This is a genomic window from Streptomyces sp. NPDC057302, assembly GCF_042667685.1.
In the GTDB taxonomy this organism is placed as follows: Bacteria; Actinomycetota; Actinomycetes; order Streptomycetales; family Streptomycetaceae; genus Streptomyces.
The window spans coordinates 1-56,189 of the sequence record NZ_JBHUZJ010000024.1; the positions used below are offsets into that span (position 1 = coordinate 1).

General features: G+C 71.4%; 47 protein-coding genes (1 of these 47 running past the window's edge). 20 read left to right on the forward strand and 27 right to left on the reverse strand.

Going from position 1 to position 56,189, the window contains the following annotated elements; translation table 11 throughout:
* Positions 1-143: 143 nt before the first annotated feature.
* From ACFUPX_RS18785 to ACFUPX_RS18800, 4 genes are read right to left on the reverse strand one after another with little or no spacing between them, the layout of a single operon-like run.
* Positions 144-632: a Fur family transcriptional regulator gene (locus ACFUPX_RS18785; protein ID WP_383323203.1), complete on the reverse strand. Its 489-nt coding sequence runs from the start codon at positions 630-632 to the stop codon at positions 144-146.
* A gap of 30 nt (positions 633-662) precedes the next feature.
* Positions 663-1,568 carry a metal ABC transporter permease gene (locus ACFUPX_RS18790; RefSeq protein WP_383323430.1) on the reverse strand — a complete coding sequence of 302 codons (906 nt, stop codon included), beginning with the start codon at positions 1,566-1,568 and terminating at the stop codon, positions 663-665.
* Positions 1,569-1,570: 2 nt separating this feature from the next.
* Positions 1,571-2,389 (reverse strand): metal ABC transporter ATP-binding protein, encoded by an 819-nt coding sequence (locus ACFUPX_RS18795; protein ID WP_383323206.1) that lies wholly within the window; start codon positions 2,387-2,389, stop codon positions 1,571-1,573.
* 56 nt (positions 2,390-2,445) lie between these two features.
* Positions 2,446-3,417: a metal ABC transporter substrate-binding protein gene (locus tag ACFUPX_RS18800; RefSeq protein ID WP_383323209.1), complete on the reverse strand. Its 972-nt coding sequence runs from the start codon at positions 3,415-3,417 to the stop codon at positions 2,446-2,448.
* Between the two features lie 178 nt (positions 3,418-3,595).
* On the opposite strand from ACFUPX_RS18800, the gene ACFUPX_RS18805 reads away from it, so the two are divergent.
* Positions 3,596-4,975, forward strand: a complete 1,380-nt coding sequence (locus tag ACFUPX_RS18805; RefSeq protein ID WP_383323212.1) for a glycine--tRNA ligase — start codon at positions 3,596-3,598, stop codon at positions 4,973-4,975.
* 95 nt (positions 4,976-5,070) lie between these two features.
* Positions 5,071-5,277 (forward strand): hypothetical protein, encoded by a 207-nt coding sequence (locus ACFUPX_RS18810; protein ID WP_383323215.1) that lies wholly within the window; start codon positions 5,071-5,073, stop codon positions 5,275-5,277.
* A 41-nt stretch (positions 5,278-5,318) separates the two neighbouring features.
* Here the strand turns inward: ACFUPX_RS18810 and ACFUPX_RS18815 are convergent, their stop codons facing one another.
* The 3 genes from ACFUPX_RS18815 to ACFUPX_RS18825 form a co-directional block, all read right to left on the reverse strand.
* A complete protein-coding gene (locus ACFUPX_RS18815) occupies positions 5,319-5,747 on the reverse strand; it encodes a protein-tyrosine phosphatase family protein (RefSeq protein ID WP_383323217.1) in 429 nt (142 codons plus the stop codon).
* The gene (locus tag ACFUPX_RS18820) at positions 5,744-7,213 is read right to left on the reverse strand and encodes an MFS transporter (RefSeq protein WP_383323220.1); all 1,470 of its coding nucleotides are present in this window, start codon (positions 7,211-7,213) and stop codon (positions 5,744-5,746) included. Before ACFUPX_RS18820 ends, ACFUPX_RS18815 begins: the two co-directional genes overlap by 4 nt.
* A 253-nt stretch (positions 7,214-7,466) precedes the next feature.
* Positions 7,467-8,921, reverse strand: a complete 1,455-nt coding sequence (locus ACFUPX_RS18825) for an MFS transporter (RefSeq protein WP_383323223.1) — start codon at positions 8,919-8,921, stop codon at positions 7,467-7,469.
* A 119-nt stretch (positions 8,922-9,040) separates the two neighbouring features.
* On the opposite strand from ACFUPX_RS18825, the gene ACFUPX_RS18830 reads away from it, so the two are divergent.
* Both ACFUPX_RS18830 and dusB read left to right on the forward strand, forming a co-directional pair.
* Entirely contained in the window at positions 9,041-9,979 is a 939-nt protein-coding gene (locus tag ACFUPX_RS18830) for a helix-turn-helix transcriptional regulator (protein ID WP_383323433.1), read from the forward strand.
* Between the two features lie 47 nt (positions 9,980-10,026).
* A complete protein-coding gene (gene dusB / locus ACFUPX_RS18835; RefSeq protein WP_383323226.1) occupies positions 10,027-11,157 on the forward strand; it encodes a tRNA dihydrouridine synthase DusB in 1,131 nt (376 codons plus the stop codon).
* A 79-nt stretch (positions 11,158-11,236) separates the two neighbouring features.
* On the opposite strand, the gene ACFUPX_RS18840 is transcribed toward dusB, so the two are convergent.
* Entirely contained in the window at positions 11,237-12,511 is a 1,275-nt protein-coding gene (locus ACFUPX_RS18840) for a cytochrome P450 (RefSeq protein WP_383323229.1), read from the reverse strand.
* A gap of 45 nt (positions 12,512-12,556) precedes the next feature.
* Positions 12,557-13,855, reverse strand: coding sequence for a glutamine synthetase family protein (locus tag ACFUPX_RS18845; protein WP_383323232.1), 1,299 nt, complete (start codon positions 13,853-13,855; stop codon positions 12,557-12,559).
* A gap of 560 nt (positions 13,856-14,415) precedes the next feature.
* Here ACFUPX_RS18845 and ACFUPX_RS18850 point away from each other — a divergent pair.
* Positions 14,416-15,207: an acetoacetate decarboxylase family protein gene (locus tag ACFUPX_RS18850; RefSeq protein WP_383323235.1), complete on the forward strand. Its 792-nt coding sequence runs from the start codon at positions 14,416-14,418 to the stop codon at positions 15,205-15,207.
* Positions 15,208-15,225: 18 nt separating this feature from the next.
* On the opposite strand, the gene ACFUPX_RS18855 is transcribed toward ACFUPX_RS18850, so the two are convergent.
* Positions 15,226-16,797: an APC family permease gene (locus tag ACFUPX_RS18855; protein WP_383323238.1), complete on the reverse strand. Its 1,572-nt coding sequence runs from the start codon at positions 16,795-16,797 to the stop codon at positions 15,226-15,228.
* Between the two features lie 201 nt (positions 16,798-16,998).
* Here ACFUPX_RS18855 and ACFUPX_RS18860 point away from each other — a divergent pair, with 201 nt between their 5' ends.
* Positions 16,999-17,571, forward strand: coding sequence for a MarR family winged helix-turn-helix transcriptional regulator (locus ACFUPX_RS18860; protein ID WP_383323241.1), 573 nt, complete (start codon positions 16,999-17,001; stop codon positions 17,569-17,571).
* A gap of 75 nt (positions 17,572-17,646) precedes the next feature.
* Here the strand turns inward: ACFUPX_RS18860 and ACFUPX_RS18865 are convergent, their stop codons facing one another.
* Together ACFUPX_RS18865 and ACFUPX_RS18870 are read right to left on the reverse strand one after the other, a co-directional pair.
* Positions 17,647-18,483, reverse strand: coding sequence for a gamma-glutamyl-gamma-aminobutyrate hydrolase family protein (locus ACFUPX_RS18865; RefSeq protein ID WP_383323243.1), 837 nt, complete (start codon positions 18,481-18,483; stop codon positions 17,647-17,649).
* The gene (locus ACFUPX_RS18870; RefSeq protein WP_383323246.1) at positions 18,468-19,994 is read right to left on the reverse strand and encodes an aldehyde dehydrogenase; all 1,527 of its coding nucleotides are present in this window, start codon (positions 19,992-19,994) and stop codon (positions 18,468-18,470) included. The genes ACFUPX_RS18865 and ACFUPX_RS18870 overlap by 16 nt, the downstream gene beginning before the upstream one ends.
* Before the next feature lie 216 nt (positions 19,995-20,210).
* Here ACFUPX_RS18870 and ACFUPX_RS18875 point away from each other — a divergent pair, with 216 nt between their 5' ends.
* From ACFUPX_RS18875 to ACFUPX_RS18895, 5 genes are read left to right on the forward strand one after another with little or no spacing between them, the layout of a single operon-like run.
* Positions 20,211-21,758 (forward strand): aldehyde dehydrogenase, encoded by a 1,548-nt coding sequence (locus ACFUPX_RS18875; protein WP_383323249.1) that lies wholly within the window; start codon positions 20,211-20,213, stop codon positions 21,756-21,758.
* Positions 21,751-22,668, forward strand: a complete 918-nt coding sequence (locus ACFUPX_RS18880; RefSeq protein WP_383323252.1) for a 3,4-dihydroxyphenylacetate 2,3-dioxygenase — start codon at positions 21,751-21,753, stop codon at positions 22,666-22,668. The genes ACFUPX_RS18875 and ACFUPX_RS18880 overlap by 8 nt, the downstream gene beginning before the upstream one ends.
* Positions 22,665-23,519 (forward strand): fumarylacetoacetate hydrolase family protein, encoded by an 855-nt coding sequence (locus ACFUPX_RS18885; protein WP_383323255.1) that lies wholly within the window; start codon positions 22,665-22,667, stop codon positions 23,517-23,519. Before ACFUPX_RS18880 ends, ACFUPX_RS18885 begins: the two co-directional genes overlap by 4 nt.
* Before the next feature lie 26 nt (positions 23,520-23,545).
* On the forward strand, positions 23,546-23,737 hold the full coding sequence (locus tag ACFUPX_RS18890; protein ID WP_383323258.1) for a ferredoxin: 192 nt from the start codon (positions 23,546-23,548) through the stop codon (positions 23,735-23,737).
* Positions 23,738-23,743: 6 nt separating this feature from the next.
* Positions 23,744-24,988, forward strand: a complete 1,245-nt coding sequence (locus tag ACFUPX_RS18895; RefSeq protein WP_383323261.1) for an NAD(P)/FAD-dependent oxidoreductase — start codon at positions 23,744-23,746, stop codon at positions 24,986-24,988.
* Between the two features lie 188 nt (positions 24,989-25,176).
* Here ACFUPX_RS18895 and ACFUPX_RS18900 read toward each other — a convergent pair whose 3' ends face one another.
* On the reverse strand, positions 25,177-27,141 hold the full coding sequence (locus tag ACFUPX_RS18900) for a glycogen debranching N-terminal domain-containing protein (RefSeq protein ID WP_383323263.1): 1,965 nt from the start codon (positions 27,139-27,141) through the stop codon (positions 25,177-25,179).
* A complete protein-coding gene (locus ACFUPX_RS18905; RefSeq protein ID WP_383323437.1) occupies positions 27,134-28,564 on the reverse strand; it encodes a hypothetical protein in 1,431 nt (476 codons plus the stop codon). The genes ACFUPX_RS18900 and ACFUPX_RS18905 overlap by 8 nt, the downstream gene beginning before the upstream one ends.
* Before the next feature lie 137 nt (positions 28,565-28,701).
* Between ACFUPX_RS18905 and ACFUPX_RS18910 the strand changes: the two genes are divergently transcribed.
* From ACFUPX_RS18910 to ACFUPX_RS18920, 3 genes are all read left to right on the forward strand, one after another.
* Positions 28,702-29,958: an ROK family protein gene (locus ACFUPX_RS18910; protein ID WP_383323266.1), complete on the forward strand. Its 1,257-nt coding sequence runs from the start codon at positions 28,702-28,704 to the stop codon at positions 29,956-29,958.
* Between the two features lie 405 nt (positions 29,959-30,363).
* Positions 30,364-33,123, forward strand: a complete 2,760-nt coding sequence (gene ppdK / locus ACFUPX_RS18915) for a pyruvate, phosphate dikinase (RefSeq protein WP_383323268.1) — start codon at positions 30,364-30,366, stop codon at positions 33,121-33,123.
* 236 nt (positions 33,124-33,359) lie between these two features.
* On the forward strand, positions 33,360-35,726 hold the full coding sequence (locus tag ACFUPX_RS18920) for a discoidin domain-containing protein (RefSeq protein WP_383323271.1): 2,367 nt from the start codon (positions 33,360-33,362) through the stop codon (positions 35,724-35,726).
* Between the two features lie 23 nt (positions 35,727-35,749).
* Here ACFUPX_RS18920 and ACFUPX_RS18925 read toward each other — a convergent pair whose 3' ends face one another.
* Complete coding sequence (locus tag ACFUPX_RS18925; RefSeq protein ID WP_383323274.1) at positions 35,750-36,385, reverse strand: hypothetical protein; 636 nt, start codon at positions 36,383-36,385, stop codon at positions 35,750-35,752.
* A gap of 219 nt (positions 36,386-36,604) precedes the next feature.
* Here ACFUPX_RS18925 and ACFUPX_RS18930 point away from each other — a divergent pair, with 219 nt between their 5' ends.
* Complete coding sequence (locus ACFUPX_RS18930; RefSeq protein ID WP_383323277.1) at positions 36,605-37,135, forward strand: hypothetical protein; 531 nt, start codon at positions 36,605-36,607, stop codon at positions 37,133-37,135.
* Positions 37,136-37,260: 125 nt separating this feature from the next.
* Here the strand turns inward: ACFUPX_RS18930 and ACFUPX_RS18935 are convergent, their stop codons facing one another.
* The 6 genes from ACFUPX_RS18935 to ACFUPX_RS18960 form a co-directional block, all read right to left on the reverse strand.
* Positions 37,261-38,211 carry an oxidoreductase gene (locus ACFUPX_RS18935; protein ID WP_383323280.1) on the reverse strand — a complete coding sequence of 317 codons (951 nt, stop codon included), beginning with the start codon at positions 38,209-38,211 and terminating at the stop codon, positions 37,261-37,263.
* 81 nt (positions 38,212-38,292) lie between these two features.
* On the reverse strand, positions 38,293-39,069 hold the full coding sequence (locus tag ACFUPX_RS18940; protein WP_383323283.1) for an SDR family NAD(P)-dependent oxidoreductase: 777 nt from the start codon (positions 39,067-39,069) through the stop codon (positions 38,293-38,295).
* A gap of 104 nt (positions 39,070-39,173) precedes the next feature.
* Positions 39,174-39,758, reverse strand: coding sequence for a TetR/AcrR family transcriptional regulator (locus ACFUPX_RS18945; protein ID WP_383323286.1), 585 nt, complete (start codon positions 39,756-39,758; stop codon positions 39,174-39,176).
* Positions 39,759-39,819: 61 nt separating this feature from the next.
* Positions 39,820-40,143, reverse strand: a complete 324-nt coding sequence (gene nirD, locus ACFUPX_RS18950) for a nitrite reductase small subunit NirD (protein WP_383323289.1) — start codon at positions 40,141-40,143, stop codon at positions 39,820-39,822.
* 32 nt (positions 40,144-40,175) lie between these two features.
* Positions 40,176-42,785, reverse strand: coding sequence for a nitrite reductase large subunit NirB (gene nirB / locus ACFUPX_RS18955; RefSeq protein ID WP_383323292.1), 2,610 nt, complete (start codon positions 42,783-42,785; stop codon positions 40,176-40,178).
* 1 nt (position 42,786) lies between these two features.
* Positions 42,787-44,085: an NAD(P)/FAD-dependent oxidoreductase gene (locus ACFUPX_RS18960; RefSeq protein ID WP_383323295.1), complete on the reverse strand. Its 1,299-nt coding sequence runs from the start codon at positions 44,083-44,085 to the stop codon at positions 42,787-42,789.
* 797 nt (positions 44,086-44,882) lie between these two features.
* On the opposite strand from ACFUPX_RS18960, the gene ACFUPX_RS18965 reads away from it, so the two are divergent.
* Together ACFUPX_RS18965 and ACFUPX_RS18970 are read left to right on the forward strand one after the other, a co-directional pair.
* On the forward strand, positions 44,883-46,352 hold the full coding sequence (locus ACFUPX_RS18965; protein WP_383323298.1) for a ferric reductase-like transmembrane domain-containing protein: 1,470 nt from the start codon (positions 44,883-44,885) through the stop codon (positions 46,350-46,352).
* 422 nt (positions 46,353-46,774) lie between these two features.
* On the forward strand, positions 46,775-47,557 hold the full coding sequence (locus tag ACFUPX_RS18970) for a sulfite exporter TauE/SafE family protein (protein ID WP_383323301.1): 783 nt from the start codon (positions 46,775-46,777) through the stop codon (positions 47,555-47,557).
* Positions 47,558-47,604: 47 nt separating this feature from the next.
* Here ACFUPX_RS18970 and ACFUPX_RS18975 read toward each other — a convergent pair whose 3' ends face one another.
* The 3 genes from ACFUPX_RS18975 to ACFUPX_RS18985 form a co-directional block, all read right to left on the reverse strand.
* The gene (locus tag ACFUPX_RS18975; RefSeq protein ID WP_383323304.1) at positions 47,605-48,297 is read right to left on the reverse strand and encodes a class F sortase; all 693 of its coding nucleotides are present in this window, start codon (positions 48,295-48,297) and stop codon (positions 47,605-47,607) included.
* Between the two features lie 126 nt (positions 48,298-48,423).
* Entirely contained in the window at positions 48,424-48,999 is a 576-nt protein-coding gene (locus tag ACFUPX_RS18980) for a hypothetical protein (protein WP_383323307.1), read from the reverse strand.
* A 273-nt stretch (positions 49,000-49,272) separates the two neighbouring features.
* A complete protein-coding gene (locus ACFUPX_RS18985; protein WP_383323310.1) occupies positions 49,273-50,061 on the reverse strand; it encodes an aminotransferase class IV in 789 nt (262 codons plus the stop codon).
* A 94-nt stretch (positions 50,062-50,155) separates the two neighbouring features.
* On the opposite strand from ACFUPX_RS18985, the gene ACFUPX_RS18990 reads away from it, so the two are divergent.
* On the forward strand, positions 50,156-50,827 hold the full coding sequence (locus ACFUPX_RS18990) for an NADPH-dependent FMN reductase (protein WP_383323313.1): 672 nt from the start codon (positions 50,156-50,158) through the stop codon (positions 50,825-50,827).
* A 20-nt stretch (positions 50,828-50,847) separates the two neighbouring features.
* Here the strand turns inward: ACFUPX_RS18990 and ACFUPX_RS18995 are convergent, their stop codons facing one another.
* Positions 50,848-52,143: an ATP-binding protein gene (locus ACFUPX_RS18995; protein WP_383323316.1), complete on the reverse strand. Its 1,296-nt coding sequence runs from the start codon at positions 52,141-52,143 to the stop codon at positions 50,848-50,850.
* Entirely contained in the window at positions 52,140-52,853 is a 714-nt protein-coding gene (locus ACFUPX_RS19000) for a hypothetical protein (protein WP_383323319.1), read from the reverse strand. Before ACFUPX_RS19000 ends, ACFUPX_RS18995 begins: the two co-directional genes overlap by 4 nt.
* Positions 52,854-53,009: 156 nt before the next feature.
* Between ACFUPX_RS19000 and ACFUPX_RS19005 the strand changes: the two genes are divergently transcribed.
* Both ACFUPX_RS19005 and ACFUPX_RS19010 read left to right on the forward strand, forming a co-directional pair.
* Positions 53,010-53,453, forward strand: coding sequence for a gamma-glutamylcyclotransferase family protein (locus ACFUPX_RS19005; RefSeq protein ID WP_383323322.1), 444 nt, complete (start codon positions 53,010-53,012; stop codon positions 53,451-53,453).
* A gap of 253 nt (positions 53,454-53,706) precedes the next feature.
* Entirely contained in the window at positions 53,707-54,003 is a 297-nt protein-coding gene (locus ACFUPX_RS19010) for a DUF6355 family natural product biosynthesis protein (protein WP_383323325.1), read from the forward strand.
* 80 nt (positions 54,004-54,083) lie between these two features.
* On the opposite strand, the gene ACFUPX_RS19015 is transcribed toward ACFUPX_RS19010, so the two are convergent.
* On the reverse strand, positions 54,084-56,189 hold the 3' portion of the coding sequence (locus ACFUPX_RS19015) for a molybdopterin oxidoreductase family protein (protein ID WP_383323328.1). It continues 90 nt past the right edge of the window; 2,106 of the gene's 2,196 nt are visible here — the last part of the coding sequence; its start codon lies off the right edge, out of view — the gene reads right to left on this strand; the stop codon is at positions 54,084-54,086.

Here is a 56,189-nt window from a genome sequence, read left to right on the forward strand (position 1 = left end):
TTGTCGCCGGGGGGGCCCCCCGGGGGGTGGGCGGGCCCCACCCCTACGGTTTAATTCACCCAAAATTTTACACCCTCTTCGTTTTAAACCCTCCGGGGGGGCCCCCCCCCCCGCCGGGGGGCCCCCCCCCCTGTACGTTCAGGTCACTTCTGCTTCGCGGCAGCCGCCGCGCACTCCGCGCAGGTCCCGAAGATCTCCACCGTGTGCGCCACGTCCACATACCCATGGTCGGAAGCGATCGCCTCGGCCCACTTCTCGACCGCCGGGCCTTCCACCTCGACCGCCTTGCCGCACACCCGGCAGACCAGGTGATGGTGGTGGTCGCCGGTGGAGCAGCGGCGGTAGACCGACTCGCCCTCGTCGGTGCGGAGCACGTCGACCTCGCCGGCGTCGGCGAGGGACTGGAGCGTGCGGTAGACCGTGGTCAGGCCCACCGAATCGCCCTTGTGCTTGAGCATGTCGTGCAGGTCCTGCGCACTGCGGAACTCGTCCACCTCGCCCAGGGCCGCCGCCACCGCGGCGCGCTGCCGGGTGGATCGGCCTCGTACCGGGGGTCCCGCAGCTGTTGTCACAGGTGCCTCCTCAACTGATAACTCGCACGATCGCCCGCAGATTGACCGCAGATCTGTCATATCCCGTCGGGCCATTGTGCCAGCTCGCTCTCAGACGGTGACCTCGTCCACCGGTCGCCGCGCCCCGGGGACGTCCGGGGAAGCGTCCGCCGTGCAGGTCGCCTCCGCGTCGCTCACGGCCCGCGCCCGACGCCTGGCCAGCGGGGTCGCGAGCGCCGTCAGGACGACGAAGACGCCGATCGCCATCAGGACGATCGTCGCGCCGGGCGGCACGTCCTGGTAGTACGACGTGACCGTGCCGGAGAGGGTCACCGCGGTGCCGATGACCACCGACAGGATGAACGTCACCTTGAACGAGCGGGTGATCTGCTGGGCCGCCGCGACCGGCACCACCATGAGCGCGCTCACCAGGAGCAGGCCCACGACACGCATCGCGACGGTCACCGTCACCGCCGCCGTGACCGCGATGAGGAGGTTGAGGGCGCGCACGGGCAGGCCCGTCACCCGCGCGAACTCCTCGTCCTGGCTCACCGCGAACAGCTGCTTGCGCAAGCCGACCGTGACCAGGACCACAAAGGCCGCGAGCAGGCAGATCGCCGTGACGTCGGAGTCCGAGACCGTCGAGAGCGAGCCGAAGAGGTACGAGGAGAGGTTCGCGTTGGAGCCGGTGTCCGAGAGGTTGATCAGCAGGACACCGCCCGCCATGCCGCCGTAGAAGAGCATCGCGAGGGCGATGTCGCCGCGCGTCTTGCCGTACGCCCTGATCAGCTCCATCGTCACCGCGCCGACGACGGCGATCAGCGTCGCCATCCACACGGGGCTGGAGTTGAGCAGGAAGCCGAGGCCGACGCCCGTCATGGCGATGTGGCCGATGCCGTCGCCCATCAGGGCCTGGCGGCGCTGGACGAGGTAGATGCCGATGGCGGGGGCCGTGATGCCGACGAGGACGGCGGCGATCAGCGCCCGCTGCATGAATTCGGTCTGGAAGATTTCCATCATCAGGTCAGCAGTCCTGTGCGGATCGGCTCGTGCTCGTCGGCCGAGTGCGGATGTACGTGGTCGTGGCCGGGCAGCGCGTGCTGGCCCGTGGCCTTGGGCGGCGGGCCGTCGTGCGTCACGCAGCCGTCGCGCAGGACGATCGCGCGGTCGATCAGCGGTTCGAGGGCGCCGAGCTCGTGCAGCACGAGCAGGACCGTCGTACCGGCGGCGACCTGTTCGCGCAGGGTCTGCGCGAGGATCTCCTGGCTCGCCAGGTCGACGCCCGCCATCGGCTCGTCCATGATCAGCAGCTCGGGCTCGGAGGCGAGCGCGCGGGCGATGAGCACCCGCTGGTGCTGGCCGCCGGAGAGGGCGCTGACCGAGTCCTTGGCGCGGTCGGCGAGACCGACGAGCCGGATGGCCCGGTCGACCGCCGCGCGGTCCGCCTTCGTCGCCCAGCCCAGCTTCGTCAGCTTCGTACGCGAGAGGCGGCCCGACGAGACGACCTCGCGGATCGTCGCGGGGACGCCGCTCGCGGCCGTCGTGCGCTGCGGCACGTAGCCGATGCGGGCCCACTGCCTGAAGCGCTTCAGGGGGGTGCCGAAGAGGCTGATGTCGCCGCCGGTGAGCGGGACTTGGCCGATCACGGAGCGGACGGCGGTGGACTTGCCCGAGCCGTTCGCGCCGAGCAGGGCCACCACCTCACCGCGTCCGACGCTGAGGTCGATGCCGCGCAGCACCGGGCGCGCGCCGAGGGTGGCCGTGGCCGCCCGCACGGATATGACGGGCGGCGTGGCGGGCCCTGCCGCGTCCGTGGCTTCCATGTCCGTGGCTTCCATGGCGTGCGCCTCCGATGCTGCTAGCCGTACGTGTGGCCGTACGTGTGGCCGTACGTTCACTTCGCGCCGAGCGCCTTCTGCAGCGCGGCGAGGTTGGACTCCATGACCCCGATGTAGTCATCGCCCTTGGACTTGCCCGTAATTCCCTCGAGGGGGTCCAGGACGTCCGTCTTGAGCTTCGCGTCGCCGGCCAGTGTCTCGGCGGTCTTCTCGCTGGCGAGGACCTCGAAGAACACCGTGGAGACGTCGTCCTTCTTGGCGATGTCCTGGAGCTCCTTGATGCGGGCGGGGCTCGGGTCCGACTCGGGGTCGACGCCGGCGATGCTCTCCTGCTCCAGGCCGTAGCGCTCGGCGAGGTAGCCGAAGGCGGAGTGCGTGGTGATGAACGTCTTGCTCTTCGTGTTCTTCAGGCCGCTCTCGAACTTGGCGTTCAGGGCGTCCAGCTTCCCGACCAGGGCCTTGGTGTTCTTCTTGTACGCCGCCGCGTGGTCCGGGTCGGCCTTCTCCATCGCCTTGCCGACGCCCTCGGCGACCTCGGCGTACTTCACCGGGTCGAGCCAGACGTGCGGGTCGGCGCCGCCCTCTTCCTCGCCGTGCTCCTCGTCCTCGTCCTCGTGCTCGTGGCCGTGGTCGTGGCCGACGCCCGTGCCGTGCTTCTCCAGCTGGGTGAGGCTCGCGGCGTCCACGGTGTCCTCCACGCCGGACTGGCCGATGGCGTCGTCGACGGCGGGCTGGATGCCCTTGAGGTAGAGGATGAGGTCGGATTCGCCGAGCGAGGCGGTCTGCCTCGGGCTGAGCTCCAGGTCGTGCGGCTCGACGCCCGGCTTGGTCAGGGTGTCCACGGAGACGTGGTCGCCGCCGATCTCCTGGGCCAGGAACTGCATGGGGTAGAACGACGCCGTCACGTTCAGCTTGCCGTCGCCGTTCTTGTCCGCGGCGCTGGAGGAGGAGCAGGCGGAGAGGGCCGTGAGGCCGAGAACCGTGGCGGAGGCGACGGCGGCGGTGGGTATGAGGCGACGTACGTTCATGACACTCATTTTCAACAAATGTGGAAACGATTGTCAACTAGCTGTCCGATGTGCGGGTGGATGGGCGGTCGGCGGGCGGTGGACGGGCGGTGGACCGGGAACCGATTTGATTAGGGGGGTAAGGCCGCCGGTAACCTGAAGCATTCGCTTCGCCCACCGTCGTAATGAAGAGAGCACCGTGGCCGCCGACAAGATCGACAGCATCGTCAGCCTGAGCAAGCGCCGTGGCTTTGTTTACCCGTGCAGTGAGATCTACGGCGGCCAGCGTGCCGCCTGGGATTACGGGCCGCTCGGCGTCGAGCTCAAGGAGAACCTCAAGCGCCAGTGGTGGCGTTACATGGTCACTTCGCGTGAGGACGTCGTCGGTATCGACTCGTCGGTGATCCTGGCCACGGAGGTCTGGCAGGCCTCGGGTCACGTCGCGACGTTCTCCGACCCGTTGACCGAGTGCCTCTCCTGCCACAAGCGCCACCGCGCCGACCACCTGGAAGAGGCGTACGAGGCCAAGCACGGCCGTCCGCCCGAGAGCCTGGCCGACGTCAACTGCCCCAACTGCGGCACCAAGGGCCAGTTCACCGAGCCCAAGCAGTTCTCCGGCATGCTCGCCACCCACCTCGGCCCCACGCAGGACAGCGGCTCCGTCGCCTACCTGCGCCCCGAGACCGCGCAGGGCATCTTCACCAACTTCGGCCAGGTCCAGCAGACTTCGCGCAAGAAGCCGCCCTTCGGCATCGCGCAGATGGGCAAGTCCTTCCGCAACGAGATCACGCCCGGCAACTTCATCTTCCGGACCCGCGAGTTCGAGCAGATGGAGATGGAGTTCTTCGTCAAGCCGGGCGAGGACGAGAAGTGGCAGGAGTACTGGATGGAGCAGCGCTGGAACTGGTACACCGGCCTGGGCCTGCGCGAGGAGAACATGCGCTGGTTCGAGCACCCGAAGGAGAAGCTCTCCCACTACTCGAAGCGCACCGCTGACATCGAGTACCGCTTCCGCTTCGGCGGCAGCGAGTGGGGCGAGCTCGAGGGCGTCGCCAACCGCACGGACTACGACCTCTCCGCGCACTCCAAGGCTTCGGGCCAGGACCTCTCCTACTTCGACCAGGAGGCCCAGGAGCGCTGGACCCCGTACGTCATCGAGCCCGCGGCGGGCGTCGGCCGCACGATGCTGGCCTTCCTCCTCGACTCGTACATCGAGGACGAGGCGCCCAACGCCAAGGGCAAGCTGGAGAAGCGGACGGTCATGCGCTTCGACCACCGCATCGCGCCGGTGAAGGTCGCGGTCCTGCCCCTTTCGCGGAACCCGGAGCTGTCGCCCAAGGCCAAGGGCCTCGCGACCGCCCTGCGCCAGAACTGGAACATCGACTTCGACGACGCCGGCGCCATCGGCCGCCGCTACCGCCGCCAGGACGAGATCGGCACGCCGTACTGCGTGACGGTCGACTTCGACACCCTGGACGACAACGCGGTGACGGTGCGCGAGCGTGACTCGATGAAGCAGGAGCGCGTCTCCCTCGACCAGATCGAGGGCTACCTCGCCTCGCGCCTGGTGGGCTGCTGACACCTGGCCCAGCGCGGGCACGCACTGAGTGAAGCTTGAAAGAAGCCCCCGGTTCCGCACACGGAACCGGGGGCTTCTGCTGCACACTGTTCGCCATGCCTTCGATGACCACGAGCAAGGTCAGCAGATGGGACCAGCACGGGCGCGAGCATGTCGTGCACGTGCGAAAGGCCGGTGTCCAGCGCCAGTTGAGCTGCGACACGTGCGGCTGGGGGAAACGGGCCCAGTTCCTGCCCTGGCTCAAGGCGGAGGAGCATCTCGCCGAGGAGCATCAGGCGACGGTGGACCCTTCGGTGCCGTGACCTCGTCGAGCGGCTGCTGCTGCCGCTTTCAGCGGGGCCCTTCAGCCGAACCGCCGCACGAACCTCTTCTGCCACGGCGTCTCCACGGCCCGCCGCGCGTAGTGCTCCCGCACGTACGCCACCGCCTCACCGCTCGGCACCCCGTCCAGCACCGCCATGCACGCCAGCGCCGTCCCCGTACGCCCCTGCCCGCCGCCGCACGCGACCTCCACCCGCTCCTCCCGCGACCGCTCCAACGCCTCGCGCAGGGCGGCGCTGGTCGCCTCGCGGTCGGTGGGCAGGCGGAAGTCGGGCCAGCGCAGCCATCGGGTCTCCCAGGCGACGGCGGGCGGCTCCTTGCCCAGGAGGTACAGCGCGAAGGCGGGGGTCGGGCCTTCCGGGAGCGGATGCCTCAGCCCGCGGCCACGGATGAGCCGCCCCGAGGGGAGTCGTAGTACACCTGGCGCTGTGGGGTCCCAAGTCGCGGTCATGGCGCGAGAGTAGTGCTGGACCGGTCGGCCGGGTCCTGTGAGCCGGGGGTGAGCCGCTCCGCCGTGCGCCGCGCCGTCTCCCTCGCCCAGCGGCCGCTGGTCAGGGCGCCGAGGAGCAGGACCGCGAGGCCGCAGCCCGCGATGATCCACCAGGCGGGGCGGCTGGCCTCGGTGAAGACGGCCGCGTACGACGAAGTGCCCACGCCGGAGGCCAGGACCGCGCCGATGACCGCGACGCCCAGGGTCTGGCCGATCTGGCGGCTCGTGGAGGCGACGGCGGCGGCGACGCCCGCCTGGGAGCGGGGCATTCCGGAGACGGCGGTGTTGGTGATGGGGGCGTTCACGAAGCCGAAGCCGAGGCCGAAGAGGGCGTAGCCGAGGAAGAGCGTCGCGTTGGTGGTCTCCGCGTCGAAGGCGGCGAAGAGGACTCCGGACGTCGTCATCGCGACCCCCGCGATCAGCAGCGGAAGGCGCGGGCCACGGCTGCCCACCAGGCGGCCCGACAGCGGGGCGCAGATCAGCGTCATCGTGGCCATCGGCAGCATCCAGACGCCCGCGTGCAGGGCGTTCAGGCCGCGTACGTTCTGGAGGTAGAGCGTGGAGAGGAAGAGGAAGCCGCCGAGCGCGGCGAAGGCGCTGACCGCGATCACGGTCGCCCCGCTGAACGGCGCCGAGCGGAAGAAGCGCAGGTCGATGAGGGGGTCGGTGCGGCGCGGCTCGTAAGCGAGGAGGCCGAGCAGGGTCAGCAGCGCCGCCGCCGCGAACGTGATGATCAGCGGGGACGTCCAGCCCGCCGTGGGGGCCTCGATGATCGCGTACGTCAGGGCGCCGAGCAGGACGATCACCAGGAGCTGGCCCACGGGGTCGGGGCGCCGGGGCTTGGGGGCGCGGGACTCGGGGACGTACCGGATGGTGAGGAGGAGCGCCGCGAGGCCGACCGGCAGGTTGATCCAGAAGATGGAGCGCCAGCCGACGGAGTCCACCAGGAGGCCGCCCACCAGCGGACCCGCCGCCATGGAGATGCCGACCACCCCGCCCCAGACGCCGATGGCGCGAGCCCGCTCGCGGGGCTCGGTGAACGTGTTCGTGATGATCGACATCGCGACCGGGTTGAGCATGGAACCGCCGACCGCCTGGAGCATCCGGAAGGCCACGAGGGACTCGAGGTTGGGGGCGAGGGAACAGGCGACGGAGGCCACCGTGAAGATCACGAGCCCGACCTTGAAGATCTTCTGCCGTCCCACACGGTCCGCCGTCGAACCCGCGAGCATGAGGAGCGCGGCGAGTACGAGGGTGTAGGCGTCGATCGTCCACTGCATGCCCGAGATGTTGGTGCCGAACTCCCGCGCCATGGTGGGCAGGGCGACGTTCAGAACGGTGTTGTCGAGGCTGACGATGAGCAGGCTCATGCAGCAGATCGCGAGGACGAGCATGCGTCGGCGGTGCGTCAGCTCTTGCGGGGGCATGACTTCGACGGTATCCCGAGGGGGCGGAGGCCGCGTCGGGGCCGCCCCGTCAGGGGTGGGGGGAACGCCGGGCACGCTGGGGGCGCGGGGAACGGCGCGAGCAACCACGACGAATGCGCACGGCATGTATGGGCGGTCAGGGGCGCCCGTCAGGGGCGCGGGGAACGGCGCGAGCAACCACGACGGACCCGCACCGGAAGAGCCCGCCGCCGCGCCCGCACCGGAGAAGCCCGCCGCCACGCCCGCCCCCGCCTCAGGCGAGCCCCCGCGGCAGCCGCAGACTCAGCAGCCCCAGGCCGATGAGGCCCGTCAGCTGTACGCCCAGGACGATCGCGAACGCATCCCGCATACCCACCGCCGGAACCAGCGCCAGGAAGAGCGAGCCGAGCGTGGCGACGCCCAGGGCCAGGCAGGACTGCTGGACCGTCGCCGCCAGACCACTGCCCGCGCCCGCCTTCGACGCCGGTACCGCCGCGAGCACGATGCGGTAGTAGAGGGCGAGCTGGACGCCCTGGCCGATGCCGCACAGGACGAGGCCGGGGGCGAGGACGAGCGGGCTCAGGGCGGACATCGGCGCCCACTGCACCGTGAGGGCGAGGATCGCCAGGCCGCAGGCGTGCGCCAGGGCGCAGGCCGTCAGGGCGCGGCTGCCGAGCCGCGTCACCAGGCGCGGTGCGAGCATCGACGCCGCGAACTGGGCGACGCCCATGGGGATCAGGGTCAGCCCGGCCTTCAGGGGGCTGAAGCCCAGCCACTGCTGGAGCGTCACCGCGCTCACGAACATCCAGCCCGCGAAGCCGGTGAAGATGGGCAGGCCGATGGTGAGCCCCCTGCGTACACCGGGTTCGCGCAGGAGCGACGGGGGCAGCAGCGGGCTGCCGCCGGAGCGTTCGGCGCGCAGCTCGACGCGGGCGAACGCCCAGGCCAGGAACGGTGCGGCGACCAGGAGCAGAATCGACCACAGGGGCCAGCCCGCGGCCCGTCCCTCGGTCAGGGGCAGCAGCAGGGCGATCAGGGACGCGGCGAACAGCAGCGTGCCGCCGATGTCGCTGCGGGTGGGCTGCTCGGCACGGCTGTCCGGCACCGAGCGCACCGCGCAGAGCAGGGCGGCCACGGCGACGGGGGCGTTCACCAGGAACACCGCGCGCCAGCCGGTGCCCGCCAGGTCGGCGGAGACCAGCACACCGCCGAGCACCTGGCCCAGGATCATGGAGATGCCGCCCACCGAGCCGTAGAGGGCGACCGCCTTCGTCCGCCGCTCGCCCCGCGTCGTCGCGTGGATGGTGGCGAGCACCTGCGGCAGCATCAGCGCGGACGCCGCGCCCTGGGCGACGCGCGCCCCGACCAGCCACCAGGCGCCGGGCGCGAGTCCACAGGCCAGCGAGGTCACGCCGAAGGCGGCGACGCCCCAGAGGTAGAGCCTGCGGCGCCCGAAGGTGTCGCCGAGCCGCCCGCCGAGCACGAGCAGTACGGCGTACGCGACGGCGTACCCCGCGACGACCATCTCCAGGGTGGCGGGGGACGCGCGCAGGTCGTGTTCGATGTTGGGCAGGGCGACGTTGACGATGAAGAAGTCGATCATCGGGAGCGCGGCGCCGAGCAGGATCGTGACGAGGCCGAGCGGGGTCAGGGCGGGGGAGCTGTGAGGGGCGGCCGGCGCGGCCGGGGTGGGCTTCAGGACGCGTGCCGTGGAGTTCGTCAGGTTCACGAGTACGACGGTCGTCGAACCTTCAGCCTGGTACCAGAGTCTCTTTATCCTGGTACCTGTACTACCTGGAAACAGGGTCCGCGGGCAGGCAAGCTGTCCCCATGGACAGTGCCATGGCTATGGACACCGCGGCGCGGACGCGGCCGGGCGACCGCATCCGCCGCAGCGAGCTCGCCGACTTCCTGCGCAGCCGCCGCGAGCGGATCACGCCCGAGCAGGCGGGGCTGCCCCGCGGCCCGCGCCGCCGCACGCCAGGGCTGCGCCGCGAGGAGGTCGCGCACCTCTCCACGGTCGGCGTCACCTGGTACACGTGGCTGGAGCAGGGCCGCGCCATCCACGTCTCGGCCCAGGTGCTCGACGCGCTGTCCCGGGCCCTGATGCTGGACGCCGGCGAGCGCGCCCACCTCTTCCAGCTCGCGGGCACCGCCGACCCCTCACCGGCCGCCGAGATCGCGTCGGTCCCGCAGGGCCTGCTGCGGATCGTCACGCAGCTCGAGCCGTACCCGGCATGCGTCCAGAACGCCCGCTACGACATCCTCGCCCACAACGCCACGTACGGAAATCTCCTCGCCGACCTCGACGAGCTGCCGCCCGAGGACCGCAACTGCATGTGGCTGACCTTCACGCACCCCGCCTGGCAGGCCGCCATGGACGACCGGGAGGAGACGATGCGCCGGATGGTCGCGAGATTCCGGGCGCGGATGGCCGGGCACCTCGCGGACCCGGCGTGGAAGACGCTGCTCAGGAGGATGCGCAAGGCCTCGCCCACCTTCTGCGAGCTGTGGGAGCGGCACGAGGTGATGCAGGCGGTGGACCAGACCAAGCGGTTCAACAACCCGGTCGTGGGCCCGCTGCACTTCACGTACCACGGACTGTGGCTCGGCCCGGCCGAAGGCCCGCGCCTGGGTACGTACGTCCCGGCGGACGCGCGCTCGCAGGCGGCCACCGAGGAGCTGTACCGCCTGGTGAAGGCCAGGCGCGTGGGCAGCCGTACGGGCACCCGCACGGGCACCCGCACGGGCACCCGTACGGGCAGTCCCGCGGATGAGGGACAATAAGAGGTCTGCCCCTCGCCCGACAGCTCGCCTCGGAGGAACCCCGCGCCATGGAGCCTCAGCTTCAGATCGGCCCGCACGCCGTGCGGCCGCCCGTCGTGCTCGCCCCCATGGCGGGCATCACGAACGCGCCGTTCCGGACGCTGTGCCGGGAGTTCAGCGGGGGCAAGGGCCTCTTCGTCAGCGAGATGATCACGACGCGGGCGCTGGTCGAGCGCAACGAGAAGACCATGCAGCTGATCCACTTCGACGAGACCGAGAAGCCCCGGTCCATCCAGCTGTACGGGGTCGACCCCGCGACCGTCGGCAAGGCGGTCCGCATGATCGCCGAGGAGAACCTCGCCGACCACATCGACCTGAACTTCGGCTGCCCCGTCCCCAAGGTCACCCGCAAGGGCGGCGGCTCCGCGCTCCCGTACAAGAGGCCCTTGCTCCGCGCGATCCTGCGTGAGGCAGTCAGCGGCGCCGGGGACCTCCCCGTCACGATGAAGATGCGCAAGGGCATCAACGACGAGCACATCACCTTCCTGGACGCGGGCCGCATCGCCGTCGAGGAGGGCGTCACGGCGATCGCGCTGCACGGCCGTACCGCCGCCCAGCACTACGGCGGCACCGCCGACTGGGACGCCATCGCCCGCCTCAAGGAGCACGTCCCCGAGATCCCGGTCCTGGGCAACGGAGACATCTGGTCCGCCGCCGACGCGGTGCGGATGATGAAGGAGACGGGCTGCGACGGAGTCGTCGTGGGCCGCGGCTGCCTCGGCCGCCCCTGGCTCTTCGCCGACCTGGTGGCCGCCTTCGAGGGCACGGGCGCGCCCAAGGCCCCGGACCTGCGCGAGGTCTCGAAGGTCATGCTCCGCCACGCGACGCTCCTCGGTGAGTGGATCGGCGACGAGGCGCGCGGGGTCATCGACTTCCGCAAGCACGTGGCCTGGTACCTCAAGGGCTTCTCGGTCGGCTCGGAGATGCGCAAGCGCCTCGCGATCACTTCATCACTGGCCGAACTCGAAGACGGACTCGGCGAGTTGGACCTCGACCAGGGTTGGCCGACGGGCGCGGACGGACCGCGTGGCCGTACGTCGGGCAACAACCGCGTGGTCCTGCCGGACGGCTGGCTGAAGGACCCCTACGACTGCGCGGGCATCAGCGAGGACGCGGAACTGGACACGTCCGGCGGCTGAGGCGCCCCTTCGGGGGCGCGGGGAACTGCGCGACCAGCCGTATCCGACCCGCGGACGAATGCGTCTTTCGGCGGGAGCGCTATGCCAGGGTGACCGTGACGGGAAGTTCCTTGATCCCGTTCACGAAATTGGAGCGGACGCGGCGAACCTCGCCGGTCAAGCGGATGTCCGCCAACCTCGGCAGCAACTCCTCGAACATGATGCGCATCTCCAGGCGGGCCAGGGAGTTGCCCAGGCAGAAGTGCGGGCTGCCCTTGCCGAAGGTGACGTGGTCGATGTTCTCGCGCGTCACGTCGAAGCGGTAAGGATCGGGGAAGACGTCCGCGTCGCGATTCCCCGACGCGAACCACAGCACCACCTTGTCGCCCTCCCTGATCAGCTTGCCGCCGAGTTCCACGTCACGGGTCGCCGTCCGCCGGAAGTGGTAGACGGGCGAGGCCCAGCGCAGACATTCCTCGACGCCGCCAGGGATGAGCGAGGGGTCGGCGGTGAGCCTGGCGCGCTCGTGCGGATGGTCGATCAGGGCGAGCATGGAGTGCGAAATGGCGTGCCGTGTGGTCTCGTTGCCCGCGACGACGAGCAGCAGGAAGTAGTTGTCGAAGTCGGTGTCGGAGAGCGGGACCCCGTCCTTGGGCGAGTTGTTGACCAACGTGCTCACGAGATCGGTCCCGCCACCTCCCCGACGTTTCGCGGCCAACTTCCTCCCGTACTCGAAGACTTCGAGCGCGGCGGGGGACCGGAACGGCAGATCGCGGTACTGCTCGCTCTCGGCGCTCTCCAGAAGCACATCGGCATAGTCGGGGTCGGTGTTGCCGATGATGCGGTTGCCCCAGTCGATGAGCTGCTGGGTGTCCTCCTCGGGGACGTCGAGCATCCGCGCGAGCACGTTGATGGGGAAGTCCGCCGAGACCTCCCGCACGAAGTCGAAGGTCCCCTTGGGGAGCGCCGCGTCGAGCGTGCGGGCGGTCAGGCCGCGCAGGAACGTCTCGTACGTCGCCACCGCGCGCGGGGTGAACTGCTTCTGCAGGATCAGCCGCATCGCACGGTGCCGCATGCCGTCGGTCTCCAGAAGGGAGCGGCGCAGGGCGATCTGATCCTCGTCGACCTCCTCCAGATTGGTGAACCGCATCGAGGTGAACGTCTCCGGGTCGCGGTCGACGCGCACGATGTCGTCGTGCCGAGTGAGCGCCCAGAAGCCGGAGTTGGGCGCGGGCTCGGGCTGCCAGTGGACGGGGTCCTCCCGGCGCAGCACGTCGAACATCCGCCAGGGCAGCGTGCCGTCGGTGAACTTGTCGTTGTCGGCGAGGTCGACCTCGGACAGGTCGAGGGGCGCGGGGCCCGTGACCGTACTCATGGACGTACTCCTTCTCGGCATCTCATGGCGGTGCGGTCAGGTCGGTCAGATGAGGAAGGCGTACTCCGTGAACTCCCATTCGGTGACGTGCTGTTGGAACCGTTCGATCTCATTGCGCTTGTACGTGAGGAAGGCGTCGGTGAACGCCTCGCCCAGAAGTCCGGTCAACGCCTCATCGGCCTCCAGGGCGTCGAGCGCGGCGCCGAGCGTGCCGGGGAGGCGGGGCGCGGAGTCCTCCTGGTAGCCGTAGCCCTCCAGTGGGGCGGGCGGCTCCGCCTTGTCGCGGATGCCGAGGAGAAGCGCGGCGACCGTCCCGGCGACGACGAGATAGGGGTTGCCGGACGCGTCGCCGAGCCGCAGCTCGATCCTGGTCCCTTCCCCCCTCTCCGGCGGGACGCGCAGCATCGCGCTGCGGTTGTCGAGGCCCCAGTCGATCAGCCAGGGGGCGAGGGTGTCGGGACCGAACCGTTTGTACGAGTTGACGGTCGGGTTGAGCAGGGCGCTGAGGGCGGGTGCGTGCCGCAGGAGTCCGGCTATGGCGTGCCGGGCGGTCGCGGACAGCCCGTCGGAGGCTTCGGGGTCCTCGAACACGTTGCGCCCGGCGCCGTCGACCAGCGAGACGTGCAGATGGAAGCCGGAGCCGCCGAGCCCGTTGAACGGCTTGGCCATGAAGGTCGCGAGCCGTCCCTCGCGGCGGGCCGTCTCCTTGACGGCGGCCTTGAAGCGGAAGGCTCGGTCGGCGGCGTCCAGGGCGTCGGAGTGCCCCAGGTTGATCTCGAACTGCCCGCCGTCGAATTCGTGGTTGCCCGCGATGACGCCGATGCCGAGGCCGTCCAGGCTGCGCAGGGTGCGCAGCAGATGACCGTCCGGGTCACCGCGCCGGCCCGCGCTGTATACGTTGCCCGTGGCGCCGCCGTACACGGACCACCCGGAGGGTGCGGCGGGGTCGGCGTCGCAGAGAAAATACTCGAGCTCGGGCCCGACAATGGGCGTGAGATCACCCCCGCCACACTCCTCGACTCGCCCAAGTACCCGCCGCAGCAAGGCGCGTGGCGACTCCGGGGCGGGCTCACCGGTGGCGGGGTCGAAGGTGTCCCCGAGACACCAGGCGACGCCGGGTTCCCAGGGCAGGGCCTGGAGGGTCGACAGATCGGGCCGTACGGAGACATCGGGGAGCCCGGCGTCGAGCCCGCCGGTGACGGGGACGACGTCGCCCCGGGGGGTGGTGTGGTAGACGGCGCGGCAGAAGGAGAGCCCGTGGTCGCAGGCGCTCGGCAGGTGCGCCACGAGGATGTCCCGGCCGCGGTCCGCTCCCAGGAGATCGGGATAGATGACGCGGACCACGTCGGTTCCTTGACCGCGTAGGGCGTCGACCGTTTCTGCGGCTTGGGGGGCCGGGGGCTGCGGTGTTGCGCTCGCTTCGTTCACCCGTGGTCCAGCCTTTCTGCGGGGCGGATCGGGTCTATCGTTTGAGACCAAACGATAGAAACCCCCAAGGCCCCGCGCAAGCCCCCCCGGCGGGGTCATCCGCCAACTGCCATGGCTCGCCCCACCCTTGACCTCCGTAGGGGCTCTCCCACCCACCCACCCGTTCACCCCGCATCCGCCCCTGGACGAACGAGCTTTCCCACCCGCCCACCCGGTACCCCGCAGTCGGGAGCGCTCGTGAGGGGACGTGCCGGTATTTCCGCCCGGAGCACCGTTCGCGGCGCTCCGGAGGCGAAGTAGCAGAGCGGCCACCGGGCGATGGCGAGGACGGACATACCGGCGCGGCGCCGCCCCCAAAGCGAACCCGTACCGCCGTGCACCCGCCCGGCAGCCACCACCCCCGTAGCGCTCCCGCCGAGAGAGGTCTATCGTACGGGCCCAAACGAACGTCAGCCCGCGCCGAAGGAGCCAGCCCCATGGCCGGAGTTCAAGGATTCTTCCCGCCCAGGACCGCCACGGGCCGCTCCTCCCTCATCCCGGCCCCGCCCTGGCACTACTCGGGCGACCTGCTCACCGTCGAGTACCGCACCGACCCCGCCCGCGTCCGCGAACTCCTCCCCGCCCCGCTTGACCTGGCCGCCGAAGACCCCGGCGCCGTAGCCCTCATCTGGGCCGACTGGCAGTCCTGCGGGGACTCAAGGGCCGAACTGCTCGACCCCGTCCGCGCCCAGTACAAGGAGTGCTTCGCCGTGGTGCGCTGCGCTCACCGCGGCCGTACCTACTCCCGCTGCGTCTACATCTGGGTCGACAAGGACTTCGCCATCGCCCGCGGCATCCACCAGGGCTACCCGAAGAAGCTCGGCTCGATCCACCTCACCCGCCCCCACCCCTTCGGCCCCGCCCCCCGCATCGAGGAGGGCGCCGCCTTCGGAGCCACCCTCGCCGCCGCCGACCGCCGCCTCGCCCAGGCAGTGGTGACCTTGCGCGAGCCCTCCGAGACGAACGGCTTCGTCAACGCCCACCCCATGGCCCACCACCGCCAACTCCCCGCCATCGAGGGGAAAGGCCTGGCCCTGGACGAACTCATAGCGTCCGGTGCCGCCTCCTTCGAGGGAGGCCAGGCCTGGTCGGGCGAGGCCGAGCTGGACCTCTTCGACGCACCCACGGAAGAGCTGGCCGGGCTGACGATCGAGGAGCCGATAGGGGCGTACTACCGCCAGGTCGGAGTGACGTGGAACGGCGGCACCCTGCTGGAGACAGGCCTGTAGCCAGGCATCGAATCCCAGCTATTCCCCAGCCCCAGCCCCAGCCCCAGCCCCAGCCCCAGCCCCAGCCCCAGCCCCAGCCCCCGCCCCGATCCCCGCATAAACCTCCGGCCGAGCCCCCCGCAGCCAAAGCCCCCAAGCAACCCCCACCGCCGCAGCGACGAGAATGAGGCAGGGCAGCACCCACCGCAGCGGATTCCCGGACGAAACCCCCAACTGCACGCTGAAGTTGGTCAGCGCGAGCCAGAAGAAGACCGCGAGCGCGACGCCCGAGAGGAGCGGCGCGATCAACCGGTGCCACACCGGCTCGACCAGATCGCGGCGCCGCGCGAAGTAGGCGATGACCGAAGCCGACGTGGCGAGCAGGAGCAGGATCACGCCGAGGGCGCCGAGGTTGGTCAGCCAGGTGAAGACGTCCATCACCGGATCGCGCCCGGCGAGCGCGAAGACGCCGATGACGACGACGCCGACCAGGGTCTGGAGCAGGGAGCCTCGGTACGGCGACCCGTACCGAGGGTGGATCGCGCCAAGCCCGCGTGGCAGCACACCCTCCCGGCCGAGCGAACGAACGTACCGGGCAACGGCGTTGTGGAAGGAGAGCAGCGCCGCGAGCAGGCTGGTGATGAGGAAGAGCTGCGCGAAGTCGGAGAAGGCGGTGCCCAGACCACTGCTCCGGTCACTGAGGAAGAACAGCATCTCGGGCCCCTGCTCGGCCGCGACCTTCGTGGCCCGCCCGGTACCGGCCCCGCTGATCATCGCCCACGCCGTGACCGCGTAGAAGACACCGATGAGCCCGACGGCGATATAGGTGGCGCGCGCCACGGTACGGCGAGGGTCACGGCACTCCTCGCTGTACAGCGCCGCGGACTCGAAGCCCATGTACGCGGCGAACACACAGCACAGCGCGACCCCGAGCGACCCGTCCGTGGCGGCGCCCCAGGTCAGCGGAGTGGTGGAGATGCCCTGCGGGGCGTCGGCGAACTGCCCGATGTCGAAGACGAGCACGGTGCCGAACTCAAGCACGAGCAGCACGGCGAGCACCTTCACGCCCAGGTCCACGCGGAGATAGCCGAGTACGCCCACGACGGCCGTGCACGCGAAGACCAGCGCCCACCAGGGGATGTCGAGCCCGGTCTTGGAGTCGATGAACTGCGCGGTCGTCGCCCCGAAGAGCCCGGCGATACCGATCTGCATGGCGTTGTACGCGAGCAGCGCGACGAACGCCGCGCCGACACCGGCGGTACGGCCAAGCCCCTGAGCCGTGTACGCGTAGAACGCTCCGGCGCCCGTGATGCGCCGGCTCATCGCCGCGTACCCCGCGCTGAAGAGCGCGAGGACGACGCCGACGAGGAGGTAGAGCAGGGGTATGCCGAGGATTCCGGTGACACCGAGGGACTGCGGTATGCCACCGGCGGCCACGGTCAGCGGGGCCGATGCGGCGACGACGAAGAAGACGATGCCCGCGACGCCGATACGGCGCTCGGGGGCGGCGGGGAGGACGGCGGGGGAGCCGGACCCGGAGGCCGAGGGTATGGGCGATGCGGGCGTGGGCGCGGGCGCGGGCGTGGGTGTGCCGGGGCGGTCGACGGTCATGACGGGACTCCGGGGAGGGGAGGGCCTGGGAGAGAGGGGAGAGGGGAGAGGGCGTATCCGCTGGAAACGCGTTATCGTTTGAGCCCGTACGAAATTCGAGTGGCGCTGATGGTACGGACGCGCATGCGCCCCGGCAAGAGGTCTTGGGAGACTGGGGGCGCGCAGGCGCCACCGGCACCAGAGGGACGAGGAGATACGGACGTGACGGGCTACCGCTCCATCCGCGAGACCGAGAAGGCGGTCAGGGCCAAGCTCGGCGGCACCCCCGTCAAGTACGAGCAGATGGCCGCCGTTTCGAACATCTACCGCGCGGCGTCGGCCGTCCGGCAGCACTTCGAGAACTCCGTACTGCGCGGGGCCGAGCTGACGTGGACGTCGTTCGTGGTCCTGTACGTGGTCTGGATCTGGGGAGAGATGGAGACGCGGTACGTCGCCGAGGAGGCCGGCATCTCCAAGGGCACGCTGACCGGGGTCGCCCGGACCCTCGCGGGCAGGGGCCTGCTGGAGCGCCGGGGCCACCCGGACGACGGACGGCTCGCGCTGCTGCGCCTGACGGAGGAGGGGGAGCGGCTGATGGAGAAGGTGTTCCCCGCCTTCAACGCGGAGGAGGCGTTCGTCGCCGACGGCCTGACGGACGAGGAGTGCAGGACCCTGGCGGACCTGCTGCGGAAGATCGTGGTGCAGACGGAGGAGAAGGGCGACGAGCGCAGGCTGGAACTCCTGGACGGCGAGCAGCCGGTGCCCCGCAGGAGCGGACGACGCGCCAAGGGGTGAGGTGCCTGGGGGGAGGCTTCGAGCCGACTCCGAAGCCTCGGGCGCCGTTGATCACCGGCTCCGCCGAGTTCGTCCTCAAACGCCGGACGGGCTGAAATCGCGTAGCTCTGCCGCTTGAATGAGCCCCCCGAACAGCTCCTGCTGGGCCGAGTCCGCGGCTGCCGTGTCCTCCGGGTGCCACTGCACGGCAGCGAACCACCCGTCCGCACCCGGCAGTTCAAGCGCTTCCACGGTCCCATCCGCTGCCCACCCCGTAGCTACAAGCCCCCGCCCGAGCCGCTCCACACACTGGTGGTGGAAGCAGGAGACGGACACCGACTGCGCGCCGCCCAGCGCACGCGCCACCACAGAGCCCGCGGCAACCCGCACGGGGTGCACCACATGTCGATGCGCCCCCTCCACCCTGCCTCCGTCCCCGTCCCCGTCCCCACCCATGTCCTTGCCCCCACCCATGTCCTGCCGAAGCGATCCCCCCAGCGCCACGTTCACCACCTGCAACCCCCGGCAGACCGCCAGCAGAGGCAGGCCGCAGGCCAAGGCACACCGAGCCAAAGCCAGATCGAACGCGTCCTGCGCGTCGTCCACGTCGTACACGGCCCCGTGCACCTGGACCCCCTGCGCCCCGGCGTCGCCACCGCCGCCCCCGTACCGCCACGGCGCCATGTCCCCGCCCCCGGGCAGCAGCAGCCCGTCGCACCGCGCGAGCCGTGCCGCTGCCTCCCCTGCCGGGCCCGGCAGCATCATGAACGGCTCACCGCCCGCACGGAACACCGCCTCCGCCAACGCACGGGCCGTCACCACGGCCTCGTACCGAAGCGCCGAAGTCGACGCCGCGTATCGCTGCGGCAGGGCGATCAGCGGGCGGGGGCGGTGGGGGTGGCCGGGGCGGCGGAGCCTCACAGTTGGATCCACGTCGTCTTCAGCTCCGTGTACTTCTCCATCGCGTGCACCGACTTGTCCCGGCCGTTGCCCGACTGCTTGTAGCCGCCGAAGGGCACTGTCACGTCGCCCTCCTCGTAGCAGTTGACCCACACCGTCCCGGCCCGCAGGCGTCGCGCCACCGTGTGCGCGGTCGACAGGTCCGAGGTCCAGAGGCCGGCCGCGAGCCCGTACTCCGTGTCGTTGGCGAGGGCGACCGCCTCGTCGAGCGAGGCGAAGGTGAGGACGGAGAGGACCGGGCCGAAGACCTCCTCGCGGGCGAGCGGCATGGCGGGGGTGACCTGGTCGAAGACCGTGGGCGCGAAGTAGCTGCCGCCGGGGACGACTTCGCGGTGTATGCCCCCTGCCCGCAGGCGCGCGCCGCTCTCCGTGCCTCGGCGCACATGCTCCTGGACGGAGTCCACCCGTGCCGCGCCCGCCAGCGCGCCCATCTCCGTGGCGGGGTCCAGCGGATCGCCCACCCGCAGGGCCTCGGCGCGCTCGACGACCGCCGCCGTCACGTCCTGGGCCACCGACTCGTGGACCAGGAGCCGCGAGGGCGCCGTGCACATCTCGCCCTGGTTGAAGAAGATGCCCCAGGCCGCGATGGCCGCCGCCGCGGCGAGGTCGGGGGCGTCGGGCAGGATGATGTTGGGGGACTTGCCGCCGAGTTCGAGCCAGACGCGCTTGAGGTTGGAGTCGGCGGCGTAGTGGAGGAACTTGCGGCCCACCGCCGTGGAGCCCGTGAAGGCGAGTACGTCCACGTCCGGGTGGCGGCCGAGCGCGCGGCCCGCGGTCGGGCCGTCGCCCGCGACGACGTTGAGCGCGCCGGGCGGCAGGCCCGCCTCGTCGGCGATCCTGCCGAGCAACAGGGCGGACAGGGGCGTGAGTTCGGACGGCTTCAGGACCACCGTGCAGCCTGCCGCCAGCGCCGGTGCCACCTTCCAGGCCGCCAGGGTCAGCGGGAAGTTCCACGGGACCACCGCGCCGACCACACCCGACGGCTCGCGGGTGACGAGTGCGAGCGCGCCGGGGTCCGTGTGCGGGGCGGTGTCGGTCAGCTTGTCGGCGAGCTGGCCGTACCAGCGGAAGGTGTTCGCCAGGGCGCGCAGTTCGACGGCGTACGACTCCGTGATCGGTTTGCCGTTCTCCAGAGTGACCGTGAGGGCAAGAGCAGAGCGGTGCTCTTCGATGAGAGCGGCGATCCGCAGCAGGGTCCGCCCCCGGTCGGCGGGGGAGAGGCGCGGCCACGGACCGGTGTCGAAGGCGCGGCGAGCGGCGGCGACCGCCAGGTCCACCTCCTTCTCGCCCGCGTCCGCGACCAGCGCGAGCGTGCGGCCGTCGCGCGGCGAGACGACGGGGAACGTGCTTCCCGAACCGTCCGCGTCCGCGCCCGCGATGCGGTGCCGGGTGGGGAGTACGAGCGCTTCGGCCCGGCGCAACCAGCCCTGATGGCCGCTGGTGGCGGGGTCGTGGGCGCCGGTGGCCAGGGCGTCTTCCGGCATGGATTCCTCCTGGGGAGCCTTGGGGTGCGCGCCTTGGGGTGCCTGCGGGTGCGGTGAGGTGCCGTGGCATGCGTACGGAGGTAGGCGCCAGCAAGGGCACGCGCGCCCCTCGTTTGAGTTCAAACGGTAGCCGAACGGGGCGACCCTATCGAGGGGTTGACCGCGTCACCCCGTCGCTCCTAATGTTGTTTGGGTTCAAACGAACTGGAGGAAGTCATGGCTCCCCCCGTCCCCGCGCCACCGGCGAATCCCCCGCACACGGCGACCGTCGCCGGTGTCCCCGTCGACACCCGGCACTGGATCGGCGGCAGGCGCGTCGCCTCCGAGGTCACCTTCACCGACCACTCGCCCCTCGACGGCGGCCCGCTCGCCGAGATCGCCCGCGGTGGGGCCGAAGAGGCGCGGGCGGCCGTGGCCGCGGCCCGCGAGGCCTTTCCCGCCTGGGCCGCCACCCCGCCCGCCGAGCGCGCCCGGCTCCTGCACGCCGTCGCCGACGGGGTCGAGGCCCGCATCGAGGACCTCGCCGCCGTCGAGACCGCCGACAACGGCGCCCTCCTGCGCTCCCACCGCCGCGGTGTCATGCCCCGCGTCGCCCACAACCTCCGCTACTTCGCCGACCGCCTCCTCGCCCTCGCCCACGACGACTTCGAGACCAGGGGCCACACGAACCACGTGAGCTGGGACCCGGCGGGCCCCGCCGTCCTCATCACGCCGTGGAACGCCCCGCTGATGCTGGCCAGCTGGAAGATCGGGCCCGCGCTCGCCGCCGGGAGCACCGTCGTCCTCAAGCCCGCCGAGTGGACCCCGCTGACCGCCTCGCTCTTCGCGGACATCGCGCACGAGGCGGGGCTTCCCGCCGGGGTCCTCAACGTGGTGCAGGGGTACGGCGCGGAGGTGGGCGAGCCGCTCGTCGCCGACCCCGACGTGCGGCGGATCAGCTTCACCGGGTCCGTGCCCACTGCGCGGCGGATCGCCGTGACCGCGGGCGCGCGCCTCGTGCCGTGCAGCTTCGAGCTGGGCGGCAAGTCCCCGCTGCTCGTCTTCGCCGACGCCGATCCGGAGCTCGCGGCCGACCTCGCCGTCGAGCAGTTCGACAACGCGGGGCAGGTCTGCCTGGCCGCCACCCGCATCCTGGTCGAGGAATCCGCACGGGACGCTTTCCTCGGGCACCTTCTTGACCGGGTAACAAAGCTGACTCAGGGAAATCCGCGCGACGAGACCACCGACGTCGGGCCCAACATCCACCCCCGGCACGTCGAGCGCGTCGACGGATTCGTGCGCCGCGCCCTGGACGCGGGAGCGAAAGCGGTCACCGGCGGCGGCCGCAACACCGAACTCGGCGGGAACTACTACCTCCCCACCCTCCTCACCGACGTCGCCCAGGACTCCGAGATCGTGCAGGAAGAGGTCTTCGGGCCCGTCCTCACCCTCCAGACCTTCCCCGACGGCGACGAGGACGAAGCCGTGCGCCTCGCCAACGGCACCCGCTTCGGCCTCGCCGCTACCCTCGCCACCGGCGACCGCGAACGCGCCGACCGGATCACGGCACGGCTCGTCGCCGGCACGGTCTGGGTCAACTGCTTCTTCGTACGCGACCTTTCGGCGCCCTTCGGCGGCTCACGCGCTTCGGGCATCGGGCGCGAGGGCGGCGACTGGTCCTTCGACTTCTACTGCGACCTGAAGAACACGGTGACCGCGCCAGTGGGGTCTGCCCTGCCCGAGCGGAGCCGAGAGCTTGGGGAAGGATGGGCCCGCCATGGGTGAGATCGTCGGGGCGGGGCTTCTCGCCCACGTGCCCACCATCGTGCTGCCCGAAGAGACCCGCAAGGAGCTCAACGAAGGCCGCGAGATCAGTCTCGTCCCAGGACTGCGGCGGCTGCGCGAGGAGGTCTTCGAGACCCTCGGCCACGACACCGTCGTCGTCCTCGACTCGCACTGGGCCACCACGGTCGAGTTCGTCGTCTCCGCGCACGCGCGCCGCGCCGGGCTCTTCACCTCGGAGGAGCTGCCGCGCGGCATGTGCCGGATGCCGTACGACTACCCCGGGGATCCCGAACTCGCCGCCTCCATCACGGAGTTCGCCGACCGGCACGGGACGTGGATCACCCCGATCGACGACCCGTACCTGCCGGTCCACTACGCCACGATCAACCTCTGGAAGTACCTGGGCGAAGGCCTCCCGGACAAGAAGTGGCTCTCGATCGGCGTCTGCCAGACCGGCGACACCGAGGACCACCTGCGGCTCGGCCGCGCACTCGCCGACGGGATCGCCGCGCTGCCCGACCGCAAGGTCCTCCTCGTCGCGTCCGGCGCGCTCTCCCACACCTTCTGGCCGCTGCGGCAGCTGCGCGCCCACGAGTCGAGCGAACCGTCCCACATCCGGACGCCCCAGGCGCGGGCCGCGGACGAGCAGTGCATCGAGCGGCTCGAACGCGGCGACCACGCCGAAGTCCTGGGCACGATGCCGGAGTTCCTCACCCACAAGCCCGAGGCGCGCTTCGGCCACTACCTGATGATGATCGGTGCTCTCGGAGAAGAGCGGTGCTCCGCGCCGGGCCGCGCCTACAGCGCGTACGAGAACTCGGTCGGCACCGGCCAGATGCACCTGTGGTTCGACCGCCCGCCCCAGGGATGGACCGCCGTCCCCGACCCGAGTGAGGCCTCCCTCGTATGACGACGACCGTCGAGTACCGCCGCATCCTCCTCGAAGGCGCCGCAGTCCAGGTCGTGCGGGAGGGGGACGAGCTCGTCGCCGCGGACGGACGCCGCGTGAAGGCGGCGGACGCGAGCCACCTGCCTCCCGTGCGGCCCTCCAAGGTGATCGCCGTCCACCTCAACCACCGCAGCAGGGTGGACGAGTTCGGCGTCGGCCTGCCGCCCGCCCCCACCTACTTCCACAAGCCGGTCTCGGCGCTGAACGCCCACGGCGGCGCGGTCGTCCGCCCCGAAGGCTGCAAGTACCTCAACTACGAGGGCGAGATCGGCATCGTCATCGGGCGGACCTGCCGCAACGTCGCCCCCGCCGACGCGGGCGCGTACATCGCGGGCTACACCGTCGCCAACGACTACGGACTGCACGACTTCCGCGACACCGACGCCGGTTCGATGCTCCGGGTCAAAGGCTCCGACACGCTCTGCCCGCTGGGCCCCGGGCTCGTCACCGGCTGGGACTTCCGCTCCAAATACCTGCGGACGTACGTCAACGGGCAGCTGGCGCAGGACGGTTCGACGGACGAGATGCGGTGGGACATGCACTACCTCGTCGCCGACATCGCCCGCACGATCACGCTGGAGCCGGGCGACGTGCTCCTGTCCGGCACCCCCGCCAACTCCAGGCCTGTCCGGCCGGGAGACGTCGTCGAGGTCGAGGCCGAGGGCCTCGGCCGCCTCACGAACCACATCGTCGCCGGCCCCACGGCCATCCGCTCCGACGTCGGCGCGCAGCCCACGGAGTCCGAGGAGGTCGTCTCGACGGCCTTCGGGGGCGACTGGGAGTTCCGCGGAATCCGGCCCCCGCGCCGCTAAGTACCTTTCCTCGCAAGGGAGTTCATATGCTCAAGGTGACTGTCGACCTGGACGTCTGCCAGGACCACGGGCAGTGCGTCTTCGCCGCGCCGGACGTCTTCACGCTCGACGAGAGCGGCCGTCTCGCGTACGTCGAATCGCCCGACGACGCCCTGCGCGCCGACGCGGAGGACGCCGCCGACGTCTGCCCGCTGCAGGCCATCCGGGTCGAGGGCTGACCGGCCGTGGCCACGGCGGGAATCGCTGTCGTCGGCGCGTCGCTCGGCGGACTGCGGGCGGCGGAACAGCTGCGGGCCGCGGGGTGGGCAGGGGCGATCACGGTGTACGGGGACGAGACCCATCTCCCTTACAACCGTCCCCCGTTGTCCAAGGAGGTCCTCGCCGGTGAGGCTCCCGCCACGGCCACGGAGCTACGTCATCGACCCAGCATCGGTGACGTCGAATGGCTGTTGGGCACGGCGGTCGAGTCCGCCGACCTGGCCGCGCGCACACTCACGCTGGCCGACGGTTCGGTCCACGCGTACGAGGGTCTGGTGGCCGCTACAGGGGTGCGGCCACGCAGGCTTCCGCTGGCCGGAGGGCCACCGCGGCATGTCGTACGGACGCTGGAGGACTCGGCGGGCCTGCGCCGTCAACTGGGTGTAGGTGTACGGGTGTTGGTGATCGGGTCGGGCTTCATCGGCTGCGAGGTGGCGGCCACGGCCCGCAAGGCGGGCTGTGAGGTGACCGTCGTCGCGCCGGAGGCCGAGCCGATGATGCTGGCGGTGGGGGAGGCGCTGGGGCGGGTGCTGCGGGGGCGGCACGAGGCGCGGGGGGTGCGGTTCCGGATGGGGCGTTTGGTGTCCGAACTGCGTGAGGGCGGAGTGGTGTTGGACGACGGGAGCGTGTGTGCCGCCGATGTCGTGGTCGAGGCGGTCGGGTCGGTGCCGAACGTGGAGTGGTTGCGCGGGGGTGGGGGCGCGGGGCTCGGCCTCGATCTGACCGACGGCATCCTCTGCGACGCGCATCTGCGCATCGGCGGGCTGCCGTACGCCGTGGCCGTGGGGGACGTGGCGCGCTTCCCGAACCCTCGGTACGGGGAGGTCGCGCGGCGGGTCGAGCACTGGTCGATGCCTGCGGACTGTGCGAAGCATGCGGCGCGGGTGCTGGTGGCGGGGCTGGGGGGTGGGGCTTCGGCGACGTCGCCTGCGTCGATGCCGGACGGCTTGGCGCCGTTCGCGCCGTTGCCGTCCTTCTGGAGCGATCAGTTCGATGTGCGGGTGCAGTCGTTCGGGCTGCCGGGGGTGGGGGAGCGGGTCCGGCTGCTGGAGGGGGATGCCGGGGCCGAGGAGGGGGACGTGGTGTTCGGGTATTACGTGGGGGAGCGGTTGGTGGGGGTCGTCGCGCTGGGGGGTGGCCGGGCGGGGGGTCTGGCGGGGCGATATCGGGGGGAGCTGATGGTGGTGCCGGAGGCGGAGAAGGTGCCGTAGGGGCTATCCCTGCGGGGCTTTCCCCAATGCCGCCCCTTCCCGAAACCAAGGGGCTCCGCCCCCTGGACCCCAGACAAGATGGCCTCGAACGCCGGCCGGGCTGGACATTTCAGCCCCTCCGGCGTTCGAGGACGAGCTCGGCGCGGCCGGCGATGAGGGCACGCAAGGCCCCGGAGCGCCGAACCCCGCTACCCACCCACCGCACTCAGCAGCGCGAGCGGCGCCGCCGCCGACCGCGACTCCCGTACGCACGCGTGCGGATACGGAACCGGCCCCGGATAGGACTCCCGCCCGTACCCCGCGATCACCTCCGGCAGCCGGTCGCCGCCCCGGGACGCCGCCGCCACCAGGCCCCGTGCCACCGCCCGCGCCTCGTCGTGGAGGCCGTAGCGTGCCAGCCCCAGGGTGATCAGGGCGTTGTCGTGCGGCCATACCGAACCCCGGTGGTAGGACAGCGGGTGGTAGGCCGGTTGGCCCGCGGCCAGGGTGCGTACCCCCCAGCCCGAGAAGAAGTCCGCTTCCAGGAGGCGGCGGCCCACCGTCTCCCCGTACTCCTTGTCCAGGAGCCCCGACCACAGCAGATGACCGGCATCCGAGGCCAGCGCGTCGACCTGCTGTCCCTCGCCGTCCAGGGCCAGCGCGGGAAAGCCCCGCGACGGCATCCAGAAGTCCCGCTGGAAGCGGTCCCGCAGGTCCGCCGCCGTCTGCGTGAGCAGGTCCGCGTACACGTCGTCGCCCCAGACCGTGCGCGCCAGCCACGCCGTACGGCCGAGCGCGTCGTACGCGTAGCCCTGCGCGCCCGCCGCCATCACGGGGCCCGTGGCGCGGCTGCCGTCGGCGGAGCAGATCGCGCCGGGGGAGTCCTTCCAGTTCTGGTTGGCGAGGCCGCCCTCGTCCGCGCGGTACACGAGGTAGCCGCGCGAGGTGAGGCCGCCGTGGTCCAGGAGCCAGCCGACGGCGGCCCGCGCGTGCGGCTCCAGGCGGCGGGCCAGGGCCGTGTCGCCGGACTGCTCCGTGTACGCGCCGAGCAGGACCAGGAACAGCGGGGTCGCGTCCACCGACCCGTAGTAGCGCCCGTACGGCACCTGCCCGAAGTGCGCCAGCTCCCCGTACCGCACCTCGTGCACGATCTTGCCCGGCTGGGCCACCGCACCGTCGGTGGCCTCCGTCGCCTGGGCGGCGGCCAGCGCGGGGAGCGTCGCCGCGGCCAGGCGCGGCAGGTAGGGGAGGGCGAAGAGCGAGGTCAGCAGGGCGTCGCGGCCCAGCAGCGTCACGAACCAGGGGACTCCCGCCGCCGGGACGCTCAGCGCCTCGCCGTCCGGTCCCGACGCGGATACCTGGAGTACGGCGAGGTCCGCGAGGCCCCGCCGGCACGCCGCCGCAAGGTCCGGCCAGCCGCCGGGGATCTCGATGCCCGATGCGAAGTCTGTTTCCAGGGAGTCGAGTTGAGCGGCCGCTTCCTTCGGGGTCGCCGGGACGCGTGGCCCCGGTGCTCCGTGCGGGTGCGCCGCGACACGCAGTGCCACCTCTGCTGTGCCGTGCGCGTCCAGGCCGAGGGTCCACACGAGCCGCCGTGCGCCGGTCCCGGTCTCCTCGACGGCGTCAGGGGCGGGCTCCGCCGTCACCGTCGTCCGCGAACACCACTCACGGCGGCGGTAGGCGAACTCGATGCCCCGGATCTCCTCGCCCTCACCGCCGCCGATGACCTTGCGCGACCTGACGGCGCCCGTCTTCGCGTACGTACGGTGGTCCGAGCGCAGCTCGAACTGGTCGGTGAAGTCGGCGTCCACGGTCAGCGCGAGGCGTACGGTCGTCGGCACCGCGCGATTGCACGTGACGCGCAGCGACTCCACGAACGCGCCGTCCGTGACCGCCTGTTCGCGGAAGAGCGTGCAGGACGCGGGCTCCTGCCTGCCGCCACGCGGGACGAGGACGCACCGTGCGACACCCGCGTCCGCGTCGGTGTCCGACACCGGTGCGAGGATCTCCGGGACGGCCCCGTCGACCGTCAGCTGCCAGCGGCTCAGGTGCCGGGCGTCGCGCACGAAGAGGCCGTCCGGAGCCGTGCCGCCCCGCACCCCGCTGATGTCGCCGCCCGAGCCGAGCACCGCGAACGTACCGCCCCGCACCAGTGTCTGACGCCGATCATTCATCCCCGAACCCCTCCCTGGTCGCCGTCACGGCAGGCGCCTCGGCGGGCCTCCCGTGCGGCTCCTCGTCACGCCCGGCGGGATCGTCGAGCAGCAGATCCAGGGCGAGCGCGGCGCTCCAGCCGAAGCCGCGCGCACCGCAGCCCCGCCCTGTGTACGGGTCCACGTACTCCGCGAACCCGGATTCCCCGGCCACATCGAGCAGCGCACGCCGCAGGGCGTCGGCCCGCGCACGCTCGCCGTGCAGCCGAAGTCCGCGCTCGAAGAGCCAGTTGGTGTTGAACCACGCGGGCCCGCGCCAGTACCGGCGCGGGTCGAAGGCGCTCCCCGTGAGGTCGTAGCTCGGCACGAGCCGCGCGGGCCCGCCGAGTCCGAAGTGCGGTCCGCACGCGGTCCGTACGAGTGCGGTGGCGACGCGGCGGGGCAGTGCGGGCAGGATCAGCGGGACCAGACCGCCGACCCCGCGCTCCGGCACCAACTCCCCGGCAGGATGCCCGGAGCGCAGGTCGCGGCAGAGGAAGAGGCCCCGCGCCGGGTCCCACAGGCGCTCCACGAGGGTGCTGGTGAGGGCCGCTGCCCGGATCTTCCGCGTGGCGGAGGCCTCGTGCAGGCCCAACTCGGCCTCGATACGCGCCAGTGCGTACTCGGAGGCGATCAGGAGCGCGTTGAAGGAGGGGTCCTCGACGGCGAACTCGCCTGCCCCGTCGGCGTATCGGCCATCCCTGTAGTCGGCGGCCAGACGTACGTATCTGCCGTAGTCGAGATCGGTCGGCCGGTCCTCCGGAGCGCCGTGGTCCAGGTCCGCGCGGCGGTACGCGGCCGGGTCCGCCGGGGCCACGCGGCTCAACGGTGCGTCCCAGCAAGGGCTGTTGTCCATCCCCTGCTCCCAGGGGTGGATCACGGAGGCGAGGCCCGCGCCGCCCGCGTTCCTGCGCTCCAGCAGATAGCGGTGCCAGGCGGCGAGCCGAGGGTGGGCGCGGGCCAGGAACGAGCGGGCGCGGGAGAGGCCGGGGTCGGCCCGGTGGACCAGCCAGACGGCCAGCGCGTGGACCGGCGGCTGCACGATGCCGGAGGTCTGCACGGCACCGGGTGCCCCGGCGGCGCGGCCGACCGTGGTGGAGCGCCAGAAGTCGGGGCTGGGAAAGTAGGCGTCCAGGGGGACGGAAGGGTTGAACACGATGTGCGGTACGCGGCCGTCGCCCCACTGGGCGGCGAACAGCGTGTCCAGCTCCAACTGGGCCCGTAAGGGGGAGAGATGGCGAAGCCCGATCGCGATGAACGCGGAGTCCCACGACCACTGGTGCGGATAGAGCTCCCGGGAAGGGACCGTCGACGTACCCGTCCAGTTGGCCCGCAGGACATCGGCGGCACGCTCGCGCAGCGAGGCCGGGGTGCGGCGGGCGGTGAGCTGGGCTGTGCGGCCCATGTCCGTGCGGTCCACGCGGTTCTCCCCGAAGGGCTCTACGCCCTGTCAGTTTGGTGGTGCCCACTCTAGAGTTACGTCTACTTAACACGCAAAACCCAATATGTAACGCGGAGTTGATGAGCGCAAGGGGAGAGGGAATGCCGGACCGGACGGAGCACGAGGGGCAGGCGACGGGGGGACGCGGGGGAGGGCAGCACGCCGGTGCCGGGGACCTGCTCCACCTGGTGCGCAGCGGGCGGGCCACCACGCGCGGCGCCCTCCAGGAGGCCACCGGACTCTCCCGGGCCACCGTGGGCCAGCGCCTCGACCGGCTGTTCCGCGCGGGCTGGCTGCGGGAGGGCGTCGGAGGCGCCCCAGGCAGGGCAGGCTCGCCGCTCGGCGGGCGCCCGGCCGTCCGCCTGGAGTTTGACGACGCCCACGCCGTCGTCCTCGCAGCCGACCTGGAGACCCGGCACGCCCGCACCGCCCTGCTCGGCCTCACCGGCGAGATCATCGCCGAGCACGCGGGCCCCCTGGCGATCGAGGACGGCCCGCAGGCGGTCCTCGGCGAACTGGGCGTGCGCTTCGCCGAGCTGCTGCGCAAGGCCGGCCGCGCCCCCGATGCGGTCTGCGGCATCGGGCTCGCGGTGCCGGGCCCCGTGGACAGCGAGACGGGCCGCGTCGTCCAGCCGCCGATCATGCCGGGCTGGGACGGCTACGACATAAGAGGCCGTCTGCGCCGCGCCTTCGCCGAGCAGACGGGCGGCCCGGCCCGCATCCCGGTCCTGGTCGACAACGACGCGAACCTCATGGCGTACGGCGAACAGCGCGCGTCCTACCCGCAGTGCGCGGCCTTCGCCCTGGTCAAGGTCTCCACCGGCATCGGCGCGGGCGTCGTGGTCGACGGCGCGGTCTACCGGGGCATCGACGGCGGCGCGGGGGACATCGGCCACATCAGGGTGCCGGAGGGCGCGGGCGCCCTGTGCAAGTGCGGTTCCTACGGCTGCCTCGCCGCCGTGGCCAGCGGCCGTGCGGTGGCCCGCGGACTGACGGAGGCGGGCGTCCCGGCCGCCTCGGGGGCGGACGTGCGCCGGCTCCTGGAGGCGGGCAACCCTGAGGCGGTGGGTTTCGCGCGTGAGGCGGGGCGGCACGTCGGCGAGGTTCTCGCCACGGTCGTCACGCTCCTGAACCCGGGCGTTCTCATGATCGCCGGAGATCTGGCCGGAACACCGTTCCTCACCGGTGTGCGCGAACTGCTCTACCAGCGGGCCCTGCCCCGCTCCACCGCTCATCTGGAGGTCGTCACCTCGCGCCTCGGTGAGCGCGCGGCCCTCGTAGGTGCGGGAACGCTCGTGGTGGAGCACTTGTACGCCCCGAAGCGGGTGGAGGAGCGGCTGGCCGCGCTCGGCGTGTGACGGGCGCGGGACCGTCTCGGCACGCGTCCGGATACTGACATCGGGCGGCCTCAAACGGCGTGATTCTCGCCACCCCTGATAGGCCTTGCGCTCAGATGAGCGGTTCCGGGGCGGCTGCACTTCTCCAAGGGGTGGCACTCAGTGCCACTGCTCGATCATTCATGAGGTGAACTCACATCTGAGTATTGGCCGCTCATTCGAGCGAAACACCGGGTCTACAGGAGTCATGCGTTCAGTATTTGAACGCATGACCTCTTGTCGAGCTACCGCCGAGTTACTTTCGATCTACTGGCGGACGGGTGGTTACAGCCGTATGACGCACAAGTGGACGTACCCAGGCGCCTTCGATCTGGGTATGTTCCTCGCCGTCAGGGCAGCCACCGAGTCCTCGAGGAGTCGAGACCCGTGTCGGAAAACAAAGATCCCCACGTAGCGCAGAGCGATGCGAGCGACAGCGATGCGAGCGATGCGGCCGTGAAGTTCGTCTATGACTTCACCGAGGGCAACAGGAACCTCAAGGACCTTCTCGGCGGGAAGGGCGCGAACCTCGCCGAGATGACCAACCTCGGGCTGCCCGTCCCTCCGGGCTTCACGATCACCACAGAGGCCTGCAAGACCTACCTCGCCAGCGGCGAGGAGCCGGTCGAGCTGCGCGACGAGGTCAGTGCGCACCTCGACGCCCTCGAGAAGGAGATGGGCAAGAAGCTCGGTCAGGCCAACGACCCGCTGCTCGTCTCGGTCCGCTCGGGCGCCAAGTTCTCGATGCCCGGAATGATGGACACCGTCCTGAACATCGGGCTCTCCGACAAGTCGGTGACGGGCCTGGCCAAGCAGTCCGGCGACGACCGCTTCGCGTGGGACTCCTACCGCCGCCTCATCCAGATGTTCGGCAAGACCGTCATGGACGTCGACGGCGAGCTCTTCGAGGACGCCCTGGAGGCGGCCAAGGCGGCGAAGAAGGTCGTGGTCGACACCGACCTCGAGGCCGCCGACCTGAAGAAGCTGGTCACCAAGTTCAAGAAGATCGTCAAGACCGAGGCCGGGCGCGACTTCCCGCAGGACCCGCGCGAGCAGATGGACCTCGCGATCCGCTCGGTCTTCGAGTCGTGGAACACCGACCGCGCCAAGCTCTACCGCCGCCAGGAGCGCATCCCCGGCGACCTGGGCACCGCGGTCAACATCTGCTCGATGGTCTTCGGCAACCTCGGCCCGGACTCCGGCACGGGCGTCGCGTTCACCCGCGACCCGGCCAGCGGCCACCAGGGCGTGTACGGCGACTACCTGACGAACGCCCAGGGCGAGGACGTGGTGGCGGGCATCCGCAACACCGTCGCGCTCGCCGATCTGGAGCAGATCGACAAGAAGTCGTACGACCAGCTCATGCAGATCATGGAGACCCTCGAAACGCACTACAAGGACCTGTGCGACATCGAGTTCACCATCGAGCGCGGCCAGCTGTGGATGCTCCAGACCCGCGTCGGCAAGCGCACCGCCGGTGCCGCCTTCCGCATCGCGACGCAGCTCGTCGACCAGGGCCTGATCGACGAGGCCGAGGCGCTGCAGCGCGTCAACGGCGCCCAGCTCGCGCAGCTGATGTTCCCGCGCTTCGACGAGGACGCGAAGGTCGAGCAGCTGGGCCGCGGCATCGCCGCGTCACCCGGTGCCGCCGTCGGCAAGGCGGTCTTCGACTCGTACACCGCCATCAAGTGGTCGCGTTCGGGCGAGAAGGTCATCCTCATCCGCCGCGAGACCAACCCCGACGACCTCGACGGCATGATCGCCTGCGAGGGCATCCTGACCTCGCGCGGCGGCAAGACCTCGCACGCGGCCGTCGTCGCCCGCGGCATGGGCAAGACGTGCGTCTGCGGCGCCGAGGACCTGGAGGTCGACACCAAGCGGCGCCGCATGACGGTGGGCGGCACCGTCGTCGAGGAGGGCGACGTCGTCTCCATCGACGGCTCCACGGGCAAGGTGTACCTGGGCGAGGTGCCCGTGGTCCCCTCACCGGTCGTCGAGTACTTCGAGGGCCGGATGCACGCGGGCGCCGACGACGCCGACGAACTGGTCGGCGCCGTGCACCGGATCATGGCGTACGCGGACCGGGTGCGCCGCCTGCGGGTCCGCGCCAACGCCGACAACGCCGAGGACGCCCTGCGCGCCCGCCGCTTCGGAGCCCAGGGCATCGGCCTGTGCCGCACCGAGCACATGTTCCTCGGTGAGCGCCGCGAGATGGTCGAGCGGCTGATCCTCGCCGACGCGGACGAGGCGCGCGAAGAGGCCCTCAAGGAGCTTCTCCCGCTCCAGAAGCGCGACTTCGTGGAGCTCTTCGAGGCGATGGACGGCCTCCCGGTGACGGTCCGCCTCCTGGACCCGCCGCTGCACGAGTTCCTCCCGGACATCACGGAGCTCTCGGTCCGCGTCGCCCTCGCCGAGTCCCGCAAGGACGCGAACGAGAACGACCTGCGCCTGCTCCAGGCCGTGCACCGCCTGCACGAGCAGAACCCGATGCTGGGCCTGCGAGGCGTACGTCTGGGCCTCGTGATCCCCGGCCTGTTCACCATGCAGGTACGGGCGATCGCCGAGGCCGCGGCCGAGCGCAAGAACGCCAAGGGCGACCCGCGCGCGGAGATCATGATTCCGCTCGTCGGTACGGTCCAGGAGCTGGAGATCGTCCGCGAGGAGGCCGAGCAGGTCATCGCGGAGGTGGAGGCGACGACGGGCATCACGCTGAAGCTGGCGCTCGGCACCATGATCGAGCTGCCGCGTGCCGCGCTCACGGCGGACCAGATCGCGGAGGCCGCCGAGTTCTTCTCCTTCGGCACGAACGACCTCACGCAGACGGTCTGGGGCTTCTCGCGCGACGACGTGGAGGCTTCGTTCTTCACCGCGTACCTGGAGAAGGGCATCTTCGGGGTCTCCCCCTTCGAGACCATCGACAAGGACGGCGTCGGCAAGCTGGTCAAGGACGCGGTCAAGGCCGGCCGCGCCACCCGCCCCGACCTGAAGCTCGGCGTCTGCGGCGAACACGGCGGCGACCCGGAGTCCGTCCACTTCTTCCACGAGGTCGGCCTGGACTACGTCTCCTGCTCCCCGTTCCGGATCCCGGTGGCCCGCCTGGAGGCAGGCCGCGCGGCGTCCGACTCGGCGGGCAGCGACCACCGGTAGGTCCCTCCAGGGCCACCGGTAGAACTCCGGGGTCGTCGCCGTGTCCCCGACCCTCACCGATGCGGCGACGACTCCGGTTCACCACGAAGGGGCAGCATCCTGTGCGGGGATGCTGCCCCTTCGGTCGTTCTCTGCGGAGACTGCCGAGATGTACCCCTCGGTGCGCGTGTTCTCCTCGGTCCGTTTCTGTTGGTTCCCTTGTGGTGGTGGGGAGTTGAGTGGTGTAGTCCACTGCCATGACGAACCTCTCCCGTCGCACTCTCATCGCCGCGACAGCTGTCGCGGGAGCCGCCGTCGCCCTGCCGTTGCGGCCGGCCCTCGCCCAGGCGGCGGCCCGCGGCAATCCGCGCCCCGCCGTCATCCCCGCCCTCCAGGAGTGGCAGGGCGGTGACGGTGCCTACCGGCTGGGGTCGGGTTCGCGGGTCGTCGTGCCGGTGCAGGATGCGCGGCAACTGCTGCCGCTGGCTCGGCAGTTGACTCGTGACATCGCCGACGTGACCGGCCTCGCGATCGCCCCGGCCCGTACCACCCGGCGCTCGCGGGCCGGTGACGGTGAGATCCTGCTGCGGCTCGATCCGGCGGCCCGGCACACCAAGGGCGGGCAGCTCTACGCTCGCGAGGGGTATGAGTTCCGGGTCACGGGTGGCGCCGTCACCATTACCGCGCCCGCCTACAGCGGTGTCTACTACGGGACTCGCTCTCTCCTTCAGATTCTGCTGCACGACGAGCTGCGGTCCCACGTACCCGTCGGCACCGCGCAGGACTGGCCCAACTACCGGCTTCGCGGCTTCATGCTGGACGTCGGGCGGCGGTTCTTCACGCCCGGGTTCGTGCGGGACTACCTCCGGGTCATGGGGTGGTTCAAGCTCAACGATCTGCAACTCCATCTCAATGACAATGAGATCAAGGCTCCGGGCGGCGACTGGAGCAAGGCCTATGACGCCTTCCGGCTGCGCAGTGACGCCCCTGAGTGGGAAGGGCTCGCGGCGCCCGACGGGTCGTACTCCCGTGCCGACTGGGACTCCTTCGAGGACACCGCCGCCCTGCACGCCGTCCAGCTCACCCCCGAGATCGACGCCCCGGCGCACTCACGCTCCTTCGTACGCTTCCGGCCCTCCCTCGGGCTCGACGGCGGCAACTCCGATCACCTCGACCTCGCCAAGCCCGAGACGACGGCCTTCATGAAGGAGGTCTTCGAGGAGTTCGTGCCGTGGTTCCGGAGTCCCGAGGTGCACTACGGCGCCGATGAGTACACCGGGCCCGAGAAGCAGTACCGGGCCTACTTCAACGACATGGCCGAGCATGTGCGCTCCCTCGGCAAGCATCCGCGCGCCTGGGGGAGCCTGACCGAGATGGCCGGTTCGGCCGCCGGGTACGACCGGGACGTCACCGTCCACAGCTGGAACAACGGCTGGTACGGGCCGCAGGCCGCCAAGGCCGACGGGTACGAGATCGTCAACACCAACGACGGGCTGCTGTACGTCGTCCCGTTCGCCGACTACTACCACGGGCATGGGCTCGATGGTCGCTATCTGTACGACAGTTGGGAGCCGCACGTCTTTCCGGGGAAGGAAAGTCTCGCTCCCGGCGATCCCGCCCTGCGCGGTGCCATGTCCGCCGTCTGGAACGACCTCGTCCACGCCACCTACACCCAGCAGGACGTCCACGGGCTCATCGAGAAGACATACGGAACACTCGCCCAGAAGATGTGGAGCGGCGCCGGGCAGGGCCTGGCGTACGGGGAGTTCACCGCGCTGCTGCGGCGCGGCTCGCTGGGCCCCGGCCTCACGACGGTCACTCCCACCCTCGCCGAACCCGACCAGCTCGCCTTCGGCGCTCCCGCCACCGCGTCCTCCGGCGCGCACCCCTCGTACGCATCCGACGGCAACCCCGTCACCGCCTGGATTAGCGGCCTCGAACGGGGCGGGCCCTGGCTGCGGGTCGACCTCGGGGAAGTGCGTGATGTGGCGCGGGTGCGGCTCGACTGGGGGACTGAGCACGGCAGTTCGTACGACATTGAAGTGACCGTGGATGAGGGGGGTGGGGGTGGGTGGCGGAGAGTCGCGTCACGCCGTGGGCTCGATCAACCCGGTTGGGACGAGCTGGAGTTCGCTGCCACGAAGGCGCGGTACGTGCGGGTGCGCGGGCGGGAGAGTGGCCGCGCCCGGTGGATGGTGTGGTCGGTGCAGGTTTTCGACATTCCCGATCTGGCGCGGGGGCGCAAGGTGACTGCCTCGTCGGCCGAGACGCCGTCCCTGGGGGCCGAGAACGCCGTGGACGGCGATCCGTCCACCCGGTGGGCCTCCCAGTACACCGACGGTGAGTGGATCACCGTCGACCTGGGGGAGGAGAGGGCCGTGCGCCGCGTCGTCCTCGACTGGGAGGAGGCCGCCGGGCGCGACTACGACCTCCAGGTCTCGAAGGACGGCGGCTCTTCGGGGTGGCGGACCGTGGCCGAGCGGCGGGGGCGGACGACTGCGGGCGTCGACTCCATCGAGGTCGATGCGGCGGAGGGCGGTGCCGTGCGGTACGTACGTATGCAAGGGGTGAAGCGGCAGACGTCGTACGGGTATTCGCTCTATCGGTTCGAGGTGCGCGGCTGAGGACCCTCCTCCTGGGCTGGGGCTCAGGATTCCAGGAGGGTCTTCAGGTCGGCCAGGCGTTCTCGCCAGAACACCTTGTACGCCGCCACCTCCGCCGCGTCCCGCAGCTTCTCGTGGCCGACGCCCACCACCGTCTTCTCCGGGCCCTTGACCGTGAGGGTCACGGAGATGCGGGTGGTGGCGCCGGGCGTGTCCTGGGAGGTCGTGTTCTTGAAGTCCGCCGTCACCGATTTTGCGGGGCGGTGCGTGCGGAGGGTGAAGTCGACCTCGGGGAGCCAGCAGTGGCGTACGTCGTCGTCCGCGAACGCCTCGATGACCCGGGCCGGTGACGCGGTGATCGTCTTGCTGCCGCTGGTGCGCCACTGACCCGTACTGCTCTGGCCGACCTCGCGCAGGCCCCGCTCCTGTTCGTAGCCGACGGCCACGGACTGGGCGTACCAGCCGTCGACACCGTGGTCTTCGCGGACGTGGCGGGCGATCGCGGTGTGGTCGCGGGAAGTGGCGCCCCAGGAGTCGAGCGCCTCGAACCACTGCGGCCAGTCCTTGCCGGTCGCCTCGCGCAGGGCTTCGGACGACAGCTTCTCGGTGATCTTCTTGCCCGCGCCTCGGGTGCTCCCGCTGCTCCCGCTGCTTCCGCTGTTTCCGCTGCTCGCGCTCATGGCGCCGACGCTAGGACCGGCCCCGCCCCGCCGCAAGGCGGAACCGCAGTCGGCAGATGACCGCGTCCGTGTCCCGGCCTCATTGACGTGGCTCTTTGACGTGGCTCTTTGACGTGGGGCGTCAGTCGGCGTCAGCGGTACGTCAAAGGGGGCGGGGGAAGAGTATGCGGGCCGTCAATGTCGCTGACTCGGCGTGCAGTCCGTCTTACGGTGCCGCACATGCGACATGACAGGGGCGGGGGCGGGGACGGTGTCGTGGCCGACCGGCGCTGGGCGGCCGATGTGCGGGCCGCCGTCTTCTGCTCCCTCGCGCTCTTCGTGCTGATCGTCTTCATCGACTGGGCGAACGGCACGCTGGGCGTGGTGCGGGGTGGGCTGTGGGTGGGGCTCTCGGGGCTGCTCTACCTGATCCTGCACCCGGTGCGGGTGACGGCGGGGCCGGGGTGGCTCGCCGTGCGGGGCCTGCTGCGCCACCGGCACGTCTGTACGGGGCTGCTGACCGCCGTACGGCGGAGTGGCGAGGGGGTCGCGGCGCGGCTCGTGCTGTGCGACTCCCTCGGGAATCGGGTGCAGGTGGACTGCCAGGTGCTCGCGGAGAATCCGCTGTTGCTGCATCGGCTGGACGCGGGGGCGCGGGATGCGCGGGAACGGGGGTTGCTGCGGACCGGGGGTGAGGTTCTTGCGGGGCTCTCGGCTCGTATCGACGGGGAGGGGGCGAAGGGGGTCTTTGAGGTGTCGGGGTTGCGGTAGGGGGGGGGCGGGGTTGGGGGCCTTGGGGCCCTGCGGGGCTTTCCCCAACCCCGCCCCTTCCCGAAAACTCGCTCCGGCGCGAGGGCCTTGGTTGCCGTCGTTCACCGGCTTCGCCGAGCTCGTCCTCAATCGCCGGACGGGCTGGAACCCGAGTACCGCACCCCCGTAAGCCCCTCCGAAGCCGCCCAAAGCCGCTGCGCCACCGCATCGTTCAGCGTCCACTTCGCCCGCCAAGACTTTCCCGGCGCACCCTGCCATCCCAGAACCCGCGGCCCGGTGAACGAATCCGGGCGGACGCCCCGCGCCGTCGCCGCGTACAGCGATGGCAGCGCGCCCGCCGCCGCGGGCTGGGCCAATGCGCGGTTGCCCAGCCACATCACGCGCTCGGCGATCCTGCGGCCCTCCATCTTGGGGCCTGCCGCCTGGAGATTCGTCTCCGCGTAACCGGGATGCGCCGCGGCCGCCACGACGTCGGAGCCGCTCGCCGCGAGGCGCCGTGCCAGCTCGTGGACGAACAGGAGGTTCGCCGTCTTCGAGCGGCCGTACGCGATCCAACGACGGTAGTTGCGCTCGCTGTTGAGGTCGTCGATATCGATGTTCCCCAGCGCGTGGAACGCGCTGGACACCGTCACGATCCGAGCCCCCGGCGTCCGCAGGAGCCGGGGCAGCAGCAGCCCGGTGAGCGCGAAGTGCCCCAGGTGGTTGACGCCGAACTGCGACTCGAAGCCGTCCACCGTCTGCCGGTAGGGCAACGCCATCACGCCCGCGTTGTTGACGAGGAGATCGAGCCCGCCGCCGCCCGCCTCGTCACGGTCGTACGACTCCGCGAACTCCCGTACCGAACTTAGGTCCCCCAGGTCGAGCCGCCTGAACTCCACCTCGGCGGACGGGACTTCGGACAGCAGAAGTCCCAGCGCCCGCGTCCCCCGCTCCTCGCTGCGGCACGCAAGGATCACGCGCGCGCCACGGCGGGCGAGTTCGCGTGCGGTGACATAGCCGATGCCGCTGTTGGCGCCGGTGACCACGGCCGTACGGCCGCTCTGGTCGGGGATGTCGCTCGCGTTCCAGCCCGTCATGACACCGCTCCCTCTGCCTTCTGCTTGGGTGCACGCCTGTTCCTACCCGAGAGTAGGGGGTGCGGGCCCAGGACAGGGGAGTCAGGCCGCGGCGCCCCCGTCGATCACCAGGTCCGCGCCGACCACCGACGCCGATTCGTCCGACGCGAGGTAGAGCACGGCTGCCGCGACCTCCGCGGTCGTCGAGACCCGGCCGAGCGGCGTCGAGGTCTTCATGCGCTCCGTGCGCTCGTCCAGGCTCTCGCCCTGGCGCAGCGACATGCTGGTGTCGGAGGAGCCGGGGCTCACGGCGTTGATCCGCACTCCGTCCCCTATGTACTCGGCGGCGGCACCCTTGGTCAGCGCGGACACCGCCGCCTTGGTGGTGCCGTACCCGATGGTGCCCGGAAGGCTGATGTGGGCACCGAGCGTGGAGGAGATGTTGACGATCGCCCCGCCGCCCGGCTGCGTACGCATATGCTTCACCTCGGCCTGGAGGGCGAGCAGCACCCCCGTGACGTTGATGTCGAGCATCGTCCGCCAGTCCTCCTCCGGCAGCTCCGCGAGCGGCTGACCGGCGCGCAGGACGCCCGCGTTGTTGACGGCCACGTCCAGGGAGCCGAACCGCTCGACGGTGGCCTCGACCAGCGCCGCGAGCTCGGCGGAGCGCGAGACGTCGGCCGTGACGGCGACTGCCGTGCCGCCCGCCTCCTCGACGAGCCCCACGGTCTCCTTGAGCGGGCCTTCGGTGCGCCCGGCGACGACGACGTTCGCGCCCTCGGCGGCGAAGGCGAGCGCCATGGCGCGGCCGAGGCCGGAGCCGCCGCCGGTGACGAGGGCCGTGCGGCCGGCGAAGCGGGTGCGTGCTGCTGAAGGCATGACAGATCTCTTTTCTTGAACGATCGGTTCAGTATGAGGGTATGGGAAAAGGTCGAGGGTGCAGGGGGGGAGGCGGAGGTGCAGGGGGAGGTCGAGGTGGAGGTTTAGTCGAGCAGGCTCAGTGCCTGCTCCGTGGCGTCCCGCATCCGCGCCGGATCCTTCGACGCCTTGCCGACGACGCGCAGCCCCTGCATCAGGGTCAGCAGCATGCGGGCGAGGGCGAGCGGATCACGGTCCTCCGGCAGCTCGCCCTGTGCCTGGGCGCGCACGAGCGCGGAGTGCAGCAGCGTCTCCATGTGCTCCCAGCTGCGCTCGACGCAGCGGGCGGCCGACTCGTCGTGCGGCCCGAGCTCGGCCGCCGTGTTGGTGATGAAACAGCCGTTCAGGCGCGCTTCGTCGGTGGAGGCCTCGCCCCCGAAGCGGCGCACCACCGCGCGGACCGCGGGCAGTGCGGGGCCCGGCTGCGAGAGCTCGGCGAGCAGGCGCGGGTTCTGGAACTCGGCGTACCGGTCCAGTGCCTTCAGGTACAGCTCGTGCTTGTTGCCGAAGGTCGCGTAGATGCTGGCGCGTCCGATGCCGAGCTCCTCCACGAGGTCCGCCATCGACGTCGCCTCGTAGCCGCGCCGCCAGAACAGCTCTAGGGCCGACTGGAGCGCGGCGTCCGGATCGAATTCCTTGGTCCTGGCCACGAAGGAACAGTAAGCAATACTGGAACGGTCGGTCAAGTAGTTGGGGCGAATGGCGAGGGGGTCAGGCGAGACGTACGGCGTGTGTCTCCACCGTCACCGAATCGTCGTCCAGGCACCGCCCCGTCTCCAGGTCGAACCGCTGCTTCAGGAGCGGCGAGGCGACGAACGGCCGGCCGGACGCCGCGCCGAGCAGTCCGCGCGAGAGCACCGCCGCGCCCGTGAACGGGTCGCGGTTGTCGATCGCGTACGCGCGGCCCGCGCGGTCCATGAAGAGCGCGGCCTGACGGCCGTCGGGGAGCAGCGCGGCGATACCGCGGCCCGGCTGGAGGTGCGCGCGGTCACAGACCTCGAACCAGTCTTCATTCAGGCGGAGTTGAACGCTCATTTGGGTCGTCTGAGTCGTCTGAGTCGTCTGGGTCATCGGGATGCAGCACCTTCCAGGTCGCGGGGGCGGGAGCCGATGGTGAGGAGAGGCAGGTCCGGCTTGATCTGCTCCCGCTCGGGCACGAAGCTCACGGTCGGGTCGGGGACGTCGGGCGCGTTCACGAAGGACACGAATCGGGCGAGCCGCTCGGGGTCGTTGATGGTCTCGGTCCACTCGTCGCGGTAGTGCGCGACATGGTCGGCCATCAGGGCCTCCAGTTCGGCGCAGAGGCCGAGCGAGTCATGGACGACCACGTCGCGTACGTGGTCCAGGCCGCCCTCGATCCGCTCCAGCCAGGTCGACGTACGCTCCAGGCGGTCCGCCGTACGGATGTAGAACATCAGGAACCGGTCGATGAGCCGCACCAGTTCGGCGTCGGACAGATCCTGCGCGAGCAGGTCCGCGTGGCGCGGGGTCGCGCCGCCGTTGCCGCCCACGTACAAGTTCCAGCCGCTCGACGTGGCGATCACGCCGAAGTCCTTGGACTGGGCCTCCGCGCACTCGCGGGCGCAGCCGGAGACGGCCGACTTCAGCTTGTGCGGGGAGCGCAGGCCGCGGTAGCGCAGCTCCAGGTCGATCGCCATCCGGACCGAGTCCTGCACGCCGTAGCGGCACCAGGTCTGCCCGACGCACGACTTCACCGTCCGCAGCGACTTCCCGTACGCATGACCCGACTCGAAGCCTGCATCCACCAACCGGGTCCAGATCAAAGGCAGTTGCTCCACGCGCGCACCGAACATGTCGATGCGCTGACCGCCGGTGATCTTCGTGTAGAGCCCGAAGTCCCGTGCCACCTCGCCGATCACGATCAGCTTGTCCGGGGTGATCTCGCCGCCGGGGATGCGCGGCACGACCGAATAGGAGCCGTTCTTCTGGAGGTTGGCGAGGAAGTGGTCGTTGGTGTCCTGGAGGGAGGCCTGCTCGCCTTCGAGTACGTAGCCGTCGGCGCCGATCGTCGGCGCCAGCGAGGCGATGATCGAACCGACCGTCGGCTTGCACGTCTCGCAGCCCTCGCCGCCGCGCGCGGCATCGCGGCCGTGGGAGTCCAGGAGCTGCCGGTAGGAGGTGATGCCCAGGGTGCGCACGATCTCGTACAGCTCCTGGCGGGTCTGGCCGAAGCAGCCGCACAGTCCCTTGTCGACCTCGACGCCCGAAGCCTCCAGCTCGTCGTTGACGAGCATCCCGAGCACCTTCACACAACTGCCGCAGCCCGTACCGGCCTTGGTGCACTTCTTGACCTCGGGCACGGTGGTGCAGCTGTGCTCGGTGACGGCGCCGCGGATCGTGCCCTTGGTGACGTTGTGGCAGGAGCAGATGACCGCGGAGTCCGGCAGCGAGGACGGGCCGATCGACACCGGTCCGCCCGCGCCCGCGGGAAGGACCAGCTGCTCCGGCGAGACCGGCGGCACGCTCCCGGTCATCGGCCGCAGCACGCCGTACGCCTCCGCGTCGCCGACCAGGACACCACCGAGCAGCTCGCCGCCCGCGCCGATGACCAGCTTCTTGTACGTCCCCGAGCGCGAGTCGGAGTAGACGACGTCGAGGCAGTCGGGCGTCGCGCCGTGCGCGTCGCCGAAGGAGGCGACATCCACTCCCAGAAGCTTCAGCTTGGTCGACAGATCGGCGCCCGTGAAGCTCGACTCCTCCGCGGCGATCGCGGCGGCGACGGTCTCCGCCATCTCGTATCCGGGTGCGACGAGCCCGTAGACCCGGCCGTCCGACGCCTGGGCGCACTCGCCGATCGCGTACACGGAGGGGTCGCTGGTGCGGCACTGCTCGTCGACAGTGATACCGCCGCGCTCACCCACCGAAAGGCCGGTCTCGCGGGCGAGTTGATCGCGGGGCCGGACTCCCGCCGAGAACACCACCAGATCGGTGGCGAGTTCACTCCCGTCCGACAGCTTCATCCCGCTGACGGCACCTTCCGTGCCGACGATCTCCTGGGTGCCGACGCCCGTGTGCACGCTCAGGCCCATCCCCGTGATGGTGCGCAGGAGCGCCGCGCCGCCGCCCTCGTCGACCTGGACGGGCATCAGCCGCGGCGCGAACTCGACGACATGCGTGGCGAGTCCGAGCCCGCGCAACGCGCCCGCCGCTTCCAGGCCGAGCAGCCCGCCGCCGACGACGGCGCCGGTCGTGGCGTACGTCTTCGCGTACTCCTCGATGGCGAGCAGGTCCTCGATCGTGCGGTAGACGAAACAGCCGGTGATGTCCTTGCCGGGCACGGGCGGCACGAAGGGAAAGGAGCCGGTCGCGAGGACCAGGGTGTCGTAGACGAAGGTCTGCCCGGAGCGCGAGGTGACGGTCTTCGCGTCCCGGTCGACACTCTCGGCGGGATCACCGACGTACAGCTCGATCCCGTGCTGCTCGATGAACTCCGGGTCGGTGAGGGAGAGTTCGTCGGGCGTGCGGCCCGCGAAGTACGAGGTGAGCTGTACGCGGTCGTAGGCGGGCCGCGGCTCCTCGCACAGGACGACCACGCGGTGCGTGCCGGTGAGGCCTCGTGCGGCGATGGCCTCGAGGAAGCGCTGGCCGACCATGCCGTGCCCGACCAGCACGATGGTGTGGTCGCGCGCGCCGTGGCGGGGGGTGTCCGTGGGCATCTCAGAGGCCTCCGTCATAGGTGAGCAGGTGGAGCAGGGGGCTGCCGTCGGCGGGCAGCGGGTCGTCGGCCTCCCAGGCGCGGGCGAGCGCGCCGACTGCGGTGAGCTCGCCGAGCAGTACGCCGCCGACGAGCCGGTCGCCGCGCACGACGACCTTGCGGTACGTGCCACGGGTGGCGTCCGCGAGCTGGACGACGTCGTCGTCGTGCCGGTGCTCGGGGTCGCCGAAGGCCGCCAGGTCCAGGGGTGCGGAGCCGGGGCGTCCGTTGTGCAGGGTGAGGCGGGTGAGGGCGCGGGTGCCGGAGTAGGGGCGGGCATCGCGCGGGGAGAGCAGGGAGTCCGCGAGGGCGTCGGCCTGTTCGAGCGCGGGGGCCGCCAGGCAGCGGGCCTCGCCGGAGTGCTCGGCGCAGTCGCCGATGGCGCGGATGTGCGGGTCGGAGGTGCGCAGCTCGTCGTCGACGACGATGCCGCGGCGTACGTCGAGGCCCGCGGCCTGCGCGAGGCCCGTGCGGGGGCGGACGCCGCAGGCGAGGACGGTGAGGTCGGTGCCGAGGACGTACCCGTCGGCCAGCTCGACCGACCGTACGGCTCCGTCGGCCTGGCGCACGCCGCGCACCCGGCACTCGGTGTGCACTTCCACCCCGAGCTCGGTGAGATGCCGTTGGACCAGGGCGCTGGCGGCCGGGTCGAGCTGCCGCTCCATGAGGCGGTCGCCCTGCTGGGTGAGGACTACCTGGGCGCCGCGGACGGCGAGCGCGCGGGCGGCCGATACGCCGAGGAGGCCGCCGCCGATGACGACGGCGCGGGTACCTGTCCCTTTCCCTTTCCCTTTCCCTGTTCCTGTTCCTGCCCCCACGGCCTCGGACAGGGCGAGGCAGTCGTCCATGGTCCGGAACGCGTGCACGCCGCGCGGGAGCTCGGTGGCACCGGGCTCGAAGAGGCCGCGGAGGGGCGGGAGGACGGGATTCGATCCGGTGGCGAGTACGAGGGTTCCGTACGGGACGACGCTGCCGTCCGCGCAGTGCACGATCCGGTCCGCGGGGTCCACGCGGACGGCGCGGGTGCGGAGGTACTCGCCGGGGGCGTGGGGGAGGCCGATGACGTCCGGACCGAGGCGTCCGGAGAGGACGTCGGCGAGGAGCACGCGGTTGTACGGTGCGTGCGGTTCATCTCCGATGAGGAGGGCGTTGGTGCCGGTGCCGGTGCCGGTGCCGGTGGCTGTGCTGGGCCCGAGCCGCTGGGCGAGGCGGGCGCCGGCCAGTCCGGCGCCGATCACCACTACGCGGGTCGAATAGGTCATGTACGGCAGAGTGCGGGGGCGGTGTTACCCGTCGGGATCCTGACTGTTTCCCGGTGGCAACGCTGCCCTCAGCGGGCGCCGGGGCGGGATGTGAGGGTGCCCCCCGCCGGCCCGCTCGCCCGGCATCCGACCGTGGCCGAACGGGCCTCTCCCGCCCACCCGCCCGTTCACCCCGCATCCGACCCTGGCCGAACGGGCCTCTCCCGCCCGCCCGCCCGTTCACCCCGCATCCGACCCTGGCCGAACGGGCCTCTCCCGCCCGCCCGCCCGTTCACCCCGCATCCGACCCCGGACGAACAGGCCTTTCCCGCCCACCCGCCCGATTGCCCCGCAGCGACCCGTGGTCCCGGGCGGGGGTGGGTGGGGGAGATCCGTCGCCACGAGTGATCAGCCCCCACGTACCCGCAGTCGGGAGCGCACCCGAGGGGACGTGCCGGTATTTCCGCCCGGAGCACGGTTCGCGGCACTCCGGAACCGAAGTACCAAGACGGCCACCGGACGATGGCGAGGACGGACATACCGGCGCGGCACCGCCCCACAGCCGGACCAGCACCGCCCACCCCCGTTCCCGCAGCCGGACCAGCACCGCACGCCCCGCCCCCACAGCCGGACCAGTTCCGCGCCCACCGCACCCCCGCGACCCGACCAGCCCCGCACACCCCGACCCCGCGACCCGACCAGCCCCGCACGCCCCAGGACTTAACCCCCGTTGAGCCAACCCTCAAGCCCACCTTAAGGATCCGCATCAACCCCCTGACCAGCGACTTCCACCCCCACCCCGCGCCTAGTCTGCGGCGGTGACCACCGAGGTAGCCGATTCACGACTCGCCGCGTATCCCGCGCTCGCCGCATACCTGCGGCAGACAGAGGGACCGGATGTTCCGCCGATGCCGGAGGTGCCCCCGCGGGTCGCCGGACGGGTGCGCGGCCGGCCCCGGGCGGCCGCCACCCCCGTCCCCCCGATCCGCATCACCCCCACCGCCCTGCGCACCGGCACCCTCGCCGGAGCCCTCGCCGTCACCGCCCTCTGGGCCGTGCAGGCCGAACCCTCGGCCAGGCTCGACGTGCTCTTCGCCACCGGCGCCCACCTCACGGGAGTGCTCGCGGGGTACGGCATCCTCGTCATGCTCTTCCTGATGGCCCGCGTCCCCGCGCTCGAACACGGCGTCGGCGCCGACCGGCTCGCGCGGCTGCACGCCCTCGGCGGTCGCTACGTACTCACCCTGTGCCTGGCCCACGCCCTGCTCGCCCTCTGCGGATACGCCGCCCACGCCGACACCGACCTCCTCAGCGCCACCCTCGACCTGCTCGGATATCCGGGGCTCGCCCTCGCCGCCGCAGGGACCTCGCTGCTCGTGGCCGTCGGCGTCACCTCGGCGCGGGCGATGCGGCGCCGCGTCCCGCACGAGACCTGGCGGGCCGTGCACCTGCTGACCTACCTCGGCGCTGCGCTCGCCTTCGTGCACCAGCTCGCGGGCCCGGACGTGGCGGGCAGCATCCTGACCGTGTGGGTGTGGTCGATGCTGCACGCCACGGTCGCGGTCCTGCTCGTCTGGTACCGCGTCGTCGTACCCGTGCGGCAGGCGCTGAAGCACAGCCTGCGCGTCATCGACGTACGCGACGAAGGGCCCGGTGTCGTGTCGGTCGTGATGCAGGGCATCGGGCTCGACGAACTGCGCGCCGAACCCGGCCAGTTCTTCCGCTGGCGCTTCCTGCGGCGCAGGCTCTGGCGCACCGCGCTGCCGTTCTCGCTGTCCGCGCCCGTGCGCGACGACACCCTGCGGATCACCGTGAAGGCCATCGGCGACCACACGCGGCGGATGCGGCGCCTGAAGCCGGGGACGCGGGTGCTCGCCACCGGCCCCTTCGGGGCGCTGACGGCTCACCGGCGTACGAGGAGGAAGGTGCTGCTGCTCGCGGGCGGGGTCGGGATCACCCCGATGCGGGCGCTGTTCGAGACGTTGCCGGGCGGGCCCGGGGACATCACCCTGCTCTACCGGGCGGGCAGCTCCGAGCAGCTGGTGCTGCGCGAGGAGCTGGAGGGGATCGCCCGGAGCAGGGGAGCGGGGCTGCACTATCTGCTCGGTCGCTCCGACGCCTCCTTCGACCCGCTCGCCCCGCAGGCCCTGCGCAACCTGATCCCCGACCTCGCCGAGCACGACGTGTATCTGTGCGGCCCACCCGGAATGACCGCCTCCGCCACCACCGCCCTCGTACGGGCCGGGGTGCCCGAGGAGCGCATCCACGCCGAGTGCTTCACCTTCTGAGCCAGCACAGCCTTCCGATCCAGTACAGCCTTCCGAGCCAGCACAGACATCCGAGCCAGTACAGACATCCGAGCCTTCCGAGAGGGGCAGAGCTGACGTGGGACGTCACCGCAAACCCGTAGGCCCTGCCCAGGGCCCCACCCTGCAAGCGCGCCGCAAGCTGGCGACGGGCCTCGCCGGAGCGAGCGCGCTGGTCGCCACGGTCCTCGCGTTCACCGTCGACCCGGCGTCACCTCCGGCACCCGACCGCGCACCGACAGGGGTCCCGGCACCTCAAGCGGCGCCATAGACGAGCAAGACGAGCAAGAACATGCAAGACGAGTAAGGGAAGACCTGCGAGCCCGGAGGGAAACCTCTGAAGACCCTCAACTCTCCCCGGTTTCCATGGACGGCACGATCACCCTCTCCATAGGGTCGCGATCATGCCCGACATATCTCTGACCACCGTCGTCGTCCTCTGCGTCGCCGCCCTCGCGGCCGGCTGGATCGACGCCGTGGTCGGCGGAGGCGGTCTCCTGCTGCTGCCCGCGCTGCTGCTCGGGCTCCCCGGCTCGACCCCGGCCGCGCACGCACTCGGGACGAACAAGGCCGTCGCCATCGTCGGCACGACCGGCGCCGCGGTGACGTACGTCAGGAAGACGCCCGTCGACGTGCGCACCGCCGTACGGATCGGACTCGCCGCGCTCGCCGGGTCCATGGGCGGTGCCTTCTTCGCCGCCGGTATGAGCACCGAGGTGCTCAAGCCCGTGATCATGGTGGTGCTGCTCGGCGTCGGAGCCTTCGTCATCTTCCGGCCCGCCTTCGGCACCGCGCCGTCGGCCCGGCCCGCCTCGCCCAAGCGCATCCTCGCCGCCATCGGCCTCGCGGGCCTCGGCATCGGGTTCTACGACGGGCTCATCGGGCCCGGCACCGGCACCTTCCTGGTCCTCGCGCTGACCGCCGTGCTCCACCTCGACCTGGTATCCGCGTCCGCCACCGCGAAGATCGTCAACTGCTGCACCAACGCGGGCGCCCTCGCGATGTTCGCCTGGCAGGGCGCGGTCCTGTGGCAACTGGCCGCGCTGATGGCCGTCTTCAACCTCGCGGGCGGCATGTTCGGCGCGCACACCGCGCTGAAGAAGGGCAGCGGCTTCGTCCGGATCGTACTGCTCACCACCGTCTTCGGCCTCGTGGCCAAGATGGCGTACGAGCAGTGGCTCGCCTAGGACGGCTTCAGCGCACCCAGTCCAGCGTCAGCCCACGCAGGACCGCGTCAGCGCACGCTCGTCAGGTGGGCGAACACCACCACGTTGCCCTGGTAGCCCGTCTTCCTCGAATAGCTGCCGCCGCAGGTGATCACCCGCAGCTCCGGCCGGTCCGCCGCCCCGTAGACCTTGTCATCCGGGAACTTCTTCGCGTCGTAGACCTCGTTCGCGTCGACCGTGAACACGGCCACGCTGCCGTCCCTGCGTTCGATCTCGATCGTGCGGCCCCTGGTCAGACCGCCCAGGTCGTAGAAGACGGACGGACCGTCGGCGTTGTCGACGTGCCCCGCCACGATGGCGGTACCCGTCTCGCCGGGCGTCGTCCCCGACTCGTACCAGCCCGCGAGATTCGTCTTCTTGGGGGGCGGTACGTCGAGACTGCCCTGCCGGGTGAGGCCGAGTCCCATGAGGGGCGCGTCGACCCGGATCGCCGGGATCCGGATCCGGTCGGGTGGGGACGGGGGGAGCGCCGGGGCCGCCGACGCGCGGCCGGAGTGGGAATGCGCCGACGCTGACGCCGACGACGCTGCCGCCTGCGCGGCGGACGGCTGGGGCGGCGGATGGGACGCGGTGCCGTTGTACAGCAGCCACGCCCCGGAGCACAGCGCGAGCACGGTGACCGCGCCTATGGCGGAGTTAAGAGTCTTCCTGCTCGGGCTCTTCCCACCCGGGTTCTTCCCGCTCGGACTCTTCCTGCGCATCAATCGACTCGTCCCCCTCAGGGTTCGGGGAGGCCGGTCCCCGCATCCCTCTCCGGATCCGCGAGGGACAGGCGGACCCGGAGGGGGAGGGGGCTGGCGGTACCGGTGGACAGCGGAGGGTGTCCGTCAGATCCTGTCGCCTCTCGCCCGGCGATGCAGGAGCCAGGTACCGCCCGCGGCGGCGACGGCCAGCGCCGCCACACCCGCCGCGGTCTGCACGGGGTCGGGGCCAAGCGCGCCGCCGACCCCCGTCTTCACATGTCCTTTCGGAGCCACCTGCTGCTCGCGGGCCGCGGCGGTCGAGGTGATCGTCACGACCAGATCGCCCGCCACCTGCTTGCCGTCCGCGCCGGAGCCGGAGCATTTCGCGACGATCTCGTACGTGCCGGGCTGTGCCGACGGCGGCACCTTGAACCGGCCGGTCGCGTCCTCCGAGCCCATCTCGTGGTCCTCGCTCTCCTCGGGCGTGCTCGGGGCGAGCGTGAACGTGCCCGCGCCCACCGCGCTCGCGTCGCCCGTAGCGGTTCCTCCGCTGCCGCACGCGGAGGTGTTCACGGTGACCGTGGAGCCGGGCATGACCGTGGCGGGATGGATCTCCAGGCCTCCCCCGGCGGCGAACGCCGCGGCAGCCGCGGCGGGCGTCAGGAAGCCCGCCGATGCGACGGCGAGCGCGGCAGTGGTCAGCAGGCGGGCTTTGCGCATCGTGCTTGCTCCTCCGAGGGGCCATCAGAGGGCACGGCCCGCGGCACCCCCAAGTGCCGCTGCGTCGGTCGAACCCCGCTGTACCGAGGTAAGTGGCACTCGGCGGCCCACGCCTCCTGAGGGGCGGTCAGAAACTCTGTGGGAGAGCGGCTCCTGACACTTCGGCGGGAACATTCCAGCAGGTCACCCGGCGTGTCGCCGAGAAGAATCCGAAGGGGGTGCGCGGCGCCTGTGAATGGGTGACGAACACCCGCCCGAAAACCTGAGGCCGCCTCAGACGGCGTCCCAGGGAACGTCGGCGTAGAGCCCCGCCAAGGTCGCCATCAGCTTCTCGTCGACCTCGAACTCCGTGGCGTCGATCCGCCGCACCGGCGCGATGCCCCGCGCGTTCGTGACGAAGACGGCCGTGTAGGAGGAGAGGTCCGCGAGCGTGACCGGGGCCCGGCGTGTGGGCAGCCCGGCATCCGCGAGCCGCGGTTCGAGGAGCTGCATCGTGATGCCGGTCAGGCAGGGCGCGTCGGGCCAGACGACCTCCGAGCCGTCGTAGAAGGCGACGTTCGTGACGGCGCCCTCGCTGATCGTCCCGTCGGGCCCGGTGAGCAGCGCGTCGTCGAAGCCCGCGCGCCGGGCGAGCTCTCCGTGACGGGCCTGCCCGAAGCCGCCCAGGTGCTTGATGTGCGGAAAGGGGCGCTGGTAGGGCACGGACCGCAGGGCCTGCGCGCTCTCGGACACCCCGCCGGGCGCCCGCACGGTGACCGTCACGGACGGCTCGCCCTCGGGTGCGTGGACGTGGACGCGTACGGAAGCGTCGGCGATGTCGTCGCGGAGCACGTGCCGGACGAGCTCGCGGACGTACCCACCGTCGAGCCCCCGGTCGAAGAGCTCACGGGTGGCCGCGTCAAGCCGGGCCAGATGCAGCCCGAGCCCACGTGTCGCACCGCCCCTGACCTGCATCGCGGTGAAGTGCCCCATACCGCCGAGCGCGGGCCACAGCAGCCGGTCGGCGGTGGCGGCCCGACCGTCGATCTCAAGGCGGTGCAGGGGTGCGGGAGTTGTGTTCATGGGCTGCACGGTACGTCGGCTGCGGCAGACCCCTGCCGAAGCCGCCACAGGATCCGCTTGACCTCAACCTAGGTTGAGCAACGAGGCTCTGCTCATGACCCAGAACACGCTTGCCACCGATTCCCCGTCCGCCGCCAATACCGCTGCTGCCGCCACTGCCGCTGCCGCCGCCACTCCCGGCACGCCCGCCACACCCCTCCGCGTCGCCGTCATCATCGGAAGCAACCGCGAGGGCCGGTTCGGGCCGATCGTCGCCGATTGGCTGCTGGACCGGATCCGCGAGCACGCGGACTTCGAGGTGGACGTCGTCGACCTGGCCGAATCCCACCTCCCCACCGCGCTCTCCTTCAACCCGTCGCCCGGGACGCTCGCCGAACTCGGCAAGGTCACCCCGAAGCTGGCCGCCGCCGACGCCTTCGTCGTCCTCACCCCCGAGTACAACCACTCCTACCCCGCCTCCCTCAAGAGCCTCATCGACTGGCACAACGCCGAATGGCAGGCCAAGCCCCTCGCCTTCGTCTCCTACGGAGGGCTCTCCGGCGGTCTGCGCGCGGTCGAGCACCTGCGTCCCGTCTTCGCCGAGCTGCACACCATGACGATCCGCGACACCGTCTCCTTCCACAACGCGGGCGCCCTCTTCGCCGACGACGGCACCCACAAGGACCCGACGGCCGCGAACGCCGCCGCCAAGTCGATGCTCGACCAGCTCCACTGGTGGGCGTGGGCGCTGCGGGGCGCCAAGGAGGTCCGCCCGTACGGCAGTTGAGAGTGGTACGGCGCGCGCGGCTAGGCCTGCGGCAGGTGTACCGATGCCACCGCCCCGCCGCCCTTTGCGTTGCGCAGCTCCACCCGCGCGCCGATGACCTGCGCCTGGCCGAACGCGATCGTCAGGCCCAGGCCCGTGCCCTGACCGCGCTCACGGGCGCCGGTCTGGAAGCGCTGCGGGCCGTCCCTCAGAAGGTGCTCGGGGAAGCCGGGCCCCTGGTCGCTGACCGTGACCACGGGCCCGGCCACCCGCACGTCGACCGGATCGGCCCCGTGCCTGCGGGCGTTGGCGACGAGGTTGGCGATGATCCGCTCCAGTCGGCGCGCGTCGGTGCGTACGAGCGTGTCGTCCTGGCCGCACGCCGCCGCGAACCGCACCGGGCACCCCGACCGCTGCACGATCCCCTCGGCCAGCGTGCCCAGCGGATGCGTGTCCAGATCGGGCCGCTCCACCTCCGCGTCGAGCCGCGCCACTTCGAGCAGGTCCTCGGTGAGGGTGCGCAGGGCGAGCACCCGGTCCCGTACGAGTTCCGTGGGGCGGCTCTGCGGCAGCAGCTCGGCCGCGGTGTGCAGACCGGTCAGCGGGGTGCGCAGCTCGTGGGCGACATCCGCGGTGAAGCGCTGCTCGGCCTCCAGGCGCTGCTGGAGTGAGGCCGCCATCGTGTCGACGGCGGTGGCGAGCTCGGCCACCTCGTCCTTGCCGGGTCCGCCGTTGCGGCCACCCGAGGGTCGCGGATGGTCGATACGGGCGTCCAGATCGCCCTGGCTGATGCGGCGAGCGGTGGCCGCCGCGGACCGCAGCTCGCGGCTGAGACGGCTGGCGAGCGCGGCGCCGCCGAGTGCGGCGAGGATGACGACGACGGCGCCCGAAGCCATCAGCTGCTGGTCGAACTCGGCCATCTCGGCGGCCTGTTCGGCCAGCGGCTCGCGGACGGAGAGCACATGGTCGCCGACCGGGCGCGCCGCCCACACGACGGGATCGGCGGCGCCCATGTCGAGGTACGTGGTCCGCCGCCCGTCCAGGGCGGCGGCCCGCAGCGACGCGGGCAGGTCGGGCGCGTCGAGGGCGGCGTCCGTGTCGGCGTCGCCGCCGGTGTCGACCTGCCCCGTCAGCTCGTACAGCTGGCGCACCCGCACGAGCTGCGCGGTCGCCCCCGACCTGGCGCTCACGGACACCTGCTCCAGGCGCGCCTGGTGGACGAGGACCCCGATGGCGACGGCGACGACCGCACAGCCGAGGGCGAGCAGCGCGGCGATCTTCCAGCGCAGCCCGAGGGCGTTGAGCGCGGCGCGGGCACGCCGGGCGACGCCCTTCACCGCTGCCCGTCCGCGCCGCCCGAGGACTCCGGGGCGGGCTTCGGCGTGGGCTTCGCGGTGTCCTGCGACTTCTTGTAGTTCTTGGTGTCGCTCACCGTGGACATCCGTACGCCGTCCCAGTGGAACCGCACGGCCTGGTCGCCGCCGTCCGAGCAGGGGCTGCGCACCAGCAGATCCGGGCCGAGCCGCTCGATGCTCATGCGCTTCCCGGAGGTGAACAGGACCGGGTAGACGCGGCCGTCCTGCTCCCGGTAGACGGTGAGGACGCTCCGGCCGCTCTCCGTGTCGGCGGCGACGAGCAGCTCGGGGCGCCCGTCGCCGGTCAGGTCCGTGAGCAGCGGCGGGCGGAGTCCGGCCCGGCCCGGGTGGTCGATCTCGCCGCGGTCGGCGAGCGGTTTCATCCGCGGGTCGGCCCGCAGGACCTTGCGGAAGTCCTCCGCGCCGAGCCCGCCCTTGCCCAGCTTCCCCAGTCCCTCCAGGGGTTCCGGCGGCGGCTGGTGGGTGGCCGCGTCGGCGCCGGGCGCCTTGGAGGACGTACCGGTCCAGGAGGGCCAGAGCGGTTCGGGGCGGGGTTGCACGGACACGGACGGCGCGGGCTCACCGGTGTCGAGGCCGTCCACGCTGCCGCATCCGGCCAGCACGACGGCCGCCGCGAGGACGAGGAGGGCGGCGCGGCGCAGGAGGCGGCGGTGGGGGCAGGTGAGGTTCATGGCTCTACCGACGGTAGGAAGGGCGCATCACAGAAACCGTGATGTTATGTAACAGACGGGGGCGAGTGGGGTGGAAACTCCGAGATCAGGACCTTCGGCCTGGCCGGTCGCCCCTGCTTGCCGCCCCTGCCTGCCGCTCCGGCGAGAATCGGGCGCATGACGTCGACGTACGAGGCCCGGCTGCCGTTCTTCGTGTACGGAACGCTGCGGCCGGGGGAGCCGAACCACGACGTCTACCTGCGCGGCAACGTCACGCAGGAGGTACCGGCCCGCCTCGCGGGGGCGGTCCTCTACGAAGGGCCCGGCTATCCGTACCTGGTGGAGGAGGGCCCCGAAGTCGGCCCGGTGCACGGCGAGTTGATCGCCCCGCTGCCGTCCGCGTACGAGCGGCTCCGCGCCGATCTCGACGTACTGGAGGAGTACGCGCCCGGCGACCCCCGCAACCTCTACGAGCGTGTGGCGCGCGAGGTGACCCTCCGGGGCGGGGCGAGGGCGCGCGCGTGGGTGTACGTGGCGGCGCCCCGGGTCGCGGCGAGGCTGCGCGCCTCGGGGGCGGTGATCGGGGGAGGGGACTGGTCGGCGTTCCGTGCGCGGCGGTGAGGGGCCGGCGGTGAGGGGCCGGCAGCGAGAGGCCGGCGGTGAGGGGTCGGCGCCCGCCTCGCGCAGGTCGGGCCGTGGCGCCGATTTCGCAGCTCAAACGCCTGCGTACTCGATCCGGTGGAGTCCATCACCCGTGCGAGCGACCCACGTGAACCACATGATCGCGGAGAGTCGCGATTGTGGCACTCTCCGTGTGCACCAGTCGGTGCGTGAGTCGGTGCGTGAGCACCACGTCCTCAGCAGGAGTTGCCCCATGAGCCTTCGCCGTTCGCTGCCGGCCCTCGTCGGCGCCGTAGCCCTCACTCTCGGCCTCCCCGTGGCGGCCGCCGCCTCCGCTCACGCCCCGGCCGCCGTCATGAACCCCTGCGGGTTCTACGAGACCGGCAGCGACGCGTTCTACAACCACTGCACGAGCGACGGCTCGAACGTCGTCATCAAGGTGGAGGTGGCGCTGGCCCCCGACTACGAGCGATGTGTGGGCCCGGGCAAGAGCTGGCTGGGATCGGCGAGCAAGATCCAGGGCGCGCACTACCTCGGCCGCACCTGCTGATTCCCGTACGCGCATGACAGCGGGCCGGGGCACACCCCCGGCCCGCAGCCATGCCCGGCCACTCCAGTGGTCAGGTCAGGTCAGGCCCGCTCCAGCCGCACCGCGCACACCTTGAACTCCGGCATGCGCGACACTGGGTCGAGCGCCGGGTTCGTCAGGGAGTTGGCCCGGCCCTCGCCCGGCCAGTGGAACGGCATGAAGACGGTGTCGGAGCGGATCGTGCGCGTGATCCGTGCCGGGGCGACGGCCCGGCCACGCCGCGAGACGACGGTCACCGGTTCGCCCTCCCCGATCTCTAGGCGGGCGGCGAGCCGCGGGTGCAGCTCCACGAAGGGGCCGGGTGCCGCGGAGTTGAGCTCATCGACGCGGCGCGTCTGGGCCCCCGACTGGTACTGCGCGAGCACCCGCCCGGTGGTCAGGAGCACGGGATACTCCGCGTCCGGCTCCTCGGCCGCGCTCCGATGCACCACCGGCACGAACCGCGCCCGCCCGTCCTCGGTGGCGAACCGGTCGAGGAAGAGACGGGGGGTGCCGGGGTGCGGGCCCGTGCCGGGGTGCGGGCCCGGGTCCGCGCTGGGCGGCGCGGCACCGGCATCCGGTACGTCGGCCGTTCCCTCGGTCGGCCCGACCATCGCCCCGACCTCCGCCCCGACCCCCTCTCCGCCCGCCGGGCAAGGCCAGAACACCCCCTCGCCGTCCCCCTCCGTCAGTCGCGCGTACGAAATCCCCGAGTAGTCCGCCGCCCCGCCCGCGCTCGCCCGGCGCAGCTCCTCGAAGACCTCCTCCGGGTCCGTCGGGAAGCCCTTGCCGTGGCCCAGCAGGGCGGCCAGGCCGTGGAGTACGTCCAGGTCGCTCCGGACGCCGGCCGGCGCGCTCACCGCCTTGCGGCGCAGCAGCACCCTGCCCTCCAGGTTCGTCACCGTCCCCGTCTCCTCGGCCCACTGCGTCACCGGCAGGACGACATCGGCCAGTTGAGCCGTCTCGGAGAGGACGACGTCCGCGACCGCCAGGAAGTCCAGCGACCGCAGGCGCTCCTCCACGTGCGCGGCGCGCGGGGCCGAGACGACCGGGTTGGAGCCCATCAGGAGCAGGGCCTTGATGTCCCCGCCGAGCGCGTCGAGTAGTTCGTACGCGGATCGCCCGGGGCCGGGGAGCGAGTCGGGGTCCACGCCCCACACCGCTGCCACATGCGCCCGCGCCGCCGGATCCGTCAGCTTGCGGTAGCCGGGCAACTGGTCGGCCTTCTGGCCGTGTTCCCGTCCGCCCTGCCCGTTGCCCTGCCCGGTCAGGCAGCCGTAACCGGCCAGGGGGCGGCCCGCGTTGCCCGTCGCGAGACAGAGGTTGATCCAGGCGCCCACCGTGTCCGTCCCCTTGGACTGCTGCTCGGGACCGCGCGCGGTGAGCACCATTCCGGCCTCGGCGTCGCAGAACATCCGTGCCGCGTCCCGGAGTTGGGGCACGGGGACGCCGCTGATCCGCTCCACGTATTCCGGCCAGTGCGCCATCGCCGCCGCCCGCGCCTCCTGCCAGCCGCTGGTCCGCTCCTCGATGAACGTCTCGTCCGTCCGCCCCTCGGCCACCACCAGGTGCAGCAGGCCGAGCGCGAGGGCGAGGTCGGTGCCGGGGCGCGGCGCCAGATGCAGGTCGGCCTGCTCGGCGGTGCGGGTCCTGCGCGGGTCGACGACGATCAGCTTCCCGCCGTTGGCCTTCAGCTCCGTCAGGTACCGCAGCGCGGGCGGCATCGTCTCGGCGAGGTTCGAGCCGACGAGGATCACGCAGCCGGTGCGCGGGATGTCCTGAAGCGGGAACGGCAGGCCACGGTCGAGCCCGAAGGCCCGCTGCCCCGCCGCTGCCGCCGACGACATGCAGAACCGGCCGTTGTAGTCGATCTGCGACGTGCCGAGCGCCACCCGCGCGAACTTCCCCAGTGCGTACGCCTTCTCGTTGGTCAGCCCCCCTCCGCCGAACACTCCGCAGGCGTCCGCGCCATGGTCCGTACGCGTGCGGGTCAGGCCCTCGGCGACGCGCCCGACGGCCTCCTCCCAGGTGGCCGGTTCGAGCCGGCCCGTGGCGTGGGACCGGACGAGCGGCTCGGTCAGGCGCACCCGGGAGGAGAGCACGGCGGGCGCCGTGCGGCCCTTGCCGCACAGCGCGCCCCTGTTCACGGGGAACGCGGGACGCTCCAC

What these genes read in the sequence shown, in the direction of transcription:
- ACFUPX_RS18785 (WP_383323203.1), bottom strand. Translation starts at nt 632, where the DNA reads ATGACAGATCTGCGGTCAATCTGCGGGCGATCGTGCGAGTTATCAGTT.
- ACFUPX_RS18790 (WP_383323430.1), bottom strand. Translation starts at nt 1,568, where the DNA reads ATGGAAATCTTCCAGACCGAATTCATGCAGCGGGCGCTGATCGCCGCC.
- ACFUPX_RS18795 (WP_383323206.1), bottom strand. Translation starts at nt 2,389, where the DNA reads ATGGAAGCCACGGACATGGAAGCCACGGACGCGGCAGGGCCCGCCACG.
- ACFUPX_RS18800 (WP_383323209.1), bottom strand. Translation starts at nt 3,417, where the DNA reads ATGAACGTACGTCGCCTCATACCCACCGCCGCCGTCGCCTCCGCCACG.
- ACFUPX_RS18810 (WP_383323215.1), top strand. Translation starts at nt 5,071, where the DNA reads ATGCCTTCGATGACCACGAGCAAGGTCAGCAGATGGGACCAGCACGGG.
- ACFUPX_RS18815 (WP_383323217.1), bottom strand. Translation starts at nt 5,747, where the DNA reads ATGACCGCGACTTGGGACCCCACAGCGCCAGGTGTACTACGACTCCCC.
- ACFUPX_RS18820 (WP_383323220.1), bottom strand. Translation starts at nt 7,213, where the DNA reads ATGCCCCCGCAAGAGCTGACGCACCGCCGACGCATGCTCGTCCTCGCG.
- ACFUPX_RS18830 (WP_383323433.1), top strand. Translation starts at nt 9,041, where the DNA reads ATGGACACCGCGGCGCGGACGCGGCCGGGCGACCGCATCCGCCGCAGC.
- dusB (WP_383323226.1), top strand. Translation starts at nt 10,027, where the DNA reads ATGGAGCCTCAGCTTCAGATCGGCCCGCACGCCGTGCGGCCGCCCGTC.
- ACFUPX_RS18840 (WP_383323229.1), bottom strand. Translation starts at nt 12,511, where the DNA reads ATGAGTACGGTCACGGGCCCCGCGCCCCTCGACCTGTCCGAGGTCGAC.
- ACFUPX_RS18850 (WP_383323235.1), top strand. Translation starts at nt 14,416, where the DNA reads ATGGCCGGAGTTCAAGGATTCTTCCCGCCCAGGACCGCCACGGGCCGC.
- ACFUPX_RS18855 (WP_383323238.1), bottom strand. Translation starts at nt 16,797, where the DNA reads ATGACCGTCGACCGCCCCGGCACACCCACGCCCGCGCCCGCGCCCACG.
- ACFUPX_RS18870 (WP_383323246.1), bottom strand. Translation starts at nt 19,994, where the DNA reads ATGCCGGAAGACGCCCTGGCCACCGGCGCCCACGACCCCGCCACCAGC.
- ACFUPX_RS18875 (WP_383323249.1), top strand. Translation starts at nt 20,211, where the DNA reads ATGGCTCCCCCCGTCCCCGCGCCACCGGCGAATCCCCCGCACACGGCG.
- ACFUPX_RS18880 (WP_383323252.1), top strand. Translation starts at nt 21,751, where the DNA reads ATGGGTGAGATCGTCGGGGCGGGGCTTCTCGCCCACGTGCCCACCATC.
- ACFUPX_RS18885 (WP_383323255.1), top strand. Translation starts at nt 22,665, where the DNA reads ATGACGACGACCGTCGAGTACCGCCGCATCCTCCTCGAAGGCGCCGCA.
- ACFUPX_RS18890 (WP_383323258.1), top strand. Translation starts at nt 23,546, where the DNA reads ATGCTCAAGGTGACTGTCGACCTGGACGTCTGCCAGGACCACGGGCAG.
- ACFUPX_RS18900 (WP_383323263.1), bottom strand. Translation starts at nt 27,141, where the DNA reads ATGAATGATCGGCGTCAGACACTGGTGCGGGGCGGTACGTTCGCGGTG.
- ACFUPX_RS18905 (WP_383323437.1), bottom strand. Translation starts at nt 28,564, where the DNA reads ATGGGCCGCACAGCCCAGCTCACCGCCCGCCGCACCCCGGCCTCGCTG.
- ACFUPX_RS18910 (WP_383323266.1), top strand. Translation starts at nt 28,702, where the DNA reads ATGCCGGACCGGACGGAGCACGAGGGGCAGGCGACGGGGGGACGCGGG.
- ACFUPX_RS18920 (WP_383323271.1), top strand. Translation starts at nt 33,360, where the DNA reads ATGACGAACCTCTCCCGTCGCACTCTCATCGCCGCGACAGCTGTCGCG.
- ACFUPX_RS18925 (WP_383323274.1), bottom strand. Translation starts at nt 36,385, where the DNA reads ATGAGCGCGAGCAGCGGAAACAGCGGAAGCAGCGGGAGCAGCGGGAGC.
- ACFUPX_RS18930 (WP_383323277.1), top strand. Translation starts at nt 36,605, where the DNA reads ATGCGACATGACAGGGGCGGGGGCGGGGACGGTGTCGTGGCCGACCGG.
- ACFUPX_RS18935 (WP_383323280.1), bottom strand. Translation starts at nt 38,211, where the DNA reads ATGACGGGCTGGAACGCGAGCGACATCCCCGACCAGAGCGGCCGTACG.
- ACFUPX_RS18940 (WP_383323283.1), bottom strand. Translation starts at nt 39,069, where the DNA reads ATGCCTTCAGCAGCACGCACCCGCTTCGCCGGCCGCACGGCCCTCGTC.
- nirD (WP_383323289.1), bottom strand. Translation starts at nt 40,143, where the DNA reads ATGAGCGTTCAACTCCGCCTGAATGAAGACTGGTTCGAGGTCTGTGAC.
- nirB (WP_383323292.1), bottom strand. Translation starts at nt 42,785, where the DNA reads ATGCCCACGGACACCCCCCGCCACGGCGCGCGCGACCACACCATCGTG.
- ACFUPX_RS18960 (WP_383323295.1), bottom strand. Translation starts at nt 44,085, where the DNA reads ATGACCTATTCGACCCGCGTAGTGGTGATCGGCGCCGGACTGGCCGGC.
- ACFUPX_RS18970 (WP_383323301.1), top strand. Translation starts at nt 46,775, where the DNA reads ATGCCCGACATATCTCTGACCACCGTCGTCGTCCTCTGCGTCGCCGCC.
- ACFUPX_RS18975 (WP_383323304.1), bottom strand. Translation starts at nt 48,297, where the DNA reads ATGCGCAGGAAGAGTCCGAGCGGGAAGAACCCGGGTGGGAAGAGCCCG.
- ACFUPX_RS18980 (WP_383323307.1), bottom strand. Translation starts at nt 48,999, where the DNA reads ATGCGCAAAGCCCGCCTGCTGACCACTGCCGCGCTCGCCGTCGCATCG.
- ACFUPX_RS18985 (WP_383323310.1), bottom strand. Translation starts at nt 50,061, where the DNA reads ATGAACACAACTCCCGCACCCCTGCACCGCCTTGAGATCGACGGTCGG.
- ACFUPX_RS18990 (WP_383323313.1), top strand. Translation starts at nt 50,156, where the DNA reads ATGACCCAGAACACGCTTGCCACCGATTCCCCGTCCGCCGCCAATACC.
- ACFUPX_RS19000 (WP_383323319.1), bottom strand. Translation starts at nt 52,853, where the DNA reads ATGAACCTCACCTGCCCCCACCGCCGCCTCCTGCGCCGCGCCGCCCTC.
- ACFUPX_RS19005 (WP_383323322.1), top strand. Translation starts at nt 53,010, where the DNA reads ATGACGTCGACGTACGAGGCCCGGCTGCCGTTCTTCGTGTACGGAACG.
- ACFUPX_RS19010 (WP_383323325.1), top strand. Translation starts at nt 53,707, where the DNA reads ATGAGCCTTCGCCGTTCGCTGCCGGCCCTCGTCGGCGCCGTAGCCCTC.